The sequence below is a fragment of the Thiomicrorhabdus sp. genome (assembly GCF_963662555.1).
In the GTDB taxonomy this organism is placed as follows: domain Bacteria; phylum Pseudomonadota; class Gammaproteobacteria; order Thiomicrospirales; family Thiomicrospiraceae; genus Thiomicrorhabdus.
The window spans coordinates 2595217-2652887 of the sequence record NZ_OY759719.1 but is presented as its reverse complement, the minus strand read 5'-3'; the positions used below and the strand labels follow the sequence as shown (position 1 = coordinate 2652887).

Sequence of the window (57671 nt, the reverse complement as noted above, 5' to 3'; positions counted from 1 at the left end):
CGCTCGTCACGCAATTAGTGTGACTGAGCGTGCACGTTTTATTGGGCGTGTGCGAACTATGGCAAAGCAAATTGCTGAATCTTATTATGAGGGGCGTGAAGCATTAGGATTCCCGCTAGTAAAAGATCAATCTCAGGAGGCTAAATAATGAGCGTCAATACTGAAACATTTTTAGTCGAAATCGGAACAGAAGAACTTCCTCCTAAAGCCCTTAAAAAATTAGCCAATGCATTTGCGAGTGGTATTGAAGCAGGCCTGCAAGAAGCAGAGCTAAGCTATGGCGATGTCACTATTTATGCGGCTCCTCGTCGTTTAGCGGTGATGATTGATTCGATGCAATTAAAGCAAGACGATAAAGTAGTTGAACGCAAAGGTCCTGCCAAAAAAGCAGGTTTTGATGCTGATGGTAATCCAACAAAAGCGTTACAAGGTTTTGCCCGTGGTTGTGGTGCAACAGTGGCTGATTTGATTGAAATCGAAACCGATAAAGGCACCTGGATGGCTTATAACCTTGAACAAAAAGGTCAACCAGCCACTGAGCTTTTAGGCGACATTGTTAATCAATCTTTAGCTAAACTGCCAATTCCAAAACGTATGCGTTGGGGTAGTTCTGATGTTGAGTTTGTACGACCTGTGCATTGGGCGTTAATGATGTTGGGCAGTGAAGTAGTGCCAGCGACAATTCTTGGTCATCAAACCTCTAACACAACTAAAGGGCATCGCTTTCATGCACCAGGCCTGCTAACTATTTCAAAACCTGAAGAGTACGTGACTAAACTAGAAACCGAAGGTTATGTGTTAGCTGACTTTGAAAAACGTTCAGCTCGTATTGAACAACAAGTCAATGATGTAGCACAGAAAGCAGGTGGTACTGCGGTGATTGATGCTGATTTATTAGAAGAAGTCACGGCACTTAATGAATGGCCAACTGCGGTGGTAGGCGAGTTTGATGTGACCTTCTTAACCGTACCTTCCGAAGCATTAGTATCAGCAATGGCTGGCCACCAAAAATACTTTCACATGTTAGACAGTGACGGCAAATTAATGGCTAATTTTATTACCATCAGTAACATTGAAAGCTCTAATCCTGCTTCTGTTAAATATGGTAATGAGCGTGTTATTCGACCACGTTTGGCAGATGCAAAATTCTTTTGGGATCAAGACCGTAAAAACCCATTAGATGATTTTTTACCGCGTTTGAAAACCGTCGTTTTCCAACAACAGTTAGGCACTTTGTTTGATAAAGTTGAAAGGCTTGAAACCCTTGCTGTAAAAATTGGTAAACCTTTAGGGGTTGATGGTGCTTTGTGTGAAAGAGCGGCACGTTTATCAAAATGTGATTTAATGTCTGAAATGGTGGGTGAATTCCCAGATTTACAAGGTGTAATGGGGCGTTATTACGCTACCGCTCAAAATGAAGACGCTCAAGTTGCTGAAGCAATTGATGCACAATATCAGCCACGTTTTGCGGGTGATGCTTTGCCTGAATCGGGTGTGGCTCAAGCTTTAGCGATTGCCGATAAACTGGATACCATTACGGGTATTTACGGCGTAGGGCAAATTCCTACCGGTGATAAAGACCCATTTGCTTTACGTCGTGCGGCACTTGGTTTACTGCGTATTATGATTGAAAAGAATCTAGATTTAGATTTACGTCTATTGATTCAATTTAGTTTAGAACTCCATGAAAAAGTGGAAGTGACGGATAAGCTGGTTGATGATATTTACGACTTTGTTGTCAGTCGTTTACGAGCCTATTACGCTGATCAAGGTATTTCTGCCGAGCAATTTGAAGCGGTACGAGTGTGTCGTCCTGCTCACCCGATTGATTTTGCAAAACGTATTGCAGCAGTTAAGCAATTTAGTCAGATGGAAGGTGCAGAGAGTTTAAGTGCGGCCAATAAGCGTATTAGTAATATCTTGAAAAAAGTAGAAACACCAATTGCTGAAACGGTAAATACGGATTTATTTACCGAAAAAGCTGAAACAAATTTGTGGAATGCTTTAGACGCTTTACGTGAGACGGTTAGTGATCATATTGCCGGGCGAGACTACATTACTGCGATTTCTGAATTAGCAACGATTCGTGATGCCGTAGATACATTCTTTGATGATGTTATGGTTATGGCCGATGATGAAGCGGTTAAACAAAACCGTTTAGCGTTATTAAATCAGATTTATCAGCTATTCTTGCAAGTAGCAGACATTTCACGTTTGTAATGAGTTTATGATTAGATTTTGATTATCATAGCTCTGAAATGAAACTCCCGCTTTTGCGGGAGTTTTTATATTAAAAAACAGATTAAATAATTATAAAGATTAAATAATTTGGAAGATTAATTAGATAATCAATTTTAGACAAAGAACAAGGTTAGTAATGACTAAAATTATTGTTTTAGATCGTGATGGGGTTATCAACGAGGATTCGGACGATTTTATTAAGTCAGCCGCTGAATGGTTGCCAATTCCTGGTAGTATTGAGGCGATAAAACGTTTAAAAAAAGCGGGCTGGATTGTCGCTGTAGCGACCAATCAATCTGGTATTAAACGGGGATATTATTCTCGTCAGACTTTAAGTGAAATGCATCTAAAATTTGTAACGCTACTTGATGGTGATAAAGTGGATTGGATTAGCTATGCTCCTTACTTGTCGGATGATAATTCACCTGCAAGGAAACCGGCTACAGGCATGCTAAAAGCCATAGAAAAACGCTTTAATTGTAGTTTACAAAATGCACCTATGATTGGTGACACTCTAGCGGATATTAAAGTAGCTAAAGCAATGGGTATGCAGCCTTATTTGGTGAAAACAGGCAAGGGCCAAAGAACTCTAGCTAGTGATGATGATTCATTAAAAAATGTACCCGTTTATGAAAGTTTAAATGAAGTTGTGGAGGCTTTATTAGCATGAAAATCATTTGGTTTTTTCGTTCTGTTTTATTTTCGATTGGACAGATAACAACGCTTATTTTATTCTCAGTTTTGGGACAATTTACGCGTCCATTCTCATTTGCTACCCGTTATCAATTTATGCATTACTGGGCTCGTTTTTGTGTGGTTTGGGTGCGTTGGACTTGCGGTGTGAAATACCGTGTGCACGGCGCCGAAAATATTAATAACAATACGGCTGGCTTAATCCTTGCTAGACATGAATCGGCATGGGAAACCTTTGCATTTCAGGCTATTTTTCCGCGTCAAGCTTATGTTTTAAAAAGAGAACTGTTAAAAGTGCCTTTTTTTGGTTGGGGTATGGCGTTGCTAAACCCGATTGCCATTGATAGAGCCGCTGGTAGAAAGGCTTTAAACCAGTTGGTGAGTGAAGGCGTTGAACGCTTAGAGCAAGGCGATTGGGTGGTAGTTTTCCCAGAGGGCACAAGAATGCCTGCGGGTGAATTGGGCAAAATTAATATTGGGGGGGCAATGTTGGCCTCCAAAGCCAAAGCTCCTGTATATTTGGTGGCACATAATGCCGGTGAGTTTTGGCCAAAAAATAGTTTTATTAAGAGACCAGGTTGCATTGATGTATATATCAGCAAACCATTAGATACGGCAGAAATGTCGGCTTCCGAAATTAATCAACAGGTAGAGAGTTGGTTGAGTCAACACTTATCATCTGCTCAAGCGAGTGCAGATGCCAAAGAGGAGATTCACCACAAATCATAAATGAGTAAAATCGCGACAATTTTAGGCATTTTAATCGGCTCAATTATTTTGATATTGAGCATGATTGATTACCAACAAGGTCACTTCATTTATGCCTTTTTAAATTGGCAGGGGTTGGCTTTGGTATTGGGAGGGACCTTTGCGGCGATACTCATTAACTATCCATTCAGCCAGGTTGGCTGTGTCTTTAAGGGCTTTGCTAAAGTCCTCACTTCTGAACCCGCAACTTATCGTGATGTGGTCGAAGAGATGGTACGTTTAAGTCATCTCTCAAAACAAAAAGGTTTGCTAGCAATTGAAAACCAAATTGATTCTATTGAGGATCGTTTTTTTCAATTTGCATTGACCGAAATGTTGGTTTATCACGATGTTTCTATTCTCAAACAGAGTCTTGAAAACCGTTTATTTAATATGCGATTACGTCATCTTTCTTGCCAAGAAGTGTATGGCAATATGGCCTCTTATGCTCCTGCATTTGGCATGATGGGTACGGTAATGGGATTGATTATTATGATGACGACTCAAGTTGTCGATACGGGTAATCCTTATGGTGGTGAATCTCAAGATATGCTGGGCAATTTGTTAAATGGGATGGGATTGGCATTGGTCACAACCTTTTATGGTGTGCTATTTTCTAATTTGGTTTTTTTGCCTATCGCTGGAAAACTTAAGGTACTTACTGATGCTGAAGTCTTTAGAAATGAGATGATTATTCAAGGTGTTTTAGCCCTAAAAGAATCGTCTTCTACCTTATTGGTTAAAGAGCAGTTATTGGCTTTTGTAAATGAAAAAACCAAACAAAAATTAGAATCTTTAAAGTAAGGAGCCATTATGTCCTTACTCCTTATCTCATTACTTAATAAACCCAAAAATTCCAAAACAAATTTACCAGGCCTGGTAAATTCAGATAATCCAGATGTTCAGCAAATCAAACGTAATCGCATGTGGTTACTTACCTATATTTCTTTGTTTACCTCATTATTAGCGTTCTTTATTTTAATGATTAGCCTAGTGGAACTGGAAGGTTCAACTCCGGTAAGAAATTATCAAAAGTTAGTGAATAACTTAAATAAACAAGTGAATTTTGAAATAGATAAACAGGGGATAAGTTGGTTGCAAGTTAATCACTCTTTAAGTAGGGGGGTTCAGTTAAGCCTACCCGCTGAATTGATTAGTAATGCATCTTTATTTGAATCTGCTCGTGCCAAAATTAACCCACGTTATTTACCCTATTTACAGAATATAGCTAATGTTATTTTGGCTTTAGATTTAGAGCACTTTACAGAACGTAATCGTAAACTCATTAAAGGCATAGAAGTCTCTGGTGCTAAGGTGCAATTTTTAATTCGCATTGAAGGTCATACAGATTCTTACCCTATGGCGGCAAATGCACGTTTTAAAAACAATGTTGAACTGAGTACTTTTAGAGCCTATGCGATGATGGAGTGGTTAAGAATTCATACAGGCCTGCCAAAATCAATGTTTGCTATTTCTGGCTATGGCAGTTTTCACCCATTAACACAAAACCCGCAAGATCCACAGAATAGACGTATTGAGATTTATCTACAACCCATTATAAGAGATGCTTCTAAACAGAATAACGATGAATTGAATGAGGCTCCGATAACCCAAGAGATAACGTCATGAATGTGGTGATGGAGCGAGCAAGATCGGCTTGGTTATTGGCTTTTGGTGATGTAGTTACCTTATTGATTACGTTTTTTATTATGACCATCGCTATAAATAAGGGTGAAATTACCAAAATAGAAAAGTGGGTTGATAAACAAATTACACAGAGTTACCAGGTATTAGAAACAGAAGCTGAGCAACAGAACTTACAAGTTATAAAAATTAAGCGAACGGCTAGAGGTGTGTTGTTAACCATTCAAAGTGACAATGCTTTTGAAAGCGGGCAATTTACACCAACCGCAAAATTACAAAAAGAGCTTGCTGTTATGAGCAAATTACTAAATAAGACCCCGTTATTTAATATTGAACAATCTGCTCAGAACCGTGAAGTAATAAAACGTGCTAAAGCCGACGGAATGCTATGGGTGCCAGAAATTATGGTAGAAGGCTATACCGATGATGATAAGATTGATCCACGTTCTAGATTACGAAATAACTTTTTTTTAAGTACCTTAAGAGCACAATCTGTAATGCAGGCGCTGTATGAGCAAAGTGGTTTACCTGCCAAGCTATTTTCGGTATCGGGTTATGGTGAATGGCAGCCTATAGCAAACAACGATACTATAGAAGGTAAACGTTTAAATAGACGTGTAAATGTATTAATTACCGCAGGCTTTCAAAAAAATAACACACCTTAAAAAATGGTAGCGGTTTGCTAAGTTGTCAGAGATATAAGCTTAACCAAAGAGCAAAATCTTTTTTAAGGTAGCTGCCAATCAATTGCTGAACGATGGTTTTCTAGTAGATATTGATTGGCCTTCGAAAAAGGCTTACTACCAAAAAAACCACGATAAGCCGAAAGTGGAGAAGGGTGTGGGCTTTCGATAACAAGGTGTTTGTTTCTATCAATCATTTTGCCTTTTTTCTGGGCGTAAGCTCCCCAAAGTATAAAAACGGTGTGTTCAGTTTGGTCATTAATCGTTTGAATCACAGCATCGGTAAACTGTTCCCAACCTTTGTTTTGATGAGCATTTGTTTTACCAGCTTCTACGGTCAACACTGCGTTGAGCAATAGAACACCTTGCTCTGCCCAGGGTTGTAAATTACCTGTGTGCTGGTTGTTTACACCTAAATCATCTGCAAGCTCCTTATTAATATTTAATAAGGATTTAGGTAAGGGTTTAACCTCCGGTTGAACAGAAAAACACAAACCATGAGCATGGCCTACAGTTGGGTATGGATCTTGCCCTAAAATAACCACTTTAACAGATTCTAGTGGCGTGCTATTTAAGGCATTAAACCACTGATTACCTTTAGGTAAAATAGTTTTACCTTGATCTTTTTCATTAACCAAAAAAGCTTTGAGAGCTTGCATGTAAGGTTGGTTAAATTCTTTTTCTAGATAAGATAGCCAGCTTGAATCTAGTTTTATATTGCTGTCACTGTTTATCATTTTTTGTTTTCCAATGAATACATTAAGGTGCTAAACGTTCAATTAACCAGGCCTGGTGATTTGTGTCTGGATGATGTTTTTCTAGAGTATAAGTAAAGCGATCATGCAGTCTATTTGGACGTCCTTGCCAAAATTCAAATTGATTAGGCACCAAACGATAACCACCCCAATGATCTGGACAAGGCACCTCAATATGTTCGTACTCTGCTTCTTGAATAGAGTAGTTCATTTCCAAAGTTTTACGTCCAGGAACAATTGTGCTCTGAGTTGAGCTTGCCGCCGCCAGCTGACTGTCTCTTGGGCGTGAGTGAAAATACGCCTCAGATTGTTGCCTAGAAATTTTTTCTAAGGTTCCCTCAATACGAATTTGTTGATCTAATTGCGGCCAAAAAAATAGTAAACATGCATGCGGGTTGTTTTCAATTTGCTGACCTTTAGCACTGTCATAATGCGTGTAGAAAACAAAGCCGCTGTCATCGACTTCTTTTAATAATACAACGCGGCTATGTGGCTTGTGATTGTTATCTACAGTGGCCACGGACATGGCGGTAGGGTCTATAATTTGTTGTGTTACAGCTTCATCCATCCAGTGTGAAAATTGCACAAAAGGGTCAAGCGAAAGCTCTTCTCTAGCAAGTTGTTTAAGGTCGTATTCACGACGTTCTTGATGGTAGTCTCGATTTGGCATAATAATGTGATATCATTTTGAATTAATTGTTATGTGGGCACCTCGATTAACCCCTGGTAAAGTTCAGCGGGATTTAAAGGCCTCTTATTCAAGGCATGAAACGCCGACCTTAGTTATTCTAAGGTCAAGATTCATAACAAAGAAGAAGAGGCCTTTAAACCCCGCCCGTAGGGGCTTAGCCAAGTTAACCATCTCTACGTAGTGAAGATTTGCAAGGTTTAGACATTCCTTCATCTTCACGCCTTGATATGGCTAACTTGGCGTTGCCTGAATTCATTAAGGGTTAGTCGAGGTACCCGTATCATTTTATCACCAGGAATTTTCTCTGTGAGTGAAAACTACAACGCATCTGAAATAGAAGTCTTAACCGGTTTAGATCCAGTACGAAAACGTCCGGGAATGTATACCGACACCACCCGCCCAAACCACCTTGCACAAGAAGTTATCGATAATAGTGTCGATGAAGCGATAGCAGGCTTTGCCAATGAAATTTCTGTTATTCATCATGCTGATGGATCAATGAGTATTCAAGATAACGGTCGCGGTATGCCGGTTGATATTCACCCGGAAGAGGGCGTACCTGGTGTAGAAGTGATTATGACTCGCTTGCACGCAGGGGGTAAATTCTCTAATAAAGCTTATCAATTCTCGGGTGGTTTGCATGGGGTGGGTATTTCAGTTGTTAATGCACTCTCTAAAAAAGTTGAAATTCAAATCAAGCGTGACGGTAAATTGCACACCATTAGTTTTGCCAATGGTGATTTGTTAGAGCCGTTAGAAGTTACTGGCAAAGTAGGCAAAAAGAACACAGGTACTTTTGTAAGATTCTGGCCAGATGCCTCGTTTTTTGATTCACCTAAATATGCTTTGGGTAGATTAACCCACTTATTAAGAGCTAAAGCCGTTTTAAGCCCAGGATTAAAAATCACCTTTACGGATGAAACCACCAATGAAACTCAAGAGTGGTTTTATGAAAATGGTTTAAAAGATTACCTAAACGATGCTTTAGATGGTCAAGACCGTTTACCAATTGAAGGGTTTATTGGTTCAAGTCAAACCGATAATGAAGGCGTTGAATGGGCAATTACTTGGCTAGTTGAACCAAATGAAAACTTAATGGAAAGTTACGTTAACTTAATTCCAACTCCGCAAGGTGGTACGCATGTAAATGGGTTAAGAGCGGGGGCAACTGATGCCATTAGAGAGTTTTGTGAATTCCGTAATTTGATCCCGCGAGGGGTTAAAATTACGCCAGAAGATGCCTGGCTTAATGTGGCATTTGTTCTATCTGCCAAAGTCAGAGAACCACAATTTGCCGGGCAAACTAAAGAGCGTTTATCGTCACGTGAATGTGTGCCGTTTATTTCTGGTGTGGTAAAAGATGCCTTAAGTCTTTGGCTAAATCAGCACACTGAAGTGGCTGAAAAAATTGCTGAGCTGGTTATTAATAACGCCACAAACAGAAGTAAAAAAGCCAAAAAAGTTACCCGTAAAAAGATTACCTCAGGGCCGGCTCTGCCAGGTAAATTAGCAGATTGTACCGAAACCGATTTAACGCGTACCGAGCTGTTTTTAGTTGAGGGTGATTCTGCAGGAGGGTCTGCAAAACAGGCTCGTGATAAAAACTTTCAAGCGATTATGCCGTTGCGAGGTAAGATTTTAAATACATGGGAGGTGGAATCAGGCCAGGTATTAGCCTCGCAAGAGATTCACGACATTAGTGTTGCCATTGGGGTTGACCCTGGTTCAGATGATTTAAGCGGATTGCGTTACGGTAAAATTTGTATTTTGGCTGATGCTGACTCTGATGGACTACATATTGCCACCTTAATCTGCGCGTTATTTGTTAAACATTTCTCTAATTTAGTGGCTGAAGGGCATATTTATGTAGCTATGCCGCCTTTATACCGTGTAGATGTAGGTAAAAAAGTTTTTTACGCCTTAGATGAAGCTGAACGCCAAGGTATTTTAGATCGTATTGCCGCCGAGAAGTTGCCAGGAAAAGTTCAGGTAACCCGTTTTAAAGGGTTGGGTGAAATGAACCCTTCTCAGTTAAGAGAAACCACAATGCTGCCAGAAACCCGCCGTTTAGTTCAGCTTAGCTTAGTGGTTGATGGGGGTGAAGATGTGAATGAAGTGATGGATAAACTTTTAGCTAAAAAACGAGCCGGCGATCGTAAGATTTGGTTAGAAGATAAAGGCGATTTAGCTGAAATTTAATGAGATGTTAGTGCTGAAGTTCTTTTAAGTTCTTTTAAGTTCGTTCTTTCAAGCTCTCTTAAACTGATTGGCATAAAAGACTGAACAATTGACTTAGCAATTATTTACTAAGCCCTATTAAGATAGGGCTTTTTTATGGAAACTAAAATGATGTATTCGATAAAAAACCTTAAATTAACCAAACACCCTATGTATATTTTATTGATTGGTTTAATTAGTTTAGTCAGCTTATTACCAGGCCTGGCAAATTCAGCGGAGAGTAAGGTTTTAAAAGATTATCACATGAGCATATATAAAGATATGCAGGGTTCTGTTGATGGTGTTGAGCTGTTTACTAAGGTAAGTGGTAAAAATGAATTTTTTGGTGTGACATGCTCAAGTCAATCGCCTTTGCCTGTATTTCAAGTTGTGATGTTTGAAAACCAGATTATGAGTGAAACACCTAAACTGCTGTCTGTGAATTTACAGGTAGATAAGGTACCAGTAAAAGTTGAATTACAAGGTATTTTAAAAGTAACGGATACGACAGAAGAATTATCAAATAAGGTGCGAATTGAAGTAGTAACTCAGCGAGGTAGTTCTTTACAGAACCTGCAAAAACAGTATCTAAACTTACTCACCGAGTTAAGAAAAGGCAAAACCCTGAGTATTGAATTAAAACACCGAACTTTAGAACCTAAAAAGATTGAATTTTCATTACAGGGTTTAGATAGCTTGCTTAAACCGTATCAAGATCTCTGTTTTTAAAAAGGTCGTTTTTTATTGATTGTATTTTACCAGGCCTGGTAATTTGTAAAGCAGGTTAGAAATGAATTCTGTTTTTTAAGCGGAACGATGTAGTTTGCCCATTTTGATAAGTCGTTTTTTGTAATCTAAAAAATCTTGAATGACTGATTGCTCAAACGAGTTTAGCTCGATAAAGGCGAGTTTTAAATAGATTTCATCTTCAGAGTTATGCCGAGAAGTAACAACTGTTTTTACACACAAAGTTGTAAAATCACCCAATGCGGGTATTTCAAATTCAAGCTCTAACTCGGTACCTTCTTTAGCTCCACGTGGTGTTCTCACGCCTGCTTCTTCAATAGATAATTCCATAAGCTGTGCTTCAGCTGAACCATTTTTACCAATCAGTTTTGCTTTACGATTGGTTTTAAAGCTCGAAATTTCCATAAATATCACCATGTAAGCTAAAAGAAAGACCCAGCGTTTAATTATGCATCAAATTACGGTAACCAGTAAAAAATTATTGGCTATAAATCGTTATAAGTGGAGCGATATGAAACTTAGCTAAAACCTGAAATTAATTGCTAAGTTAAGTGTGTAAAGGATTCTGGCTGAGTTCGTCAATGATGTTGTCTAAAGATTCTGGACGAGAATAGAGATATCCTTGGTGTATATAACAACCTTCTTTTTTAAGTATTTCACTTTGAATCTCTGATTGAATGCCTTCTGCAATAATGGATAGATGTAACGATTTTGCAAGTTGAATAAAGGTACGGCATATTTGCATATCACTATTGCTGGTTGCAATGTTTTCAATAAAGGATTTATCAATTTTGATAGATTCTATTGGCAATGACTGAATGTAAGATAAGCTTGAATACCCTATCCCAAAATTATCAATACATACTTTAATTCCAAGTTGTCTAAGGTGTTGAAGGGTTCGCATAGATTTGTCTAGGTCATGCAACAGGCTGCCTTCGGTAATTTCTACCTTAATAGAAGATGAAGAAATAAAGTTTCGTTTAATCGTATCTTCAAGCATTTTGGGTAATGAGCTTTCTTCAAGTTTTTGTGAAGACAAGTTGATTGAAATTGGTGGGATATTGATTCCTGTTTGAGTTAATTTGGCAATGTCTTTTCCTACTCTTTTGATAACCCATTCATCAATTTCAACAATATGATTTGTATCATAGGCATTTTTTAAAAATTCATTTGCTGAGAGTATTTTATGTGACTCAGGATGATGCCATCTGAGTAAGGCTTCCATGCCAATAATTTTATTGGTTATGGTGTTGTATTGAAGCTGATAATAAACTTCAAATTCTTGCTCGGCGATGGCTTGCTTAAGCTGTTTGCTGTTTTTAAGCCTTTCAAGCTCTTTAGTTTGATTTGATTGATCGAAGAAATGATAATGATTTTTTCCACTACTTTTGGCTTGCAGAAGAGCGTTGTCAGCATTTTTTAAAATTTCTGAAACGGTATTACCGTCTTTTGGAATAATGGCAATACCAATACTTGCTTCAACTTGAATGCTTTTATCGTCAAAGTGAATCGGGGTATTGATTTTAGCTAATAAATTTATGAGATAGTTGACCATTTTATTGTGGAATTCAGAGGGGATAATGTCTGTAGTTTGTTTTGTTAAAATCACAAATTCGTCACCACTAAATCGTGTAAGTAAATCTGTCTCAGGGATGTAATCTTGTAACCGTTTGGCAATGATTTTTATTAAATGATCTCCGGTTTCATGACCTCGAGTTTCATTTATTTTTTTGAAATTGTCTAGATCAATAAAAATGATTGAAGAAGGTTTTAATGTGCTCGATGCTTGATTACTAATACGCTTGCTCAGTTTATCTATCATAAATCTACGGTTAGCTAAATGCGTTAAAGAATCAAAATAAGCCATATTATTAATTTTGTTTTCACGTTGTTTTAGAGGGGTAATATCTCTGGCAATACCTCTGTAACCAATCATTTTTTTACGTTTATTAAACATTGGGCGACCACTTAGCTGGATGTAAATCAGCTGACCTGCTTTGTGCAAAAACTCAATTTCAATATTATTAAATTCTTCAGCGAGCATTAATTTTTGCTGCCAAATCAAACTACTGGTCTTGGCATCTTTATTGGCAAATAGTGAATTAATCGGATGAGATAAAATTTCGTCAGATTTATACCCTAATAGGGCGTAAGTTTGATGGCTAGAGTAGGTAATATTGCCTTTTTCATCTGTTTCCCAGAGCCAGTCAGGTGAAGTTTCGAGTAATTGCTGATAGCGTTCTTCTGATTGGGTGATTCTTGAACTTAAATTACGCAAAGTAATGCGTAGCACCAGCCAAATGATTAAGCTAATCAGTAAAGCAGAAAATACGGTATAGGCGATGTTTTCTATAAAGAGTGGTGTCATTTTGCTTTGATCATACATGATCACAATACCCCATTCATCATCGATTATGGGAGCATAGGCAGCAAGCACAATATTATCTGAAATATCAGTAATGCTTTGTACACCATATTGACCGTTAATAGCCATATACATTGAGGGTTTAATGAGTCTTTCGTGCCTCGGTCGTGGCGAGTCGCCTTTAGAAGAAAGCAGTAGCTCCAACCTTCCACTTGTTTGGTTTTTATGAACTAAAAAGAACTCTTGATGCGGTTTGTTAGAATTGAGTTTAAACCATAAGCTTTTAATCTCTTCAAGAGCGGTTTTAGTTTCTCTCTCTTTGGCGTAGAGACTATTTGCTTTAATGACGGGGGTAAAAATTTGTTTTAGCAATATGGCTTGTAACTCAGCACTGTCTTCCATCTCTTGAGATTTTTGTTCTAATGCATTTGAGTAGATTGGAAAATAAGTGAAAAGACTCACAAAGGTAATTGCAAACACAATTCCAAGAACGATTAGGTTAATATTAATCTGACGATTTTTTATATTGTTCATGTCATCACTCTCCGTGATAAGAAGCACTATATTGATTCTATCAATATTGACGCATACTAAATGTCATTGATTAATCTAAGCTTAGTCTCAGTTTGTTTGTTTGTTTGCGTATTTGGGGTTGCTGGTTCTTTATATAATTGTGACCCAGAATTTTCTTTAATATCGGGCTTCATAAGTAACTGAATAATTTCTGACATTGGTTGTGGTTTTGAATACAAGAAACCTTGGATAATAAAACAACCTTCATTAGTTAACAGGTCTTTCTGGTTCTCATACTGTACCCCCTCAGCAATGAGGTTTTTATCTAACGATTTTGCCAATTGAATGATTGAACGGCAAATCTTTAAGTCGCTATTGCTGGTGGTGATTTTATCAATAAACGATTTATCAATTTTTAGCGTATCAATAGGTAAGTTTTGTAAATAAGATAAGCTTGAGTAACCCGTACCAAAGTCATCAATGCTTGTTTCTATACCTTTATTACGGAGTATTTGGAGAGATAAAACGGCTTTATCTAAGTTTTTTAATAAGCTTGTTTCTGTTACTTCTAGTCTTATATCAGCGGGAGCTAAAAAGTTTTCTTCAATTGCCTTGCTAACTAATTCCGGCAATTTGGGGTTTTCAAGTGTTTTGGCTGAAAGATTGATAGAAACAGGTATTGAACGATTTGTGCTTTGTTGCATTTGAGCAATGTCTTTGGCTGCTTGAGTAATAACCCATTCATCGATTGATTGAATATTGTTTGATTCAGTAGCAAGCTGAATGAATTCTAGAGGAGAAATCATTGTGCCTCGTCTAGAGCTTGGCCATCTTATGAGAGCCTCCATGCCATAGATTTTTTGGTTTTGAGAGTCAATTTGTAGTTGATAATAGAGTTGAAACTCTTTATGTTTTATAGCGTGTTTGATATCTATTATCATTTGTTTACGTTGGTTTTCTAGCTCTTGCATGCTGGCGTCAAAATACCGAAAGCAATTTTTTCCATCATGTTTAGCACGATACATTGCACTATCAGCATGGCTAAGAATTTCAGAACTGGTTCTACCGTCTTCTGGAATCATGGCAATTCCAACACTCGCAGTTACCATGATGTTGTGGTGATCAACTATCATGGGAGTATTAATAGCCGCTAACAACCGTTTTAAATACTCTTCTAATAAAAGCTTAAAATCTGGCATTAACATTTGATTTTTGCAGCGAATTAATACAACAAATTCATCCCCCCCCAATCTAAATACTTGGTTTGGTTCCCCGGAGAGCTCCTTCATTCTGTCTGCAATTGTTTTTAAAAGCAGATCGCCAACTTCGTGACCTTGAGAATCATTAACGTCTTTAAAACCGTCCAAATCAATAAATAGCAGAGCAGAAAGAGACATATCTCTGCGTTTTATAATGGTGTCTAAGTGATCGTTAAGTTTATTAATCAAATTAGGTCGATTAGGCAATTCGGTAAGAGGATCATAAAAAGCCATATTCATTATGGTTTCGTGTTTTTCTTTTTGTTTGGTTATATCTCGGTTAATACCTCTATAGCCAATGATTTTACCGTGCTCATTTCTATACATTTGGCCATGCATTAAAACAGAAACTGTAGAGCCAATTTTAGATTCAAAACTGATTTCAAGATTATAGATGTCATCTTTTTGTTGCATGAACTGCATAATCTTTTGTTCATTTTCTTTAGCTTGGCTAGGCAGTAGAAAGTTAAAAATGGGTTTACCAACCATTTCTAATGGTGTATAGCCCAATATGTTGAAGCATTGATCACTGCAAAAAGTCAGATTTCCATATTGATCTGTCTCCCAGATCCAGTCCATTGAGCTTTCAACAAGTTGTTTATAGCGGGTTTGTGACTGGCCAATTTTTTTAAGTGCTCTTCTTTTCGAGAGTTTAAGAATTAGCCAGGATAAAACAATTGAAACCAATAAGGCTAATCCTGTATAGGGTGCGATTTTTTCAATTATTTGAGTGATATTGGGCTGTTTATGTAGAATCATTAACCCAAAACGATCGGAGTAAATCGGTGAAAGAGACAAGTAGTAATCTTCAGAGATATTTAAGATAGTGTTTTCGGTAAATGAGCGGTTAAAAATAGGCTTAAATAAACTTTGACTCAGTGGGATATTAGTTGCGCCAATATCAAGAAGCACTTTAGGTTCTGCAGAGGCATTTTTTCTGGAAACCAAAAAATAACGAAAGTCAGTTAATTCTTTGGTGTTTTTCTGCCATAGCATCTTTATTTTTTTCAGTGCTTCAGTTTGAGCTTTATTTCGTGACCATTCTGTTTTACCGTTTTCAACGGGCTCTAGTAGTGATGTGATTAAATTTAATTGAGCGGTAGATTCATTGTTTAACTTTTGAATAGAGCTTGATTTGTACTGTTGAAGCATTGGCCATAACGTCGCAGCACTCACGAATAGTATAGAGAATACTACGGCAAGCAGTATTGGTGTGAATTTTAAGGTAGGTGTTAAGTTATTTGACACAATGAACCTTTGATATTGCTAAGTTAAAATAATTCTTTCAGTATAAGAATCTGTTTGATTTTAGTTGAAATGTAATACATTGTAAATTAACCAATACTTAATTTTGCTTATTTTTTAGAGGGCGATCTATGCTAAATTTTTACCCGCTTAAAAACACATTTAATCCAGCATGACTCCTGAGTATGATTTGTCTAACTTGATGTTGCCATAATATAGCAACTAACAATTTTTCAAGCTAAGAAGAGCAGCTTAACGCTAACCCTTTTTGGCACATGGTCGGTGGCTTGAGATAATCTTTATTTAGTCTGAGTAAATGTTCGCTTGGCTCGTTTGGATTTCTTAACCAGTTCATCCAGTTTTCTAGTGAGCTTTTATCTCCACTTTCTAGGTCTTGGATAATATCTTGAGCAATATAGTTTCTTAATATTACAACGGGGATTTCATGCGTTTTTTTGGTTTCTTGTTTTTCCTGCTCAGCAATGCGTTTGTGATAGTTCTCTAACCAAATATGCCACTCTTTTGAATCTAGTATAAAGCGTTTAAACTCTTCTTGTTTAGACCCGTTTTCAGTGTTTAAAAAGGATAGTAAATGAAAAAAGTAATGAAAGTCGAGTTGTGATTTATCCAATAATAATAGGGTGTCAGCAATAAAATGTTTATCTTCGGTTTGCGGGTTGGTCAGGCCAAATTTATAACCCATTTTTAATAGGTATTGTTGATTAAAGGTGTTGATATAAGCATCTATTGACTCTTCTATTGCCTGAGCTGGTACTAGCTGGCTAAAGGCTTGGGCCAAAACTTGACAGTTCCATAACCCAATATTGGGTTGTTGGCTATAGGCATAACGGCCTTCAGTATCAGAATGGTTGCAGATGTAATGTATCTGGCAATCGTCCAAAAAGGCATAAGGGCCAAAATCAAAAGTTTCTCCCGCAACCGACATATTGTCAGTGTTCATTACGCCATGACAAAATCCCACAGTTTGCCAGCCGGCAATAAGTTGACCTGTTTTGGTAGTAATAGTTTTTAAAAGTTCGGCGTAACGAGTCTCTTCATCTACATGTGTTTTTAACTCGGGATATACGGTATCAATCACATAATCAGCAAGTTGTTTTTGATCATCAATATTTCCTTTTTGTGCCAACCATTCAAAGTGACCAAAACGAATATGGGTTTTAGCAACTCTAATATAGGTTGCTCTTGATTCCACTTGTTCACGCATAACGGGTTCAGAGCTTGCACATAAACTTAAGCAGCGTGTACTGGGTACACCTAAAGCATCTAGAGCTTCGCCAATTAAATATTCACGCACTGCAGATCTTAAAACGGCTCGCCCATCACCTCTTCTTGAATAGGGGGTTCTTCCACAGCCTTTTAGGTGTAAATCCCAAGATTGCCCGATTTTGTCTTTAACCTGGCCAAGTAAAACACCACGGCCATCACCTAAATCGGGGTTGTAGTAACCAAATTGGTGGCCTGTATATTTTTGTGCTAATGGTGTTAAGCCTTCTGGAAAATGACTACCAGAAGTCATTGCAAGAATCGTTTCTTGAGAGAGATCAATACCGAGTTCGTCTAGTAAGTTTTGATTTTCATGCAGTAGCTCTGCCCCATGCATTTTTTCTGGCTTAACTAAGCTATAGAAATCGTTGGGTAGGTTTGTGTAGCTTTGAGTAAATTCTGTTTGCTGAGTTTCTGACATAGGTTTTAGCGTTAATTTTATAAGTAATAGTTAAAATTTTAGCATTCAAGCAAGCAGTTGTGAGATTAATAACCAAGTAATTTACTGAGTTATTTTATTTGATATAAATTATTTGCAATTCACTGCACCGCGCAATGGGGTATAAAGGCCTGGTATTTGTCTATTAGCCGCTTTAAGAAGAATCTTTATTTCAGCTAGGCAAATCATTAACGTGATTAAATTGTGTTAAATTAATCGTTTAGTAACCAAATTAATGGCAGATTCAAAATTCTGCTAAGTGGGGGGAGCATATATGGAAACTATTTTTGTTGAGAATATAAAGTGTGGTGGCTGTGCTAATGGTATTAAACAAAAATTGGCCACAATTGATGGTGTTGAGAAAGTGGATGTTGACGTTGAGGCAGGCCTGGTAAATTGCAGTTTTGTTAATCAAGACAATAATGATGAATTGTTGGATAAAGTAAAGCAACAATTACAATCAATGGGCTATCCTGAAGTAGGAAGTGTTGCCGGTTTAAAGGCAGCAGGAGCCAAAGCAAAATCGTTTGTGTCATGTGCGGTAGGAAAAATGACGGATTCTTCAACTAATGAAGATAAATAAAGTAGAATCTAACAACAATAAAATTCAATAAAAATATTCATATACTAATTGAATCAACTGTTTAAAATTTTGATTGGTAAAATATGAAAGTTCATAGCAAAGAGTGTAATTCAGGAGAGGATGAGTGAGCCAGCAAACGATTAACTACGAAGGTATCGAACAAAAAAGCGTTGCTGAATTTACAGAAAAGGCATACTTAGATTATGCCATGTATGTCATCTTAGACCGAGCTCTGCCTCATATTGGAGATGGTTTAAAGCCAGTTCAAAGGCGTATTATTTATGCTATGTCTGAGCTCGGTTTAAAAGCTTCTGCAAAGTACAAGAAATCTGCTCGTACTGTGGGGGATGTGTTAGGTAAGTTCCATCCTCACGGTGATAGTGCCTGTTATGAAGCTATGGTGCTTATGGCACAAGACTTTTCTTTTCGTTATCCTCTGGTTGACGGGCAAGGTAACTGGGGTTCAATGGATGACCCTAAGTCGTTTGCGGCAATGCGTTATACCGAAGCAAAACTCTCTAAGTTTAGTCAATTATTATTAGAAGAAGTCGGGCAAGGTACGGTTGATTGGACTCCAAACTTTGATGGCTCTTTGGATGAACCATTGGTGTTACCTTCTCGTGTACCTCACGTTTTGCTTAATGGTACATCTGGTATTGCAGTAGGGATGGCAACGGATATTCCTCCACATAATTTACGAGAAGTGATTGAAGGTTGTATCGCTTTATTAGCCAATCCAACTATGAGTCTAGAAGAACTGGTAGAGATTATTCCTGCTCCAGATTATCCAAATTCTGCCCAAATAATCACCCCTAAACATGAACTACAAAAACTCTATGAAACCGGGCATGGCTCCATTAGACAAAGAGCCAGTTACCGAGTTGAAGATGGCGTCAATGTGGTTATTGATGCTTTGCCATATCAGGTTTCTGGTTCCAAGCTTTTAGAACAAGTTGCCGCACAAATGCGTGCTAAAAAATTACCAATGGTGGTCGATTTACGAGATGAATCTGATCACGAAAACCCGGTTCGTTTTGTGATAGAACTGCGTTCAAAACGAGTGGATGTTGAAACTGCAATGCTGCATCTCTTTGCGACCACTGACCTTGAAAAAAGTTACCGAGCTAACTTTAATGTGATTGGTTTAAATGGCCGTCCGCAAGTGAAAAATTTAAAAATGATGTTGGCCGAATGGTTGATCTATCGTATTGAAACTGTTCGCCGCCGTTTGCAATACCGACTAGATAAAGTGTTGGCTAGATTGCATATTTTAGATGGGATGATGATTGCCTTTCTGAATATAGATGAAGTCATTGCAATTATTCGTGAGCAAGAAAAACCTAAACCCGCATTAATGGAACGTTTTGATTTAACTGATATACAAGCCGAGGCAGTTTTAGAGCTTAAATTAAGACATTTAGCTCGTCTCGAAGAGATGAAAATCCGCACTGAACAAGCCGAATTAGAAGCGGAAAGAGATAAGCTAGAAAAAATCTTAGGTAGCGATGCTCGTCTTAAAACCTTAGTTAAAAAAGAACTTATGGCTGATGCAGAAGCCTATGGCGATGATCGTAAATCTCCTTTAATTGAAGCACGTACTGCTCAAGCCATGAGTGAGCAAGATTTATTGCCATCTGAGGCAATTACGGTTGTATTATCTGATAATGGTTGGGTTAGAGCAGCGAAAGGGCATGATATAGACGGCAAGGCCCTAGGTTACAAATCAGGCGATGGTTTCTGTTCACAAGCCATTGGGCAAAGTAGGCAGATGGCCGTGTTTTTAGATAATACTGGCCGAGCCTATGCCTTACCGGGGCACAGCTTACCTTCTGCTCGTTCACATGGTGAGCCGCTAACAGGGCGTCTAAATCCGCCGGCGGGTAGTAAATTTATGCACGTATTACTTGGTCAGCCTGATGACAAAATCCTTTTAGCTTCAAGTGCGGGTTATGGTTTTATTACTCAGCTTGAAAACCTTTATTCAAAAAACAAAGCTGGTAAAACGTCAATTTCTTTGCCTACTGGCAGTAATGTATTAACGCCAACTTCTGTACAAAAAGAACAGTGGGTGGTTGTGGTAACCAGTGAACCACGAATGTTAGTTTTTAAGGCAGAAGAGTTACCCGAGCTTGCTAAAGGTAAAGGCAATAAGTTAATTCAGCTCCCGAAAGGTGAGCACGTAAAAGCAGTTTTTGCTTTTAGTGAAGGTTCAAAAATAGTAATTCAGGCAGGAAAATACGAGAAAGTATTTGGCCCAACAGCAATAGAGGAAGCATTTGCTACTCGAGCTAAAAAAGGAATTGTACTCCCAAGAACGCTTAAAAACGTTACACAAATCTATCAATCTGAATAGCTTTTTCAGTATTCATCTCACTTATTGGTATAGCTGTTGCTTTATCAACCCTAATTCAAGTTTCTGTCAATAAACTATCGGCTTTTTTAAAGAGTTGATAGTGAATTGATTTAATGTGTTAAACACAAAAACGTTTATAAATTCTTTACTCTTTGCCTTAAAGTACTCCTTGTAGAGCATGGTTTAGAGATTAACTAAGTGAAATCTATGTTTGCAAAACCAATTGGTATTCTTGTAATTACCGTAAGCTTTTTTGGTGGGTTCCTTCTTATGGGAGGAAACCTTCTCTCTCTATGGCATCCATCAGAATTGGTTGTAATTTTAGGGATCGCTTTAGGTACTTTTTTAGCGGCGACTCCAACCCATGTTTGGTGGCGAACCATAGGGTTCTTAGGCCGTTATTTTGCTGGCGAAAAAGTCTCTAAAAAACTCTATCAAGAAACATTAGGGTTGCTTGAGGAGTTGGCTAGGTTATCGCGTTCTTCCGGTGTATTGGCTTTAGAAAAGCATGTCACAAACCCAGAAGATAGTGAGATATTTTTAAATTATCCTTTGGTTTTAAAGCATAAAGATTTAAAGAAATTTATTGTTGATAACTTTAACTATTTATTACTTAACCCGCCGCAATCTCAAGTGTTTGATCACCACCTAGAAAATCAGATTTATGATATTTATGACTCTATGAGTGAAGTCCCTAAATCGGTAGGTAAAGTGGCAGATTGGTTGCCAGGTTTTGGTATTGTTGCTGCGGTATTGGGTGTTATTTTGACCATGGAATTGCTTGGCGGTGATATGGATGTCGCTAAAATCGGTACGGCAATTGGTGCCGCTTTAGTTGGAACATTGACGGGGGTGTTTTTTGCCTTTGCCGTTTTGGCACCATTTGTACATGCAGTAGAAGTAATGATACGTCAAGACAAATCACTTTTTGAAATGACGGCTTCATTTTTATCTGCCTATGCCAATGGCGTGTCGCCAAACTTAGCGGTTGAAATTGGTCGTCAACGAATACCTCCAGAATTTGAAGTTCCACGTGAAGAAAATTAAGCGAGAAGGTGTGATGATTATCTTTAGGCACAAAGTAGGGACTTATGTCGCGTAGAAGAGGACATGATGAAGGTGGTGCCCATGGTGGTTCATGGAAAATAGCACTTGCCGACTTGATGACCGTGCTAATGGTTTTCTTTTTGGTCATGTGGCTTATTTCTGTGGTGGATCCTGTTGAACGTCAAGCCTTTATAAATAGTATAGTTGGGATACCTCCAGTTGGTGCTGAAATCCAAGATGAGAAATTATTGCCTCCACAAGAGGAAATTATACAACTGGATTTAAAACCACCGGCAAGCCAAGCCGAAATCGAAAAGGCTATGAAAGATGTAGACCCCAAAGATATCAAGATAGAAGAGACTCCAGAGTTTACTAAGATTACCTTAAAATCGGATAGTTTTTTTGAGAGTGGACGTGCCACGATTAGTGATAAAACGAGAGAAAATATAGAGAAATTAGGCGAAACTTTAGCTGGCCGAAATCAGCCTATAACCATCACTGGTTATACTGATAATGTGCCAATCAATAACTTTCAGTTTCCTTCAAACTGGGAGCTTTCAGCCGCTAGAGCGGCAACCGTAGCAAGAACGTTTATTTATATGGGTGTTGATAAGCGTTTGCTGTCTATTGAAGGTAAGGGCGACAATGATCAGGTGGCATCAAACGCTACGGCTTATGGTCGATCTTTAAATCGTCGAGTGATTGTTTTGGTAGATAAGCGACCAAAGTCAGCGGTAGATTTAAACTAAATCCATTCGAATGGTTTTAGTTAAATTTTATTTAAATAAGCTTCTCTAACTACAGTGGTTACAGTTTTCATCTTTCTTTAAGTTTAGTGTTCTAATCATCATTGTATAGGCATCAATAATCATTAGCTTACCAGTCAAAGTCGGTAAGTTAAGCAAGGCTTTGATTGCTTCAATCGCTTGCATTGACCCCACCATCCCCACAACGGGAGAAAGCACTCCATTTTGACTGCAGGTCAATTCTTGACCAGAATCTTCAGCATAAAGACATTGATAACATGGACTATTTTCATTGCGAAAATCGTAAGTAGAAAGTTGGCCTTCCCAGCGGATTGCCGCTCCAGAAATTAGTGGTACTTTTGCTTGGTAACAGGCACGGTTTAAAGCAAAACGAGAGGCAAAGTTATCGGTGCAATCTAAGACAGCATCGGCTTTTTTTACCAATTCCATAATATCGTTTTCATTGAGTTTGTCTGAAATCGTGTTGATGTTTATATGATGATTTAAATCGGTTAAATTCTGTTTGGCTGACTCTACTTTTGCTTGCCCAATATTGTTTTCACGATGCACAATTTGACGTTGTAAGTTGGAATCATCAACCTCATCAAAATCTACCAGTGTGAGTGTGCCAACACCTGCCGCCGCCAAATAAAGAGAGGCTGGAGAACCGAGACCTCCAAGTCCAAAAATGATAACGTGCGACTGAGTAAGTGTAAGTTGGCCTGCGTAATCAATCTCAGGCATTAAAATCTGGCGACTGTAACGTGATAACTCTTGATCATTTAATTCAGTTTTTAATGTCATTAAAATATCTCTATCTTGATGGGCTAATTTGATGAACTTTATCTAGTTAGAATTATCCCACGGTTTGTATCGGCTTATAATTGTTTAGGGTTTTTGAGCGAGGCTGATTCTTGGGTTGCCACCTAAGTCTTGTTTGGTGGTGATGTTTTGGTAACCTGCCTCTTTAAGCAATGTTTGTATTGGCTGTGCTTGATTATAACCGTGTTCAATCAGTAACCAACCCTGAGTCTCTAAATATGACCAGGCCTGGTAAATTATAAATTTAATATCAGTCAATCCATCCTTGCCAGAGGTTAAAGCACTTAATGGTTCAAAACGAACATCGCCTTGTTGGAGATGTGGATCATTATCTTCAATATAAGGAGGGTTTGAGACTATAAAATCAAACGTTCCTTCTATAGCAGAGAACCAGTCGCTGGTTAAAAAGTTAACCTGTAAATTGAGTTGTTGAGCATTTTGCTGTGCCACATCTAGAGCAGCGGTGCTTTGATCGACTGCAGTAACATCATAACCAGGCAGCTCGCTTTTAAGTGCTAAGGCAATGGCTCCGCTACCTGTTCCCAAGTCTAAAATTTTTCCGCACGGCTTTGAATTGTGAGTTGAATGAATTTCTAATACGGCTTCAATAAGCGTTTCTGTATCTGGACGGGGAATCAGTGTATCTGGCGTTACCTGTAGATTTAATCCCCAAAATTCACGATGACCAATAATATGGGCGATAGGTTTACCCAAAAGGCGTTGTTGTAATCCGTTTGCAAAATCTTTAGTTTGCTGGTTGGTTAATATTTTTTCAGGCCAGGTAAAGAGATAGGTACGATTAACGCCCAAAGCATCACAAAGCAGTAGTTCGGCATCTAGGCCTGGAGAATCTACCAGGCCTGCCATTTTTAATTGCTCTTGGGCTTGTTGCAATGTATTTTGAATGCTTAACATATGATTGCGTATTAACTTAATCGTGGCGTTAAGTGATTAGGAGTCACTATTTATTGCTACTTGTCGTTGCTTAATGCCGCTAAAAGTTCCGCTTGGTGTTCTTGAACTAGTGGGCCAACAACTTGGTCTAAACCACCATTCATAACTTCATCTAACTTATAAAGTGTTAGGTTTATGCGGTGATCTGTTACTCGTCCTTGCGGATAGTTGTAGGTACGAATGCGGTCTGAACGGTCACCAGTTCCAACCAAGCTTTTTCGTTCTTGAGCAATTTCGGCGTCATGTACTTGTTGCTTAGCATCCATAATTCTTGCCGCCAATAAAGACATCGCTCGGGCACGGTTTTTATGTTGAGAGCGTTCATCCTGACATTCTACAACCGTACCCGTTGGAATATGAGTAATACGGATAGCAGAATCGGTTTTGTTAACGTGCTGTCCACCAGCACCAGAGGCACGGAATGTATCCACTTTTAAATCGGCAGGATTTAATTCAATTTGTTCAACATCGGGTGCTTCAGCCATAATAACGACGGTTGCAGCCGATGTATGAACACGGCCTTGTGTTTCAGTCGCTGGAACACGTTGTACTCGGTGAGCTCCAGATTCAAACTTTAATTGCGAATAAGCACCATCACCAATGATGCGGGCAATAATCTCTTTATAGCCACCATGTTCACCTTCATTGGTGTTAATGACTTCAACTTGCCAGCGCATTTTTTCTGCAAAACGGCTGTACATTCTAAATAAGTCACCTGCAAAAATAGCGGCTTCATCACCACCTGTTCCCGCACGTATTTCTAAGAAAATATTTGCATCATCATTCGGGTCTTTAGGCAGCATCATGGTTTGAAGCTCTACCTCGTATTGGGCAATCTTTGCTTCAAGTTCTGGTAATTCTTCTTGAGCCATCTCTTTTAAATCAGCATCACCAGATTGCATCATCTCTTTGGCTTCAGCAATATCGTTTTCGGTACTGCAAAAAGCTTTGAAGTTTTCTACAACCGGCGTGATTTGAGCATATTCTTTATTAAGAGCGGTGAATTTTTTCTGGTCGCTAATAACGCTAGGATCGGACATAAGGGCATTAACCTCATCCAAGCGTTCTACTAAAAGCTCTAGTTTTGTGCGAATTGAATCTTTCACAGGCATTTCTCAGTATCTTTGTGTATTGGTTTGTAACCAAAAAGTTAATCGTTTATTTGTTTAAAGCTTTGGAGTCTTCTTCACAAATTAATAGGGTCTCAGCCGCTTGTATCAAGTCTTTATTACCTTGCATTCCCGCTTGGTTGAGTTGTTTGGTTGGGGTATGAATCAGTCTGTTTGTTAACTGATTAGCTAGACGTTTAATTATCTCTTCAGGGGCAACGCCTTGCTCTAGTTGGTGTAGAGCGTGATCTAAAGAAGCTTCTTTAATATGCATGGATTGCTGACGATAAGCTTGTATAACCGGTTTAATTTGCTGACTGGCTTGAAGCTGAGTCACAAAATTCTGGGCTTGTAATTCAATAATTTCTTCAGCTTCTAAAGCGGCGCTTTGACGTGATTGTTTACTGCTTTCAATAATTTCTTGCAGATCGTCTACCGTATAAAGATACACGTTATTTAAGTCGCCAATGCTGGCTTCAATGTCCCTAGGAACAGCAATATCGACCATAAACATTGGGCGGTTTTTACGTTTTTTTAATGCCGTTTTCACTGACTCATGTTTAAGGATTGAGTCAGGGCTACCTGTAGAGCCAATAACAATATCTGCCTCATGAAGATGCGCATCAATTTCTTCTAAACGAATCGCATAACCGTCCACACTGGTAGCAAGCTTATGGGCTCGATCAAACGTACGGTTGGCAATAATTAAATTACCGATATTGCTCTCTTTTAAATGGCGAGCGACTAATTCAATGGTTTCACCAGCACCCAACAATAAAGCTGTTTGTTCCGATAAGTCGCCAAAAAACTGTTTAGAAAGTGATACAGCTGAAAAAGCAACTGAAATAGGACTGTTACCAATTGCGGTATCGGTTCTCACCTGTTTAACGGTTTTAAATATATGTTGAAATAAATTTTCTAAAACCTGGTGAATGCTATTGGCTTTATGAGCATAATTGTATGCATCTTTTATTTGGCCAAAAATTTGTGGTTCACCAAGCACTAATGAATTAAGGCCGCTGGCAACACGCATAATGTGTTTTACAGCTTCTAAGTCATGGTGAACATATAGGTAAGGTGTTAGTGATTGATTTTCTAGTTGAAAAAAATCATGTAGCCAACTGTGAACAGCATCTTCTAAGCGGCTTTCTTTGAGAATACAGTAAAGTTCGGTACGGTTACAGGTAGATAAAATGATGCATTCAGAAACTAAGTCTTGCGACTTTAATTCTTGAATAGCTTGAATAGCGGCATCGTTTGAAAATGAAACTGTTTCACGGATATCGACTGGTGCCGTTTCGTGATTTACGCCAAGGGTACATAGTTTCATAGAATCAGGGCTTTACCGTTACTTATATTTGGCAGAATTTATCTACAACTGAAGAGGCGTAATTTTGCTAAAAAAACCGCAAAATTGCAAGTTTTTGACGCAAATTTGAATAAGCATTATGAACTTATTTTAAAACTTGAATTGATAGAATGGTATTTAAGGATATTTGAGAAGCTTAATTTTACAAAGGTTTTGATCACGTTGTTAGTCTTGTTTTAGATAAATAAACTACTCGTTTGTGTTTAAAAATCAAGAGATTTTCGCAAATTTGCTTTTAAATCACCTAGAATGAAGTCCTACTATTTATTTCTATCTATTTTGTAATTGTTAAGGATATTCAAGACAGTGCATCCACTAGGATTAAAAGACCAAAAGCTGTTGTTTTTGAGAGCCAAAAATACACAGAAGTTTAATATTAATGCGGCACAGTGTAAGTTACGTACTAGAAATATGGTGTTATCCGCTGTTTTTGGTGGTTTCATTTTTTTGTCTGGATGTGCGTTAACACCTAATCAAGAATCATCTGAACAATCTTCAGCCCAAGACAAGGCATCAATTGTCAATTCTGAAAAAACAGACTCAGAGAATAAAGCTCCAAAAGAACCTGTTGCTCAGCATGCACCAAATTTAGATGCTAAAACTATGTTTGAGATTTTAGCGGCTGAAATGATGGTGCAAAAAAATCAAATGGGTCAGGCGTTCGAGGTTTTATATCCTCTAGCAGTAAAAACTAAAGATCCCGCCTTAGCTGAAAGAACTTTTCAAATTGCCATGGGCACTTTTAATGTGCCTAATATTGAAAAAGCAACCTTGCTTTGGCGAGAAGTCGCTCCAGATTCCGCTATTGCTTGGAGAGCTTCTTTTTTATTAACGCTTAGACATAATAAGGTTGCCCAAGCCTTAAAAGAGTGGGATACCTATCGTAAACTCTCAAAACAAACTCTTTCAGAAGAGCTCGTTAGTACCGCAACCAAAGTTGCTGGTTCAGTCTCTAAAGAATCAGGTACTGAATTTTTTCAGGCTCTAACTCAAAAATACCCAGATGAGTGGGCGTCTTATTATGGTTTGGCAATGATTTCTGCTGCGTATCGAAATCCAGACGTTGGTATTGTTGCGTTACAGAAAGCTAAACCGTTATTGCCCAAAGAAGATTTAGAAAAGTCATTACCTGTTTTTTATCATCTTTTATCGCAACTTTATTTAATGGATTCACAGCCTGAAGAGGGGATTAAGGCCTTAACGCCATATGTAGAAAAACACCCAGATGACCTATTAGTTCAAGAGAGAGTAGCTAGATTAGAAGTACAAGCAGTTAGATACGATGATGCTGAAAAGCGTTATTTACAAATACTAAAAGTGGAGCCAAATGCTTTAACCTCTCGTCTATCTGTAGCATTAATTCAAATTGAACAAAATAAATACGAGCAAGCAGAAAAAAATCTGCTGTTAATTACGCAAAATAAAGCTTATGAATCGGTTGGTTATTACTATTTAGGCATTATGTACCAAGAAAGTGGGCAAATTGAAAAAGCCATTAAAGCGTTTGAAACTGTCAAAACTGACAATTACCTTATAGACTCTCAGTTGCATTTAGCTGAAATTTATTTTGCACAAAAAAACACTAAAAAAGCGTTTGATGTTTTAAATAGCATTCAAGTAAAAAATGACAAAGATAAAGTCAAGGTTTTACGAGCTAAAGCTATTTTTAATACCGCTGAAAATAAAACTGCAGATGCTATTAAGTTATATGAACAGGCCTTGAAAATTGAACCTGATAATCTAGAAATTTTAAAAGCTGAATCTTTAATATTCTACAATTTAGAAAAATTTGAAGAGTATGAGGCTAATTTGCTAAAAGTTCTTAAAGTTGATAATAACGATGTAGATGCCCTAAACGCTCTTGGTTATTTTTATGTTGAGAGACATACCAAGCTTGATCAAGCTTATATTTTGTTGAACAAAGCATTAAAGCTAGAGCCTAATAGTTATTACATTTTAGACAGTTTAGGTTGGTACTATTATCAGGTTAAAGAGTTTGATAAAGCGATAAGTTACTTACAAAAAGCTTTTGATATCGAAAAAGATGACGAAGTACTTATCCATTTAGTTAGTGCCTACTGGCAGAATCAAGAAATAAATCGAGCAAAATCATTATGGAAAAAATATCACAATAATTTTTTACAAAATGACAGAGTTCAGAAATTAATCAATGAGTTGGAATTAGGAAAAGTAAAGTAAGGTGTCGAATTAATGATTTTTTTTATAAAGTTTAAGAAATTAGACTTGAACTTATAAGAAATAAATGGATAATACGCACCTGTCTTTAACGACAACGATATTAAAGGGCTGTAGCCAAGCGGTAAGGCATCTGGTTTTGATCCAGTGTACCGCAGGTTCGAATCCTGCCAGCCCTGCCAATATCCTACCGAATTCCCAAGTCATTTTTTCCTCGAACAGGAGCGCCTTAAATGGCTAACAAAAATGTCATGATTTTTGCAGGTAATGCAAATGTCAGTCTCGCAGAAAACATCTCACAATATTTAGATATTCCATTAGGTAAAGCTGATGTAGGCCGTTTTAGTGATGGCGAAATCATGGTCGAGATTAAAGAATCCGTTCGTGGTCAAGATGTCTATGTATTACAACCAACTTGTACACCAGAACCAGCAGTTAATCTTATGGAAATGTTGGTGATGATTGACGCTCTTAAACGTGCCTCTGCGGCTCGTATTACAGCGGTAATTCCTTACTATGGTTTTGCTCGCCAAGATAGACGTCCTTACTCTGCTCGTGTTCCTATTACTGCTCGTCTTGCTGCTGATATGATCACCGCAGCAGGTGCAGATCGTGTTGTTACAGTTGATTTACACTCAGATCAGATTCAAGGTTTCTTCAACGTTCCTGTTGATAATATCTATGGTTCACCGTTATTGGTTGAAGATATGCAAAATAACTATAACCTTGATAATGTCACCGTTGTTTCACCGGATATGGGTGGGGTTGTAAGAGCTAGAGCTGTAGCTAAAGCAATAAATGCCGATATGGCAATTATTGATAAGCGTCGTCCTAAAGCCAATGTAGCTCAGGTTATGAATATTATTGGTGATATTGAAGGGCATGACTGTATTATTGTTGATGATATGGTTGATACAGCTGGTACTTTGTGTAAAGCTGCAGCCGCATTAATGGAGCGTGGTGCTAAAAGTGTTTCTGCCTATGTTGTTCACGCCGTATTATCTGGGCCAGCCGTTGAAAATATTCAAAATTCAGTGTTAAAAGAATTAGTAGTCACAGACTCAATTCCTGAGAGTGCTGAAGCTAAGGCGTGTGCAAAAATTCGTCGTGTTTCTATTGCAGGTATGTTGGGTGAGACCATTCGACGTGTCAACCTAGAAGAATCTGTTACGGCTTTGATGAAACACTAAGCACATCAAGCAGGCAATATTTAAAAAGCACTCTTAATGAGTGCTTTTTTGTTTTATAGGTTTCGTAGCCTAATTTCTACAATAAGTACTTTAATCTATTGTCTATTTTTAGGTGACTAAGTCAGAATAAAAAAGTAGAAAAAGAGTGGTAAATTATTGAGTTTTAAGTATAATGCCCGCTCCCCTCATGTTTGGTCGCGGACATGAGATGTTTTAATTTAGTAGTTTTTAGGCTTTAAGAGCCGGCCATTATAAAAGTGTTTAAAAAACTACGATATTTGGAGAAATCAAATGAGCCAAAATTGGACAGCAGAAATCCGTACAGAAGAAGGGAAAGGTGCGAGCCGCCGCCTTCGTAACACGGGTAAAGTACCAGCAATCATTTATGGTGCTGGAAAAGATGCAGTATCTGTGTCTTTTGCACAAAACTTCGTTAAGAAAGCACTTGAAAACAATGATAACTTCAATGCTGTATTAACTATTGATGTTAAGGGTGGTGAAACAGAGTCTTGTGTTGTTAAAGATCTTCAGCGTCATCCATCTACAGGTGATGTATCTCACATCGATTTACAGCGTGCAGGTACTGACAACAAACTAACTAAGAAAGTCCCTCTTAACTTTGTTGGTCAAGCTAAAGCTCCTGGTGTGAAACTTGGTGGTCTAATGTCATTCTTACAAGCTACTGTAGAAGTTAGCTGTTTAGCAAAAGATTTACCTACTAAGATCGACGTTGATGTTTCAGCAATGGATGCTGGTACAAGCCTACGTCTTTCTCAGTTAGTTATGCCTGAAGGCGTTATCTTAACTGCACTATCTCACGGTAATGCAGATTACGACCAAGCGGTTGTAAACATTGGTAAGCCTAAGCGTAAAGGTTAATTCGTTTTGGGTTTGGCTTAACTAAACCCATTACGACTTTAATTATTACTGTAAAAGAGAGCCGGCGTTATGTCATCTGTTCAATTAATTGTTGGTCTGGGTAATCCAGGCGAAAAATATGAGCAGACTCGACATAACGCCGGTTTTTGGTTTGTGGACGAAATTGCTAGACAATACGGTGTAGAGTTTCGTCCAGAAACCAAATTTCTTGGATTAGCCGCAAGAGTTCAATCTAATGGATTAGATTTTTGGCTATTAAAGCCAACGACCTTTATGAACCGTAGTGGCCAATCCATTCAAGCCTTAGCTAAATTCTATAAAATTCCTGTTGAATCTATTCTGGTTGCTCATGATGAGCTTGATTTGCCTACTGGAACTGCAAAATTGAAAGTTGGTGGTGGTCATGGAGGTCATAATGGTCTTCGCGACACCATTGCGGCAATGGGAAAAGAATTCATGCGTTTGCGATTAGGGGTGGGGCACCCAGGACACAAAGATTTAGTTGTGGATTATGTCTTAAAAAATCCATCAAAAGCAGATCGCCAACTAATCGATGACGCAAGTTATGAAGCCACCCGAGTTGTGCCAGACTTGGTAAAAGGTGATTTGGCCAAGGCAATGCAAGAGTTGCATACAAAATCTTAAGTTTAAAATACACAAATAAATCGTTTTAAACGGTTTCGTCAACCATATTCATTATTCCGTTTTTAGGAGACACAGCATGGCAATTAAATGCGGTATCGTAGGCTTACCAAATGTTGGTAAATCAACACTTTTCAATGCACTAACCAACGCAGGAATCGAATCAGCAAACTACCCGTTTTGTACTATCGAACCAAACGTAGGTGTTGTGCCTGTACCAGACGCACGTGAAGATGCGTTAGCAGCCATTGTTAAGCCTGAAAGAGTATTGTCTGCAACAGTAGACTTTATGGATATTGCAGGCCTTGTAGAAGGTGCTTCTAAGGGTGAAGGGTTAGGTAATAAATTCTTAGCCAATATCCGCGAAACTGATGCCATTGTACAGGTTGTTCGTTGTTTTGAAAATGATGATATTGTTCACGTTGCAGGTAAAGTAGATCCTATTTCTGATATTGAAATCATCAATATGGAATTGATTTTTGCTGATATGGAATCTATTGAAAAAGCCATTCAAAAAGTACAGCGTATTGCCAAAAGTGGCGACAAAGAAGCAGCAGCTCGTATGACTCTGCTTCAAAAAGTTTTAGCTGAGTTAGAAGAAGGTAAGTTAGTTCGCTTAATGGGCTTATCTGATGATGAGTTAAAAGAATTAAGGGATTTGCATCTATTAACGGTTAAACCAATGATGTATATCGCAAACGTTAATGAAGATGGTTTTGAAAATAACCCACTTCTTGATTCTGTAAAAGCTCTAGCAGAAGAGCAGAACGCTAAAGTGGTTGCCATTTGTGCCTCACTAGAAGAAGAAATCGCTCAATTAGATGATGAAGACAAAGCCGATTTCTTAGAAGAGATGGGTCAAGAAGAGCCAGGTCTAAATCGTGTTATTCGTGCAGGTTATGAAATTTTAGGCTTACAAACCTACTTTACAGCAGGTGTAAAAGAAGTTCGTGCTTGGACAGTCAAAAAAGGCGCAACAGCTCCACAAGCCGCTGGTGTGATTCACACTGACTTTGAAAAAGGATTTATCCGTGCAGAAGTCACAGCCTATCAAGATTTTATTGATAATAAAGGTGATGCAGGGGCAAAAGCTGCAGGTAAACAGCGTTTAGAAGGTAAAGAATACATTGTTCAAGATGGCGATGTAATGCATTTCCGCTTTAACGTCTAAAATTTAGTTTTATTGCTTCCTAAGCAGACACTATTCTGTGTTAAGGAAATGCTCACTTACAATTCGTAAGCTCGCATTTCCTACCTTGCCTTGAGCAACCTCAATCTTCCAATAACAGCAAAATTGGATTTGATAAATTAAGCCAATTACTAAATGTTTTCTTAGATAATTTACCAGGCCTGGTAAGTTGTATTTAAATACTTAGATAAGCATTGCGGGATTGTAAAAAAAGTGTCAAATTGTCACTCTATTAGGTTGACATATTTCACCCAGGTCTTATAATACGCCCACATTTTGGCTACATAGCTCAGCTGGTTAGAGCACATCACTCATAATGATGGGGTCCCAGGTTCAAATCCCGGTGTAGCCACCATATATTTTAAAGCCCGTACTTAATGATTTAAGTACGGGCTTTTTTGTTTCTAAAATATCGAATTTAAAAGCTTTTTTGTCTTTTTAGTGTATGCTTAATCTAGTAACTTAATCATAAAACTAACGGTATTCTTGACGGCACTAAAATTTGATTTTTGTTCAATACCGTCAAAAATCGCTATAACTCTTTTCAATAAATGAGTCTAATTTTCTCCTTAATGATGTTCAACTCAACAACCTAATTGTTAAGGATAAGCACTACAAAGTCACTGATAAAGGCGGCCTTTATATTCACATATCTACACAGACCATAAGTCATGGAGGCGTGATTACCGTTTTAATGGGAAACGTCAAACCATCACTATCGGTGGTTTATCCGTATATTTCTCTCAAAGAAGCCAGATTACCATAAAGATGTAATTAATAGAGCGGGTTTTAAACACCAATATGAAGGGCTATATATTTATACTGAAACCTTTAAAAACGAAGTGTGTAGAGATATTAATCATTAAACTGCTTTATCTGAATTAAATGCTCAAGGTTTTTTAAAGCATGATAGCGGTCGTTTTGATTGTAAGCTTCCTTCAAATAGCACCAAAAGCGTCCACGAATGATTGCAATTTGGGGCTCATTATTGGGAGAAGAAAGCGAATGATTGATTATTTTCATGGGGCAGGCTTGCCCCAACTGCCCCTAAATTGTAATATGCTTAGTTAAAAATTAAGGAATAGACGTGAATTTATCAGTAGAGCGAGATTTAATATTTTCAATATTGGCAGGAGGTTGCCCTGTTGACGATGATGAAACAGAAAGGTTTAATTCTTTAAAGCATGATAAGGACTTGTTACCAGTATTTAATCAAAAATTTAATTTCATTATTCAAAGCTGTGGGAAATACGGAAATATTTCTCATGAAATACAAGGTATGAATGATAAAGGTGTAGATATTCTTATCACTTACTATAACGATTATGACAGGTCAAAGATTGGTATTCAGGTCAAATCGTTTGATGATATGAATCAAACTGAGTGGTTGAAAACGTTAAAAGCTCAGATTATAGATGCTTCGCAAAGTGGATGTGATGATTACTATATTTTGTATTGTACAGACCTTAAACAACATAAAAAAAAGTTAAATTATGCACTTGCTGATTTGTCCAACAGTAAATTTCCGATGAAAGTTCATCATGTTGTTCCAAATCAAGTATTAAGCTTTATGAACAAAAGTCAGGTAGACCTTCTAACAGAAATTTCTTTAGGGTTGCGTTGGGATGACTACGTAAAAGATGAAGCTTCAGAATCTCTTCGAAAATTAAATCTCCATGGAGCCTCAATTCTTATATATGTAGTATTTGAATTTCTATCATATGGAAAATCCCAGTTTACTATAGAAGATCTTCTTTATGATGGTTTGGATTTGGCATCTGAATATCAACATGTATCAGTAGAATTTTTTGATATAGATGATGAATCGACTGTAAACGTTGAAGAGTTCATTATTGATGAAGCGGCTACAATTGATTTAATTACAGGGATGTTCTTGAATACATCGTTTGATTCGGAGTGCTACGAATTCATACCCTCAACTGAAATTGCGTTATTGGCATTTATATCAGACATAATGGTTAAATCCCCCTCAATGAGTATGCAGAATGCACAGTCATTTGTCTTCAACTTCCTTCTGCATGAAAGGCTAAAAATTGCAAATAAGCATTTGTGTATTTAGTTGCTTCTTCACGTGTGTCAAATAAATTTTATAGGTTGTAAAAGTTCGCTAATAGCGAATTTTGTTGACTTGCTATGCTTTTTGTTTAATAATTTGTTCGTGATTAATCAAACGAGAGATATTCGCCACCTAAAGAGAGTGTGTAAAAACACTCGCAGAGAATTCGTTCTCTAAATTTTGTCGAGCCCATGTCCGTAACTGTGACGATAAGGCGAGATGCGCGAATGCTGGCGACCAGCATTCGCGGAAGTGAGAGGTTAGTTTCTGGTCACTCTCGTTCCATCTGTTAATGGCGACGTATTCAACAATTCCGTTGAATGCTTAACAGAAGGATCCTTTATGGAAGAAAAAAATATTAATCATGACCGAAAGATACTACCTAAAACCGATGATAGCTCTAAGAAAAGAAAGCTTTCTTGGTCTGCTGTTTTGTGGGTTATCCGCATAGCAGATTTGATTAGAGAAGCGATTAAGTTCATTGAAGAAGGAGGTGGTTAGGCAGTGTTCCTCTCAATTTCTTTTAGGAGTTTCATTTTATGATTCATAGAGCTATTAAGGCATTCCGTCAATATAATAAGATGACTCAAGCAGAAGTTGCTCAGAAGTTATCAATATCTAAATCTTATTTATCTGAAATCGAGTCAGGGAAAAAAACAATCAGCATTGATCTGCTAGAAAAAATTGCAGAAATGTATGATATGCCTGTATCTTCCCTTATATTTTTCTCGGAAACAATGAACTCAAAAGATGCAAAAGTTTCAGAGAAATTTCGTGGATTTGTATCTAGTAAAGTCCTTAGTGCTTTAGAGTGGGTAATCGAGCGTGACTCAAAAGAAAAAGCCGTTATCTAAAATACAATCTAAAGGCAAAAGTTATTCTATAACCCAATCCCCATTTTATAAAGTTTCTTCAAAAAAAAGACTTGCCAATATTCTTGGTTGTTCTCCTAAAGCCCTTAAAAAACTATCGAGCGATTCCTTTTACAATGTTTTTAATGTGAACAATGATAAAGGTAATGTGAGAGAAATACAGCAACCTATAAGTGAGCTGGAAGCAATTCACACAAGAATAGCTAGTCTGATGAGTAGGATTGCTATTCCTATAGACATTCATTCAGGCCTTAAGAAACGTTCTCATGTTACAAATGCTAAGCAGCATATAGGTAACAAGAAGTTGTTAACTACTGATATACGTAAGTTTTTCCCTTCAACTAGTAAAGAGATGGTTTTTCGTTTATTTTTTTACGATTTTAAAATGCCGGGAGATATCGCACGTCTTATGTCAGACGTTTGTTGTTTTAAAAATGGTTTGCCTACTGGAAGCCGCTTAAGTATGCATATGGCGTATTGGGCAAATCATGGAATGTTTGAAGAGATTGATAATTTGTGTAAAAGCTTGAATTTGGTATTTACTGTATATGTCGACGATTTAACTATTTCAGGAGATAGTGTAAATGAGTTACTACTTAATACACTAAAAAAGATTGTAGGCAGATATAACCACAGGCTTCATGAAGAAAAGACGCGTATCTACGGAAAGAACGAAAAAAAACTTGTGACAGGCGTGATTATTGATGGGAATCAAACCAAGGTTAAAAATCAACAGCTCAAGAATATTTTTGAAGATATGGAACAGTGGAAATTGGTAAAAGGAACACCTTTGGAATTGCCTTCGATCAAGCAGCGATTAGTTGGGAGGCTAAGTGCTGCTTCACAGGTTCAGTCTTCTTTTAAAGATAAGGCGAGGTCTGTTTTAAAAGACTAAGTATTAGGGTTTCAACGGTATTGTTAACGGTATTTTGGTCGCTCGTTTTTGAAAAATATTTTAAAAACATGGTGTTATTATGATTTATTTGTGTCCGGTGTAGCCGCCACTATTTTAAAGCCCGTACTTAATGATTTAAGTACGGGCTTTTTTGTTTCTATTAAATAAATTATTAAACTATATTCTGTTCACATTTCATTGCCGCAGGTTTTACCAGGCCTGGTAATTTGTTTATCCCCAAAGGCTTAGTGGTGGATCTTTTTTAGCACGACTTTTAACCTGCTATTTAGGCCAACTATTTAAAACTTCTGTTATGATTATTTTTATTTTAGGGTTTTGATTGTGAATAAATTACGTTTTGTTTTGTTGTTGGCTTTGTTTCTGCAAAGTTACCAGGCCTGGTCTTTTTCTGAGCCTTGCCAGTTAGTGGCTAAGATGGCGGGTAATAATGAGTATCAGCAGGAGCCTAACCGTATTGCGAGTTTAAATCCGCCAGCAGATATACCTAAGGAGTGGAAACTTGAATTATTAGAAAACCATGGTGCTTGGTATGTGTATCAAACAGATAAACCTTGGTTTACAAAAGAAAACTGTGCTCCATTAACCAAAAAATCTTTAAAAGATAATTCAAAAGTGTTGTTTATGCCTGTGCTGTTAAATAAAAAAACAGGGCATAATGCGGTAGTGACCGGAACATTTATTATTAAGGTTTATCATAAACGTGATTTGCCTAAGGTTGTTAAGCGTTATGGTTTTTTACCTGTTAGCCCATTGCCTAATCCAGAGTCTATGATTGTTGAGGTCCGTACAACCGATTCTTATGATTTGTTGATTCAAACCTTAGACAGAGATAAGGATGTAGATTTGGCATTGCCTTTATTGAGTGAGCCAAGATAAGCCAATATGAATCAAGATGATTCAATAAAGTAAATGCAATTTGTTCTCAAAAATAGCGATAAAAAAGGCCTCTAATGAGGCCTGTTTTTTTGGTGGCAGAGTGAAAATCAGTATTTGATTTTGCTCTCTTTAACCATTTTGTATATATCTAAACGTTTTTCATTGCCTAGGGCTTTTAACCCTTGGTTAATCGCTTTTTCTAAGTTACCAGGGTAAAACTCTTCAAGCGTTAAACCTAAAATAGGTTCGGCAATTTGTTCACCCTTTGAGTTGTAAATATAAGTTGTTGGAGCAACGATTACACCTTGAGAAGGGCCAAACGTTTTCATCTCAATTTGTTTGCCTGAGAAGTCTTTCATTTCCCAATGTGGTCTATCTAAGATAACTTGTCTAAATTCAGCATAACTTTCAATATTGGTGGTTTCAATTAGAGGATGAATAATGTTTTCTTCTAATTTTTTACAATAATTACACCAGGTTGCAGTATAAAAAACGACAACTGGAATATTGAACTTTGCAGCCGTGTTTCCTGTTTTTTGAAGATCAACCGCAAGCGGTAAAATTTCACCCGCTTTACTGTTTGAAAACCCTAATAGCAGTATAAGCGTTAGGCTTATGCCAATAATTTTTGTACGCATTTTAAATGCCTCATTTCAATAATTGATTTAGTTATATTAATAGTGACGTCTTTGTAAATTGCAACGGCTACCCACTTCTTTTACAAAAAAAGATATTTTATGTAGGCTTTCATACGAGGTATTTAGGCTTTTCTTATAGCGGGTTCCACATAACCAATTTCCATCACGCAAAAGGGCGATACGTTTACTAGAGTTGTATTTTGGGTTGTCTAAATACAAGTAAATTCCATTGCCATTCATACTGTACTGCAAATAAGCCGTTTCTGTTGAGTTGTAACGGCTTTTAGGATTTTCTAAAGTGAGCTGAATTTTTTTGGTTTCGCCACGGGCAATTTCATAACTTTCTTCAAGTATGCGTTTTTCGCGTTTACCATATTTGTACTTGCCACCAAGGATATTTATCATCATCACATTGCCGTTTTTTGGAGCATTATATAAACGCTCTAAACGTTCTCTTTCGGCCATTTCTTGTTTTAACTGAATCTTGCGTTCTTCAGCCTCCGCTTTCATGCGAATAGTTCTTTGCTCTTCTTCATATTGTTGCTGTTTTAACAACAGTGCCTGGCGTTCTTCAGGGGTGATCGATTTCCATTGTTCGTCACTCATACCAAGAGGGTTTGAGCTTGCACAACCGGTTAACAGAGCAAAGATAACAAAAACAAATAAAAATCTTTTCATGAATATCCTTTTTAAAAGCACATTATTTTTTGATCAAGAACAGAATACCAGCAACCAATAAACCAAGCTGGATCCAGTCTTGATAGGTTGTATCTATTGGCAATAAAAGCCCAAATAAAATTAGCACAAAACCAATTGCCCGTTGGCGTTGTTGGCGATTTTGTTGTTCTAATTGAGCTTCAATTTTTGCAATCTGTTGCGACTGAATACTAAGACCTTGATGCGATAATTTATTTAAGGTGTTATAGACCAGGCCTGGTATTTCTGGTGCTTGTTCCATCCAGAAAGGTAAATTACTTTTCACTTTTTTGGCTAAGCCTTTTGGTCCCACACGTTCTTGCATCCAATCTTCTAAGAAAGGTTTTGCGGTATCCCAAAGGTCTAATTCATCGTCTAACTGGCGGCCCAAACCTTCAATATTTAGTAAGGTTTTTTGTAGTAATACCAGTTGAGGTTGCACCTCCATTCCAAAGCGGCGAGCCGTTTGGAACAGACGCATTAATACTAAACCAAAAGAAATCTCCTTAAGCGGACGATCCCAAATAGGTTCACACACTGAACGAATGGCGGACTCTAGTTCATTCACGCGAGTATCTCTTGGTACCCACTCCGATTCAATATGCAGTTCAGAAACACGTAAATAATCACGATTAAAGAAGGCTAAAAAATTCTCGGCTAAATAGCGTTGATCTTCTGGCGTTAGAGTTCCCATAATCCCAAAGTCAATGGCAGCGTAGCGTCCGTCTGGTAATACAAAGATATTTCCTGGGTGCATATCCGCATGAAAGAAGTTGTGTTTGAACACCTGGGTAAAGAAGATAATGACACCTTTGGCACTTAAGTCGGTTAAATCAATTCCAGCTTCAATCAGTTTTTCGGTTTCGCTAATTCTAATCCCTCGAATGCGTTCCATGGTCATGACACTTTCAGATGTGTGTGACCAATAGACTTCTGGTACATATAGCAAATCAGAACCTTCAAAATTACGCTTTAACTGGCCTGCATTAGCGGCTTCTCGCACCATGTCTAGTTCATCAAGTATGGTTTTTTCAAATTCAGCAACTACTTCAACAGGGTGCAGGCGACGGGCAATCTTAACGGCGGCTTCTAAAAGTTTAGCCAGACTGAACATGATTGAAACATCTTGCTCTATTACTGGCTTAATGTCTGGGCGAACCACCTTAACAACGACTTCTGTACCTGAGTGTAAAGTGGCTTCATGCACTTGGGCAATTGAGGCTGATGCCATTGGCACGGGATTGAATGTGGCAAAAGCTTCACCAACCGTTTTATTAAGCCCTTTTTCTATCAGTTGTAATGAGTGCGTTTCATCAAAAGGAGGGCAGTCATCTTGTAGTTTGGCTAATTCAAGAGAGATATCGTGTGGTAATAAATCTTTGCGGGTTGATAAGGCTTGTCCGAATTTAATAAAAATGGGGCCAAGCTCTTCTAAAGCGAGACGAATACGTTCTCCACGTGAAGCATTTGAGCCTGTTCGCCAGTTCCATGGAAAGATTTTATTGAGGATAATCAACCATGCGTATTTGGTATCGGTCAAAATCATTTTATCGATTTGATAGTGCGTTAGCACTCGGTTGATTTTGATTATGCGGGCGAGTTTTTTAAATAGCTTCATGAATATATGTCTTATAAGTGCTGATTATTATGTGTTTTTGATTAGAGCATCAATGCGTTTAGCCATTGTTTCAATCTCACTGGCAGTCTGATTGACGTCTTTTACAAAATGCTCTACTTGGTTGCGAGTAGGAAGGGTGTTGATTTCAAATTGGAGATACTCACGAACGGTATTGCCAACTTGTTGTTTAGCATTTTGTTTACCTTCTAAAAAAGAGCGAATGCCGTGGCCGACTTTAAACGCAACCAAATCACCCGTGTAATGCGATAGGTGCTCTTCCCAATCAATTTCAAGATGGTTAAGTGCTTGAATAAATGCATTACCAATGGTTTCGTCGCCTGCGGTAATTTCTGCTTTAAGATTATGGCTTAATGGCAAGGCCATCCATTCAGAAATATCACTTTTTAAGGTAGCGTCGGCAGCACCATTTAGTTCACGCTGCATAGCAATTTGTTTTTGGTTGATTAGGCAGAATAGGGGTTGAGTAAATGGGGTGATCACCAACTCAATGACTTTACCATCAAGAGCTTCAAAAACGCGTCCTTGCTCTTCATCCAAATGAATAGCCGTATTGATTGCTAATTCTAAAGATTTAGATAACCCCAAATCTACCAGGCCTGGTTGTTTGTTCATGACATAAATCCAATCTTAAGTTTGATAAATAAAGTATCTCAACTTTGTAAAAAAACAATATATCGATTTTAGGCAATTTAGAAGATCTTAAAGTACGTGAGGTCAAGGAAGTGAGAGGGAGTTTACAAGTGTAAACGACCGAACACTGACGAAGAGATAGCGTGCTTTAAGGCATTCTAAATAATCAATATTTCCAGGCACGGTGTAGGGCGACTATCCCCTCATTCATGTTAATGTATTCGGCTTTATCAAACCCTGCATCTAACATCATTTTCTTTAGTGTCTCTTGGTCAGGATGCATACGAATCGATTCGGCTAAATATTGATAGCTGGCTTCATCATCAGCAATGACTTTGCCCATTTTTGGCAAAATATTGAATGAGTAAAAATCATAAAACTTGGCTAAAAGCGGTTGAGTGACTTTAGAGAATTCAAGGACCATCAGTTGACCACCTGGTTTAAGCACTCGGTATAGTTCTTCTAATGCTTTGTCTTTATTGGTCACGTTACGCAAACCAAAAGCGATGGTTGCTACATCAAAGGTGTTGTCTGGAAACCCTAAGGCTTCAGCATTGGTAATGGTGTAGTCCACATTGCCTGCAATGCCTTCATTAATTAGGCGATCACGACCCACACGTACCATGCTTTCGTTAATGTCAGCTAATACTACCTGGCCTGTAGAACCTACACGTTTAGCAAAGGCTTTGGTTAAATCACCTGTACCACCTGCTAAATCTAAAACGGTATTGCCTGGGCGAACACCGCTTAATTCAATGGTTTTGCGTTTCCATAAACGGTGGATTCCCATCGACATAACATCGTTCATAATGTCGTAGTTGCCGGCTACCGAGTCAAATACGCCTTTGACCTTTTTGACTTTTTCTTCTAACGGAACTTCCGTAAATCCAAAATCGATGGTGTTTTTATTTTGACTCATAACAGAACCTTTTGATTCATTTAAACGTTGGGTTTAGTATTTTGATTTATTGTTTTGATTTTATGCTTTGTTGTAACTTTTCTAATTCAGGGTGTTTATGCCCGGCGCGCATCACTCGGCGTAAATAATCGACCCAATAATCTTCTTGGTTTTTGCCTAAATCATAGAGGCGTTCCCAAGTATAAAGACCGGTATCGTGCCCATCGTTAAAGTGAAGCTTGATTGCATAATTACCAACTGGAGTAATGTCGTCAATATTTACATCTTGTTTATCTAATTGCAATACTTCTTGCCCAGGTGCGTGACCAGTAACTTCTGCTGACTGTGAATAGACCCGCAAGAATTCACAGCTAAAGGTAAAGGTTTCACCTGTATCAAAAGCCACTTCTAAGGCTTTTGATTTTTGATGTAGTTTTATGTCAGTTGGATGCGGCATGGTGTCAGCTCTAGTTACAGAATATATTGCGATAAATCTTGGTCAACAGCCAGCTCACCTAAACGTTCATCTACCAAAGCCGCATTGACTTCAATTTTTGCACCTGACATGGTAGGAGCTTCAAAAGAGATATCTTCTAATAAACGCTCTAATACCGTGTGTAAGCGACGTGCCCCAATATTTTCTGTGTTTTCGTTTACTTGAAAGGCAATTTCAGCCAAACGTTGAATTCCATCTTCAGTAAAACTTAAATCAACCCCTTCGGTTTTTAATAAAGCAACCGCTTGCGTCGTTAAGGCGGCTTTTGGTTCCGTAAGGATTCTTACAAAATCTTCAACACGCAAAGACTTTAACTCAACGCGAATTGGCAAACGGCCTTGTAGCTCTGGAATTAAGTCAGATGGTTTTGCTAAGTGAAATGCACCAGAGGCAATAAATAGAATATGGTCGGTTTTAATCATGCCGTATTTGGTTGAGATGGTGCTACCTTCAATTAAAGGGAGTAAATCACGTTGCACACCTTCACGAGAAACATCACCGCCACTGGCATCTTGGCGTTTAGCAACCTTATCAATTTCATCAATAAAGACAATGCCGTTTTGCTCTACGTTTTCAATGGCATTGGTTTTAATCTCTTCTTCATTAACTAAACGTTGTGCTTCTTCTTCGGTTAGGGCTTTTAGAGCTTTTTTAATCGGAAGCTTACGTTTTTCTTTTTTGCCTTTGCCCATGCCCTCAAACATACCTTGCAGTTGTTGAGTCATTTCTTCCATGCCAGGTGCACCTAAGATTTCAACATGAGCAGGAGCCGCAGAAAGGTCAAGTTCAATCTCTTTATCGTCTAAATCACCTTCACGTAAACGTTTACGAAATTTTTGGCGAGTCTCTGACATATTGTCATAACTCTCTTCTTCATGACCACGAGCAGGAGGAAGCAAAATGTCTAAAATACGCTCTTCCGCTTTGTCTTCAGCTTGGCGTTGCACGTTTTGAATAGCACTTTCACGGGTCATTTTTACCGCACTTTCTGCTAAATCACGGATAATAGAATCCACATCGCGGCCTACATAACCCACTTCGGTAAACTTAGTCGCTTCTATCTTTAAGAATGGTGCATTAGCGAGTTTTGCTAAACGGCGTGCAATCTCAGTTTTACCTACGCCCGTTGGACCAATCATCAAAATGTTTTTTGGAGTGACTTCTGAACGCAAATCATCACTAAGTTGACTGCGTCTCCAGCGGTTTCTAAGAGCAATAGCTACAGCTCTTTTAGCATCTGCTTGGCCAACAATGTGAGAATCTAAACTGTGAACGATTTCTTTTGGGGTCATCATTAAAAAGCGGTCCTTAAACGAATGAGCAAAAATTAGGTAAATAAACGGTCGCAAGACCTTTGTGGCACATGCAAACGTATAAAAAACACATTATAAAGGAAAATTGCCCGCATTGTGTGTTGATGGTTTGCCAATCCTTGGTTGGCGTGATAAATTCAGCTGTATTAAAAGAGATGGCGGTTTAAGGAAAGAAATGTCAGCACAAATACAACATACTTTGGCGAAATCAACGCCGTTAAAATTTACCAAAATGCAGGGCTTAGGCAATGATTTTATGGTGATTGATGCCATTCACCAAAAGGTTGAGCTTGAAGCATCAGCGATTCGTGAATGGGCTAACCGATATTTTGGTATTGGCTTTGACCAATTATTGGTTGTTGAAAATGCAACTCAAGAAAATGTGGATTTTCGTTATCGTATTTTTAATGCGGATGGTTCTGAGGTTCAGCAATGTGGTAATGGAGCACGCTGTTTTGCTCGTTTTGTGTATGAAAAAGGCTTAACCGATAAAACTGAGATTGTTGTAGAAACGGCCTCTGGCATTATTGTGCTTTATATCGAAGACTCTGGCTGGGTAAAAGTAAATATGGGATTGCCTAATTTTGAACCAGCGAGTTTGCCTTTTTTAGCAAATGAAAAAGCAGATGAATATGCACTGAATGTATTGGGAGAAACCGTACTGATTGGTGCGGTTTCAATGGGTAATCCACATGCCGTATTACCGGTGGATGACATTAAAACTGCACCGGTTGAAAAGTTTGGTGCGGCGGTTGAATCTCATCCGAGTTTTCCTGAACGCGTCAACGTAGGTTTTGCTCAAGCGGTAGATAAAACGCACATAAAATTACGTGTTTATGAACGTGGTGCAGCTGAGACATTAGCCTGTGGAACAGGTGCTTGTGCGGCAATGGTGGTGTTAAGACATTGGCAGCAAGTTGGCGATAAAGTTACTGTGAGTTTGCCGGGAGGCGATTTATTGATTGAGTGGGATGGCAATGAAGATTCGCCAGTATGGATGAGTGGGCCAGCCGTTACCGTATTTGAAGGAGAAATTTTGGTATGAATATGAAAGCCGTGAGCGGACCTTTAAGCAAAACCAATCTTTCTGCTGAAGAAGTGGTGGATTATCTAAATAACAATCCCACTTTTTTTCATGTATTTCCGCGATTGTTAGACCGTTTAAGTATTCCACACCCAAAGTCGGGTAAAGCCGTTTCTTTGCTAGAACGACAAGTGTATCAACTCAGAGAGCAACGTGACTCATTGCAAATTGAAGTGGATAATTTAATGGATATCGCTTCAGAAAATGGTCAGCTTTTTTATAAAGTTCAGCAGTTTACCAAAGCCTTAATGGCGGCTCAAACAGAGCAAGCCACGGTGGATACTATCTATGAACAAATGAAAACGGTATTTAAGGTCGATCAAGTTGCTATGGTCTCTTGGGACGTGCCTCAAATTAGCTTGCATGGTATGCACCAGTTAGGCGTCAGTCAGTCTTGGAATGATGCATTAAAACAATCTTTGGTGCTTCATAAACCAGTTTGCGGGTTGCTTGAAAACGATTGGCAAAAAGGCTTGTTTCATACCGACGAACTCATGCAATCGGTCTGTTTATTGCCATTAGGTAGTGAACGCGTTTGGGGAGTCTTGGCTTTGGGTAGTAAAACAGACCGTTTTCATCCAGATTTAGGTACATATTTTTTAAATATGATGGCCGAATTGGTTACTGCCCGTTTAAACCACCTTTTTGTAAAGTAGTAGTTTGTTATGAACCTTAACGCTCTAGAATCTTTTATACGCCACATGCAGTCACAAAATAAATCTGTGCATACGGTGTCTAGTTATCAGCGAGATATTGAAGATTTTTTAAAATTCTATTTAGCGGATGACATGGAAGATTCGAGCGAAGATTCTCACCAAGCCTTAATGAATAGTATTCATCAATTTAGTGATTGGCAGATTATCGACTCCCAAGCAATACGGGCCTTTTTATCCTACCGAGTGCAACATGGAATCAGTGCCAGAACCCTAGCCAGGCAGTTATCGGCTATTCGTTCTTTTTACGATTATCTTTTGCAAAAGAACCTAGTGTTAAAAAATCCAGCAAAAGGCGTTAAGGCACCAAAACAGCCACAACCATTGCCAAAAAGTGTTGATGTGGATTGGATGTCTCGTTTACTAGACCAACCTTTAGATACCTGGCAAGACATTCGTGATCAAGCCATTTTTGAGTTGTTATATTCAGCAGGTTTACGTGTTTCTGAATGTGCAGAGTTAGATATTTCTCCAGGTCTGGATGAAATGGGTTCTGGTTGGGTGCGTGTTTTAGGTAAAGGGCAAAAAGAACGCCTAGCCCCAGTTGGCTCAAAAGCCCAAACCGCCATTCAAAATTGGTTGCAGATTCGCCATGAGCATGCTCAAGATAATGAAAATGCGGTATTTGTTAACCAACGTGGAAGCCGTTTAAATGTACGCTCTATTCAAACCCAATTAGATAAACGTACCACCCTTGCAGGTCTACCAACTAAAATGTCACCCCACAGATTACGTCACGCCTGTGCTACTCACGTTCTAGAGTCCAGTGGTGATTTGAGAGCGGTTCAAGAGATTTTAGGCCACGCCAATCTTTCTACCACGCAAATCTATACCAAGTTAGATATGCAGCATTTGGCGCAGGTGTATGATAAAGCACATCCCAGAGCAAAAAAATCCTAAAAGCTACTGCGAACCTCAAACTCTTTGTTGAAAAGCCAATTTAAAATGCTCATTTACTAAAGTAAACTCCGCTTTTAAATCAACTTTCCGCCGCGATTTTGAGGTTCTCGCCACGCTTTTAGTTAAGTCGGTGTTTTTGGGAGTATCAATCTCTGCGTTAAAAAGTCATTTTTGTACTCACGTACTTATGTACGCTCCGTGCAAAAATAGATTTTTGCCTTGATTTTAGGCTTCTCATTACGCTCCTATGTCATTTTTACAAAATTCAATAAGCTACTGCGAACCTCAAAGGTTTTTAAATTTACCCTATGCCTACAAAATTTAGATGGCCACAGGGCATGCCAGGCCTGGTAATTTAAACAACCACCACTACACGCTGTCATTCACGGGAATCTGTTTTTGCTTTATCTTTAAACCTTCGTGGCTCCGTATCTTCGTGGTGAAACGTTAAACATCGCATTAAAAACAATTTTTGTCTTATCTAAATCAAATTACTTTAAAATAGCCTAATTAAAAATCAAGTTACAAACTAAAAGGAAAGATATGTCTTTTCACGGAACTACAATTTTATGTGCTAAACGTAATGGCCAAATGGTTATTGGTGGAGACGGTCAAGTGACTTTGGGTCATGTGGTCATGAAGGGCAATGCTCGTAAGGTGCGTCGTTTATATAGTGGTCAAGTGATTGCTGGATTTGCCGGAGCTACTGCGGATGCATTTACTTTATTTGAACGTTTTGAAGGGCGTTTGCAAACGCATAATGGTCAGTTAATGCGTGCCGCTGTTGAGATGGCGAAAGATTGGCGAACTGACCGTGCTTTACGTAAATTAGAGGCGATGATGTTGGTGGCAGATAAAGACAATATGTTACTGATTTCGGGAACGGGTGATGTTATTGAACCGCAAGACGATTTTATTGCGATTGGTTCAGGTGGAAGTTACGCCCATTCTGCAGCACAAGCGTTGATGGAGAATACCCAGTTATCGGCACGTGATGTGGTTGAGAAGTCTTTGCATATTGCGGGTGATTTATGTATTTACACGAATCACAACTTAACGATTGAAGAGTTGAGTTAAATCGAATTAAAGTTAAACAAAATTAAAGCACATTTTTAAATTTACCACACCCCGCAAGGGGGATAAATGCATGGTAAAAATGAATTTACAGGAGAGTTTGATGGCCAACCATGAAAGTGAAAATAAATATAATGAGCCTGAAGTCGTGTGTACGGTTAAAGACCAAGGTGTTACTGAGAGAATAGTTGAATCGGCTTTATGGAACAGCCGTTTTGTGGTGTTGGTTGCGGTAGTTGCCAGTTTGTTTACTGCGTTTGCTATTTTTTATACCACCACGGTAGATGTGTTTTACACCATCAGTCATTTGACTCATTATCACCAACTGGATGATGCTGGTCGTGCCTTGTTAAAGTCACAAACTGTTGCCCATATTGTTGGTTCGGTTGATGGTTATCTTTTGGGTGCAATTTTGCTCATTTTTTCTTTAGGTTTGTATGAACTGTTTATCTCTAAGATAGATATTGCAGGCAGTAAACACGGTGCTAGCAACATTTTATTTATCAATTCATTAGATGATTTAAAAGACCGTTTAGCAAAAGTGATTGTGTTGATCTTGATCGTTATGTTTTTTGAACAGGCGATTTTCTTAAAACCAACAGAACCGCTTGAGCTACTTTATTACTCGCTAGCGATTATGATGGTTTCTTTAGCGTTATATTTATCGCATAAAGCTTATGAGAAGCACTAGTAATAAAGGTTAGAGTACATAAAACTTACACTGAGGTGTAATCAATGAGCCTGGTTAAAAAGATTAACCGGGCTTTTTTTATGTTTTATTTTATGAATAAGTAGCGGTTTGCAACACAATTTACCAGGCCTTTATACCCCCTTGAGGACTGTGGTAAATTGAAATAATAAGATGTTTAAAACTTTAGATTGAATATCTTTCAACGTTTATTTGATCGTCTAAACGTTAAATTAATGTTGGCTTAATAACTCGTTAATTAAAGTCATTGTGCGTTGTAATGCACCAGTTTGAGTGGCAAAACAGTCATGAGCTTTATCAGCTAATTGTTTAGCTTTGTCTGGGTTTTGTAAGATTTGAATAAGGCTATCGGCCAGTTCATCACTGTTTTTTACAATCTTAATAGCCTCGTCCTCAATAAATGGCTCAAATAATGCCTTAAGATTGGCAAAATATTCACCTGAAATTACGGGGGTGTTAAGTGCCGCCGGTTCTAAAATATTATGCCCTCCAAACGGCACTAAGCTGCCACCAATAAATGCCACATCACCTGCGGCAAACCACTGCATTAATTCGCCAACCGTATCGGCAAGATAGACTTGAGTATTAGGGGTAGGTTCTTGTGATTGACTGCGTTGTTGCCAGTCGAGCCCACTGTTATTCAATAATTGGGCGACTTGTTCAAAGCGGTCTGCGTGTCTAGGGACTATGATTAATAGTGCATTGGGTATTTTGGTTAACAGCTGTTTGTGGGCATCTAAAATGAGTTGCTCTTCACTTTGTTCTAGATCATTGCTATTAGGGTGAGCATGGGTGCTGGCAGCTACCCAAATAGGCGTTGCAGTTAAGTTATTATCTGCTCGCCAGCGGTTGGCATTATCGATTAAGTTGTCTTGAATCGTTAAATCAAATTTAAGGTTGCCCAAAACTTTGATTTTAGATTCCTTTGCTCCCAAGGCTTTAAAGTGATCGGCATCGGTTGGAAATTGAGCACTAATAAACTGAGTTTGGTTTAATGCGTTAGCAATCAACCTACCGCCCCATTTTTGGTAGGCTTTAAATGAGGATTCTTTTAAACGGGCATTAATCAATATAACGGGGATATTTTGATTTTTACAGGCCTGGTAAAGGTTAGGCCAAATCTCGGTTTCAACCATAATCACTAATTTTGGTTTGATTTGGTTTAAAAAACGTTTAACCGCAAAAGGATAGTCGTACGGTAGCATTTGATGCTGAATGGCAACGGGAGAGAACTGTAATGCTTGTAACGCACCCTGAGTTGAGCCATTAGTGACAGTTAGCGGTAGATTTGGATACTGACTTTTTAGGGCGTTAAGCAATGGAAATATTGAGCGGGTTTCACCTACTGAAACTGCATGAATCCAAATACCGCCCGTTTGGTAGGCTTGGCGATTAAAACCAAAACGACTTCTGAAACAGTCTGGTATCTCTGGCAAGTCTGGGTTTTGCAGCTGTTGGGCTTGGTGTTTTCGGCATCGCTTCCAACCCGAATAGGCAATCAAAGGCATTGCAAGAGTTGTTAGAAGACGATAGCTGAATAGGTTCATTTAACCAGGCCTGGTAAATTTGAATTTAGGTTTAATTTCTTAACAGAGAATGACGCTTTTTGATTAGCCATTAAGCTTGTTAACCATTCAAATCGTAAATTTGAATAACACCAGCAACTTTACCATTTTCAGTCACCAATAAAGAGGTGATTTTATTTTCATTCATCATCTCTTCGGCTTCATTTAAGCGTGCTTCAGCATCAATCGTTTTTGGGTTTAATCCCATTAAATCTTGTGCGGTCAACTGCATAAAGTTAGCTGAGTTGGTTTCCATATGACGGCGTAAATCGCCATCGGTAATAATGCCTTTACCGTTATCGACAATGCATAGTCCTAAACGGCCTTCATTCATAGTGTGAATCACTTCTTGAACAGAAGAGTTAGCCGTAACCATTGGTAGGTTTTTGCTAGTCATTTCATGTTTAACACGAGTAAGTAGTTTGCGGCCTAAGCTACCACCAGGGTGAAAGCGGGCAAATTCGTGTGGCTGAAAATTTCTGGCTTCCATTAATGCTACTGCCAAAGCATCACCCATCACTAGGGTAGCGGTAGTGGATGAAGTTGGGGCTAACTGATGCGGGCAGGCTTCTTTTGGTACAGCGATATTTAAATGAAAATCGGCGTTTAGTGCTAAGGTCGAATCTGGACGACCCGTCATCGAGATAACCACATTGCCATTGTCTTTCAAAAATGGCAGTAGGCGAATAACCTCTTCCGTTTCTCCAGAGTTTGATAACGCCAAAAACACATCTTTTGGCGATACCATGCCTAAATCACCATGAAACGCTTCACCTGGATGCATAAAAAAGCATGGAGTTCCTGTACTAGCAAAGGTTGCCATGATTTTTTTACCGATTAATCCTGATTTACCCATGCCGCAAATTACCACTCGGCCTTGAGTATTCAAAATAGCTTCTACACTGCCTGAGAAGTTGTCATCAATCAGTGTTTTAAGGTGTAAAACCGCCTCGGCTTCAATGTCTAAAACTTGTTTTGCAATGGCTTGATAGTCAATTGACATAATCTATAGCTAACCTTAGTTGTGTTTAATAATTTTGTTGGTTAAGTTGGTTAAGTGTTTAACTTTTTGGTTTTTAAATTTTTGGTTTTAAATTTTTATTAGCGTGGGCTTTAAAAATGGTAACCAACGTGAATATTGTGAATATCTGTACCTGGGTTAGGCATCTCAATACCAGCATTAGAAATATGTAGGTAACGGTAACTTACTTCAAAATTACCACGTTTAACACCTAAGCCAAAAATACTACCAAACTGAAACTGGGTAGATTTATAGTCGTTTTCTAAATGAATATCACTCAATAAATGTGGACCGCCGCCCATTTCTACAAAAGGAGTGTAAGACAGATTTTTTAGCTGGTACTGAAACACTGGCGTTAAGCCAATAATATAACCTGAATCATTAACGATATTCTTTTTGTCAGAGTGCCAGTGGTGCAGGCTTAAATCCCAGCGACCAACGACTTCCCAGTTTTTTGCTTCATACACTTTTTGATTCCAATCAGCACCAATCGCGATTCGCTCATGTTTTAATGAGCTGTCTTCACCAATATCTGTGCTGAATGTCAGTTTGTCGGTATTGAGTTGTGATCCTAAAATACAAGGCGGTTTACCCTCATAACAAGCAAATCCTAAAGAACCAATAGCCCCCAATATTGCTAGAGACATAGGGCCATTGTTAGAGTTTTGAGCATAAGAAGCGGTTGGCAGAAGTACGCTAATTGAAATTAATGTACTTAAAACAACAGAAAATGTGGTTTTTGAATTTTGCATGTAAAGGATTCCTGATAAACTGTTGGCACATTTTAATCTATCTATGAGACCTTTGCACGATAGAGGGTTGAGAAATAAATGAGATCAAATTTTAGCTGTTTGTAGTGAGTATGCTTATACGCTGTTTGATTCAGATATTTTTTAGCAAACTTTATATTAATTGTTACTTTTTTAACTGTCTCATTTCTGTTTTTTGGTAAGGAATCTTATGCACGACTTTTCACAATCTAAAATCCTTGTTGTTGGGGATGTGATGTTGGATCAATATTGGAATGGACGAGCAGGCAGGATTTCACCAGAAGCTCCTGTTCCAGTGGTAAAAGTCGCTAATGAAGAGATGCGAGCCGGCGGAGCGGCTAACGTAGCCTTAAACGTTGCGGCTCTTGGCGCAAAAGCTTGTCTGCTAGGGGTGATTGGTCAAACGGAAGAGGGTGGGCAAGATCAACACGGTCAGCAGTTAACCCATTTAATGCATCAAGCAGGGGTTAAAACAGATTGGTCATTATCTCCAAGTGGCACTATTTGTAAGTTAAGAGTGTTAAGTCATCACCAGCAGCTTATCCGAATGGATTTTGAAGAGCCCGTGCCTGAAGTACCAGCTCAGGTTTTGGTTGATTTAGTTAAAAAGCATATTGCAGATTACGATGTTTTAGTTTTATCGGATTACGCCAAAGGTGCGTTGCAGTTTGTAGAACAAATGATTGCTGTTGCGATTGAAGCTAATGTACCAGTGTTGGTTGATCCAAAAGGATTAGACTTTAGCCGTTACCAAAGTGCGACTTTGATTAAACCAAACCAAAGTGAGTTTGAAGCGATTGTTGGGCAAGCAGTCGATGATGATGCGGTAGTAGAAAAAGCCAGTAAATTAATTGACGATTTATCACTTCAGGCTCTATTGGTGACTCGCAGTGAACACGGTATGGCATTAATTACGCAAAAAGATACACCTTACTTGTTAAAATCAAGAGCTCAAGAGGTGTATGATGTTACAGGGGCTGGCGATACGGTTATGGCGGCTTTAGCCACTGGATTTGCGAGTGGTTTATCTTTACAGAATTCTGTACATTTGGCTAACCAAGCCGCCAGTGTAGTGGTTAGAAAAGTAGGAACATCAACGGTTTCAAAAGCCGAACTAGATGAAGCGATTAAAGCGGATATGCGTCACAAAGGTTATGTGGCCATGAATGAAGATGAACTGTTAGAGTTAGTGAAATTATCCCAAAAAAATGGCGAAAAAGTGGTCTTTACTAACGGTTGCTTTGATCTGTTGCATAGTGGTCATGTTCGTTACTTAAATGAAGCCGCTAAGTTAGGCGAACGTTTAATTATTGCCGTAAATTCTGATGAGTCAGTAAAAAAACTTAAAGGTGACTCTAGACCAATTGTAGGTGTAGATGGCAGAATGGAGTTGTTGTCAGCCTTAAGTTGCGTAGATTGGGTGGTTTCATTTAATGAAGAAACCCCAGAGCGATTGATTTGTAAATTGCTGCCAGATGTTTTGGTAAAAGGCGGCGACTATAAACCAGAAGAAATTGCTGGTGCCCAATGTGTTTGGGATGCAGGTGGACAAGTTGAGATACTCTCTTTTTGGGACGGTTATTCAACCAGTAAGTTGGTCGATAAAATCCAAACAGATTAGAAATTAAAACCCAGCACAATAGAAAAAATAGATAAACAAAATATAAGAATTTAAAAAATAGATGTCAAAACCTCCTGTTATTCATTTTAAAAAAGCCTTAGCCGAAAGCAAAACGGCTTTAGAGTCTGTTATAAAACAAGCAGGCCTGGTAGAAGATGTTGTTAAGGCTATACAAACCTCTGTAGAGGCAGGAGGAAAAGTACTATGGTTGGGGAATGGAGGTAGTGCCGCAGATGCTCAGCACATGGCGGCTGAATTAATGGTGCGTTATGTAAGAAATAGGCAACCAATTGCCTCTATTGCCTTAACCACTGATACCTCAATCTTAACAGCACACTCTAATGACTATGATTTTGAAACGGTTTTTGCCCGACAAATTCAAGGAATTAGCAGGCCTGGTGATGTGGTTATTGCAATGTCCACATCAGGCAATAGTGCCAATGTAATTAAAGCTATAGAGATGGCAAAACAGTGCCGTTGTGTTGTTGTGGCTTTAATTGGTAAAGAGCCTAGTCGAATGAGTAAAGAGGCAGACTACTGCTTACAGGTTGATTCTCAAGCAACCGCACGAATTCAAGAAGCCCATAGCTTTTTTAATCATCTAGTTTGTGAGGGATTGGATTCACTCTATGCTGACTTTGAGTAAAAATCATAATCATTTTTGTGCAAAAGCATATGGCGGTAGTCATCTCACTCGCCATGATCTCATTACCTGTTTAGAGGATATGTAAATGATTTATTTGGCGGGAGACATTGGAGGAACAAAAGCGTTACTTCAATTGATACAAATTTCGCCAAATAGAGTTGTGCAAAACAGCGAATTTTTTAAACCTGATCAAGTTATTGGTGAACAGCGGTTTCTTTGCTGTGAGTTCGATTCACTAGAGTCAATCATCTCTACATTTCTCTCTTCTCTTAAAAATATCGATTTACAAAATAATCAAATTGAATCTGCTTGTTTTGGTTTACCAGGCCCAGTAAGTGGAAGAGTGGTTGAATTGACCAACTTACCTTGGGTTGTGAATGCGGATTTAATTGAACAGGCTTGTAATATTAAGCAGGTTCTTTTTGTAAATGATTTTTACGCCGCTGCTTTAGGGGTAGAAGCTTTAACCAGTGAAGAAAAGTTCCCACTTTATCAACCTGAAAATACTTCAATTGAAAAGATTCAAAAACCGAGCAATAACCCAAGCTTTATAGGTAATCGCTTAGTTATCGGAGCAGGGACTGGTTTGGGAGTTGCTCCGATATTTTATGACGGTAACAATTACCTGCCGCAAAGCTCTGAAGGTGGGCATTTTGATTTTGCCCCTATTTCTGAAACTCAACAAATATTGCTTAACTGGCTTTGGCAAAAATGGCAACATGTTTCTTATGAGCGTGTTCTGTCTGGACCTGGCCTGGAAACTTTATATGAGTTTTTTCTTTTGCATGATTTACCTAATACTTATTCTCAAACAAGTTCACAAAAACTTCATAAAAATAAGGTTTTTAACCAACTAAATAAAGAGTTAGGCTTACCTTTTGCATATGAAAGTTTTAGAGATGGTGCGAAATCACCAATAAAAACACTCTCAGCCCCCGATATTCATAAACTTTCAGAGTCTGGTGATATTGTTGCAATTAAAGCAATTACTGAATTAGTGACCATCTATGGTGCTTTTGTTGGTGCGGCTGCACTGCTTTGGAACGCTCCAGGTGGAATTTATCTTGCAGGTGGTATAGCTTTGAAGATTAAAAACTGGATGCAATCTGATTTTTTTGTTAATGCCTTTTTAGAAAAAGGGCGAATGTCCAAAGTGACAAAAAAAATGCCTATATTTTTGGTTACCAACGAGAGCCTAGGCCTTAGAGGAGCCATGCAAGCGGCAAGAAAGATGACTGAATAACAAGTCAGAATGAAATTAACTTAATTTTTAAAGAAAAAAGCGTTTTAACAAGAAAATAATAATTCGATTTTATTGTTGTTTATTGCCTTCATAACGCTTTTTAAAATGGTTTTAATCCCCTATTGGTATGAGGAATGCTGAATGAAATATTATTGTGAAACTAAATCGGCAACAGATTTAACAAGAAAAACTTTAGCTATAGTGTTGGCAGGTGGTGAAGGAAGTCGTCTAAAAGATTTAACTCGTTGGCGAGCAAAACCTGCTGTACCTTTTGGCGGTAAATACCGAATTGTTGATTTTGTATTGTCTAATTGTGTTAACTCTGGGATTCGTAAAATTGGTGTACTTACCCAATATAAATCGCACTCTCTTATCCGCCATATTCAACGTGCATGGAGTTTTATGCGTTATGAAGTGGGTGAGTTTGTAGAGTTACTTCCGGCTCAGCAACGTGTTGATAAAGATTGGTATAAAGGAACTGCAGATGCCTTATATCAAAACCTTGATATTATGCGTCGCCATACACCAGAGTATGTCATGGTTTTAGGGGGAGATCATATCTACTCTATGGATTACAGCAAGATGTTGGTAGAGCATGCTAATTCTGGAGCAGATGTTACCGTTGGTTGTATTGAAGTGCCTAAGGAAGAAGCAACTGGTTTTGGAGTAATGTCAGTAGATGAAAACTTTAAAATCACTAAGTTTACTGAAAAGCCAGCTAACCCTGAATCTATGCCAGGCAAGCCCGGTAAGGCTTTGGCATCGATGGGAATTTATATATTTTCAACCGAATTTTTATTTCAGAAGTTAATTGAAGACAGCGATAATCCACATTCATCTCGTGACTTTGGTAAAGACATTATTCCTTCTATTATTGAAGATTGGAATGTGCAGGCTTATCCATTTGTGGATGAAGTTGGTGACCCCGTTTATTGGCGAGATGTTGGGACGATTGAATCATTTTGGAAAGCAAATTTAGACCTTTGTTCAATTGAACCTGAACTGAATTTGTATGATCGTGATTGGCCGATTTGGACCTATCAAGCACAGATGCCACCCGCAAAATTTACATTTGATGATGAAGGTCGACGTGGTGAGGCAATTGATTCAATGGTGGCAGGTGGATGTATTATCTCAGGAGCACGAATTAAACGTTCGGTTGTGGGCAGTGGGTCTCGTGTGCATAGTTATTCACATATTAAAGATTCTGTACTACTACCACGAGTTGAAGTTGGTCGTAATTCACGTATTCAAAATGCGGTGATTGATAAGGGGGCAATTATTCCTGAAGGCACCATTATTGGCGAAGACCCAATAGAAGATGCTAAACGTTTTTATGTTGAAGAATCTTCAGGCATCGTATTGGTCACGCCTGAAATGTTGGGGCAAAAATTACATACTTTAAGGTAAGCAGATAGCCTTTTAACGCAAATTCTGCTATCCAGTACCAATAATAAAAAATAAAAATTTAAAGACTAAGTTAAGAAGCAGGTTATGGAAAAGAAAAAGTTAAAAGTGGTTTTGTGTTGGCATATGCACCAACCTCATTACCGAGACGGTTTAGATGGTCTTTATAGATTGCCGTGGGTGTATTTACACGCGATTAAAGATTATGCCGATATGGTGTGGCATCTAGAAAAATGTCCAGCTGCCAAAGTCGTTGTTAACTTTGCTCCAGTTTTACTAGAACAGCTTGATGATTATGCAACCCAAATGCGTGAGTGGCTTAAAAACGACACACCAATGCAAGATCCTCTACTTAATTTAGTTGCAGGACAGACTGAAATTCCAGCAACGATTGAAGGGCGTGAGCAAGTAGTAAGTGATTGTTTACGTGCTCATGGGCCAACCATGATTGATGTGTTACCTGAGTTTAAGAAACTGGTAGATTTCGCTTGCTATAACCCCAAATTAGAGGCAGGCCAAAATCAGCAATTAGGCTATTTAAATAAACAGTTTTTTACTGATATTTTAGTGTGGTACCACTTGGCTTGGATGGGGGAAAGTTTACGCGAAAATGATTCCCGCCTGGAGTCCATGATGTCTAAGAAAAGCCAGTTTTCAAAAGCAGATCAACGCATCTTAATTGAAATTATGGCTGATGCTTTAGAAAGTATTATTCCTCGTTATCGAGCATTGATGGAAAAGGGTCAAATTGAAATATCTATGACACCTTATGGTCATCCTATTGTTCCACTTCTCATTGATTTTACTTCTATGAGAGACGCTATGCCAGATGCCCCTTCACCTATTTATGAAGAGTATCCTGATGGTTATCAGCGTTCAAAATGGCATATGGAGCATGGTTTTGAGGTCTATGAACAGCATTTTGGTACTAAGCCAAAAGGTATTTGGTTGTCAGAAGGCGCAATCAGTAGTGCTGCGGTAGGTATGCTCGATGAATATGATATTAAGTGGACTGCATCCGGAGAAGGCGTTTGGCGACATTCATGTGAAGCATCTTGCGTGAATCAGCATGACTTGCATAGCAAAAGAGCTTTATATCAGCCGTTACAACATGCATCACAAAACTGTGCTATGTTCTTTAGAGACGACGGTTTATCAGATATGGTCGGTTTTCAATATAAAGATTGGAACCCAATAGATGCTGCCAATGATTTTGCTCAGCACATGGATAACATTGCTAATTTTTTAAGTAGTGAAGTTGAAGA

At 38.4% G+C, this 57671-nt stretch carries 53 protein-coding genes and 2 tRNA genes (2 of these 55 only partly in view); 35 read left to right on the top strand and 20 right to left on the bottom strand.

Translation table 11 applies throughout. The features are described from left to right. From glyQ to ACORJQ_RS11985, 7 genes are all read left to right on the top strand, one after another. A protein-coding gene (glyQ, locus tag ACORJQ_RS12015; protein ID WP_321324839.1) for a glycine--tRNA ligase subunit alpha crosses the window boundary here: on the top strand, positions 1–148 show its 3' end. It extends 779 nt beyond the left edge of the window; the window shows 148 of its 927 coding nt (coding positions 780–927); its start codon lies off the left edge, out of view; it ends in the stop codon at positions 146–148. Beyond that, entirely contained in the window at positions 148–2220 is a 2073-nt protein-coding gene (gene glyS / locus ACORJQ_RS12010) for a glycine--tRNA ligase subunit beta (RefSeq protein ID WP_321324838.1), read from the top strand. The genes glyQ and glyS overlap by 1 nt, the downstream gene beginning before the upstream one ends. Positions 2221–2377: 157 nt before the next feature. Beyond that, positions 2378–2911 (top strand): D-glycero-beta-D-manno-heptose 1,7-bisphosphate 7-phosphatase, encoded by a 534-nt coding sequence (gene gmhB / locus ACORJQ_RS12005; protein WP_321324837.1) that lies wholly within the window; start codon positions 2378–2380, stop codon positions 2909–2911. Then, complete coding sequence (locus ACORJQ_RS12000) at positions 2908–3663, top strand: lysophospholipid acyltransferase family protein (RefSeq protein ID WP_321324836.1); 756 nt, start codon at positions 2908–2910, stop codon at positions 3661–3663. Before gmhB ends, ACORJQ_RS12000 begins: the two co-directional genes overlap by 4 nt. Further along, on the top strand, positions 3664–4485 hold the full coding sequence (locus ACORJQ_RS11995) for a motility protein A (protein ID WP_321324835.1): 822 nt from the start codon (positions 3664–3666) through the stop codon (positions 4483–4485). A 9-nt stretch (positions 4486–4494) separates the two neighbouring features. Continuing rightward, positions 4495–5310, top strand: coding sequence for an OmpA/MotB family protein (locus ACORJQ_RS11990; protein ID WP_321324834.1), 816 nt, complete (start codon positions 4495–4497; stop codon positions 5308–5310). Further along, positions 5307–5990: an OmpA/MotB family protein gene (locus tag ACORJQ_RS11985; protein ID WP_321324833.1), complete on the top strand. Its 684-nt coding sequence runs from the start codon at positions 5307–5309 to the stop codon at positions 5988–5990. The genes ACORJQ_RS11990 and ACORJQ_RS11985 overlap by 4 nt, the downstream gene beginning before the upstream one ends. Positions 5991–6052: 62 nt before the next feature. On the opposite strand, the gene ung is transcribed toward ACORJQ_RS11985, so the two are convergent. Next, entirely contained in the window at positions 6053–6745 is a 693-nt protein-coding gene (gene ung / locus ACORJQ_RS11980; RefSeq protein ID WP_321324832.1) for a uracil-DNA glycosylase, read from the bottom strand. A 22-nt stretch (positions 6746–6767) separates the two neighbouring features. After that, complete coding sequence (gene pdxH / locus ACORJQ_RS11975) at positions 6768–7433, bottom strand: pyridoxamine 5'-phosphate oxidase (protein ID WP_321324831.1); 666 nt, start codon at positions 7431–7433, stop codon at positions 6768–6770. A gap of 327 nt (positions 7434–7760) precedes the next feature. On the opposite strand from pdxH, the gene parE reads away from it, so the two are divergent. After that, positions 7761–9653: a DNA topoisomerase IV subunit B gene (gene parE / locus ACORJQ_RS11970; RefSeq protein ID WP_321324829.1), complete on the top strand. Its 1893-nt coding sequence runs from the start codon at positions 7761–7763 to the stop codon at positions 9651–9653. Between the two features lie 147 nt (positions 9654–9800). After that, the gene (locus tag ACORJQ_RS11965; RefSeq protein WP_321324827.1) at positions 9801–10400 is read left to right on the top strand and encodes a hypothetical protein; all 600 of its coding nucleotides are present in this window, start codon (positions 9801–9803) and stop codon (positions 10398–10400) included. 75 nt (positions 10401–10475) lie between these two features. Here the strand turns inward: ACORJQ_RS11965 and ACORJQ_RS11960 are convergent, their stop codons facing one another. The 4 genes from ACORJQ_RS11960 to ACORJQ_RS11945 form a co-directional block, all read right to left on the bottom strand. After that, positions 10476–10823 carry a hypothetical protein gene (locus tag ACORJQ_RS11960; RefSeq protein ID WP_321324825.1) on the bottom strand — a complete coding sequence of 116 codons (348 nt, stop codon included), beginning with the start codon at positions 10821–10823 and terminating at the stop codon, positions 10476–10478. A 142-nt stretch (positions 10824–10965) separates the two neighbouring features. Next, positions 10966–13317: a sensor domain-containing protein gene (locus ACORJQ_RS11955; RefSeq protein WP_321324824.1), complete on the bottom strand. Its 2352-nt coding sequence runs from the start codon at positions 13315–13317 to the stop codon at positions 10966–10968. Between the two features lie 56 nt (positions 13318–13373). Beyond that, on the bottom strand, positions 13374–15803 hold the full coding sequence (locus tag ACORJQ_RS11950; RefSeq protein ID WP_321324822.1) for a sensor domain-containing protein: 2430 nt from the start codon (positions 15801–15803) through the stop codon (positions 13374–13376). Between the two features lie 235 nt (positions 15804–16038). After that, positions 16039–17505, bottom strand: a complete 1467-nt coding sequence (locus ACORJQ_RS11945) for a protein adenylyltransferase SelO (RefSeq protein ID WP_321324820.1) — start codon at positions 17503–17505, stop codon at positions 16039–16041. Between the two features lie 292 nt (positions 17506–17797). Here ACORJQ_RS11945 and ACORJQ_RS11940 point away from each other — a divergent pair, with 292 nt between their 5' ends. The 4 genes from ACORJQ_RS11940 to ACORJQ_RS11925 all read left to right on the top strand — a co-directional run bounded on the left by ACORJQ_RS11940 (position 17798) and on the right by ACORJQ_RS11925 (position 22255). Beyond that, positions 17798–18106, top strand: a complete 309-nt coding sequence (locus tag ACORJQ_RS11940; protein WP_321324819.1) for a heavy-metal-associated domain-containing protein — start codon at positions 17798–17800, stop codon at positions 18104–18106. A 124-nt stretch (positions 18107–18230) separates the two neighbouring features. Further along, positions 18231–20459, top strand: a complete 2229-nt coding sequence (gene parC / locus ACORJQ_RS11935; RefSeq protein ID WP_321324817.1) for a DNA topoisomerase IV subunit A — start codon at positions 18231–18233, stop codon at positions 20457–20459. A 207-nt stretch (positions 20460–20666) separates the two neighbouring features. Beyond that, complete coding sequence (locus tag ACORJQ_RS11930) at positions 20667–21506, top strand: motility-associated protein (protein WP_321324814.1); 840 nt, start codon at positions 20667–20669, stop codon at positions 21504–21506. A 44-nt stretch (positions 21507–21550) separates the two neighbouring features. Further along, positions 21551–22255 carry an OmpA/MotB family protein gene (locus tag ACORJQ_RS11925; RefSeq protein ID WP_321324812.1) on the top strand — a complete coding sequence of 235 codons (705 nt, stop codon included), beginning with the start codon at positions 21551–21553 and terminating at the stop codon, positions 22253–22255. Positions 22256–22300: 45 nt separating this feature from the next. Here ACORJQ_RS11925 and ACORJQ_RS11920 read toward each other — a convergent pair whose 3' ends face one another. The 4 genes from ACORJQ_RS11920 to hemA form a co-directional block, all read right to left on the bottom strand. Beyond that, the gene (locus ACORJQ_RS11920; RefSeq protein WP_321324811.1) at positions 22301–23056 is read right to left on the bottom strand and encodes a HesA/MoeB/ThiF family protein; all 756 of its coding nucleotides are present in this window, start codon (positions 23054–23056) and stop codon (positions 22301–22303) included. Positions 23057–23140: 84 nt separating this feature from the next. After that, positions 23141–23989: a peptide chain release factor N(5)-glutamine methyltransferase gene (gene prmC / locus ACORJQ_RS11915; protein WP_321324809.1), complete on the bottom strand. Its 849-nt coding sequence runs from the start codon at positions 23987–23989 to the stop codon at positions 23141–23143. Between the two features lie 56 nt (positions 23990–24045). Then, on the bottom strand, positions 24046–25134 hold the full coding sequence (gene prfA, locus ACORJQ_RS11910; RefSeq protein WP_321326887.1) for a peptide chain release factor 1: 1089 nt from the start codon (positions 25132–25134) through the stop codon (positions 24046–24048). A gap of 52 nt (positions 25135–25186) precedes the next feature. After that, the gene (hemA, locus tag ACORJQ_RS11905; RefSeq protein WP_321324808.1) at positions 25187–26467 is read right to left on the bottom strand and encodes a glutamyl-tRNA reductase; all 1281 of its coding nucleotides are present in this window, start codon (positions 26465–26467) and stop codon (positions 25187–25189) included. 345 nt (positions 26468–26812) lie between these two features. Between hemA and ACORJQ_RS11900 the strand changes: the two genes are divergently transcribed. The 12 genes from ACORJQ_RS11900 (at position 26813) to ACORJQ_RS11845 (ending at position 37343) form a co-directional block, all read left to right on the top strand. Further along, on the top strand, positions 26813–28705 hold the full coding sequence (locus ACORJQ_RS11900) for a tetratricopeptide repeat protein (RefSeq protein ID WP_321324805.1): 1893 nt from the start codon (positions 26813–26815) through the stop codon (positions 28703–28705). 104 nt (positions 28706–28809) lie between these two features. After that, positions 28810–28884 (top strand) — tRNA-Gln (locus ACORJQ_RS11895). Between the two features lie 51 nt (positions 28885–28935). Beyond that, on the top strand, positions 28936–29892 hold the full coding sequence (locus ACORJQ_RS11890) for a ribose-phosphate pyrophosphokinase (RefSeq protein ID WP_321324803.1): 957 nt from the start codon (positions 28936–28938) through the stop codon (positions 29890–29892). A 291-nt stretch (positions 29893–30183) separates the two neighbouring features. Then, a complete protein-coding gene (locus tag ACORJQ_RS11885; protein ID WP_321324801.1) occupies positions 30184–30771 on the top strand; it encodes a 50S ribosomal protein L25/general stress protein Ctc in 588 nt (195 codons plus the stop codon). A gap of 69 nt (positions 30772–30840) precedes the next feature. After that, on the top strand, positions 30841–31416 hold the full coding sequence (gene pth / locus ACORJQ_RS11880) for an aminoacyl-tRNA hydrolase (RefSeq protein ID WP_321324799.1): 576 nt from the start codon (positions 30841–30843) through the stop codon (positions 31414–31416). 76 nt (positions 31417–31492) lie between these two features. After that, positions 31493–32584, top strand: a complete 1092-nt coding sequence (gene ychF, locus ACORJQ_RS11875) for a redox-regulated ATPase YchF (RefSeq protein WP_321324797.1) — start codon at positions 31493–31495, stop codon at positions 32582–32584. Positions 32585–32880: 296 nt separating this feature from the next. After that, a tRNA-Met gene (locus ACORJQ_RS11870) sits at positions 32881–32957 on the top strand. A 732-nt stretch (positions 32958–33689) separates the two neighbouring features. After that, the gene (locus tag ACORJQ_RS11865) at positions 33690–34682 is read left to right on the top strand and encodes a hypothetical protein (RefSeq protein WP_321324796.1); all 993 of its coding nucleotides are present in this window, start codon (positions 33690–33692) and stop codon (positions 34680–34682) included. Between the two features lie 339 nt (positions 34683–35021). Then, a complete protein-coding gene (locus ACORJQ_RS11860; protein ID WP_321324794.1) occupies positions 35022–35180 on the top strand; it encodes a hypothetical protein in 159 nt (52 codons plus the stop codon). A gap of 38 nt (positions 35181–35218) precedes the next feature. Next, positions 35219–35533, top strand: a complete 315-nt coding sequence (locus tag ACORJQ_RS11855; RefSeq protein WP_321324792.1) for a helix-turn-helix domain-containing protein — start codon at positions 35219–35221, stop codon at positions 35531–35533. Further along, positions 35505–36446: a reverse transcriptase family protein gene (locus tag ACORJQ_RS11850; RefSeq protein ID WP_321324791.1), complete on the top strand. Its 942-nt coding sequence runs from the start codon at positions 35505–35507 to the stop codon at positions 36444–36446. Before ACORJQ_RS11855 ends, ACORJQ_RS11850 begins: the two co-directional genes overlap by 29 nt. A 342-nt stretch (positions 36447–36788) precedes the next feature. Continuing rightward, the gene (locus ACORJQ_RS11845) at positions 36789–37343 is read left to right on the top strand and encodes a hypothetical protein (protein WP_321324789.1); all 555 of its coding nucleotides are present in this window, start codon (positions 36789–36791) and stop codon (positions 37341–37343) included. A 107-nt stretch (positions 37344–37450) separates the two neighbouring features. On the opposite strand, the gene ACORJQ_RS11840 is transcribed toward ACORJQ_RS11845, so the two are convergent. The 7 genes from ACORJQ_RS11840 to hslU all read right to left on the bottom strand — a co-directional run bounded on the left by ACORJQ_RS11840 (position 37451) and on the right by hslU (position 43635). Beyond that, positions 37451–37981, bottom strand: a complete 531-nt coding sequence (locus tag ACORJQ_RS11840) for a hypothetical protein (RefSeq protein ID WP_321324787.1) — start codon at positions 37979–37981, stop codon at positions 37451–37453. Between the two features lie 36 nt (positions 37982–38017). Beyond that, on the bottom strand, positions 38018–38659 hold the full coding sequence (locus ACORJQ_RS11835) for a lipoprotein (RefSeq protein ID WP_321324785.1): 642 nt from the start codon (positions 38657–38659) through the stop codon (positions 38018–38020). Between the two features lie 22 nt (positions 38660–38681). Next, positions 38682–40295, bottom strand: coding sequence for a ubiquinone biosynthesis regulatory protein kinase UbiB (ubiB, locus tag ACORJQ_RS11830; protein ID WP_321324783.1), 1614 nt, complete (start codon positions 40293–40295; stop codon positions 38682–38684). 27 nt (positions 40296–40322) lie between these two features. Next, positions 40323–40928: a ubiquinone biosynthesis accessory factor UbiJ gene (locus ACORJQ_RS11825; RefSeq protein WP_321324781.1), complete on the bottom strand. Its 606-nt coding sequence runs from the start codon at positions 40926–40928 to the stop codon at positions 40323–40325. 184 nt (positions 40929–41112) lie between these two features. After that, the gene (gene ubiE, locus ACORJQ_RS11820; RefSeq protein ID WP_321324780.1) at positions 41113–41865 is read right to left on the bottom strand and encodes a bifunctional demethylmenaquinone methyltransferase/2-methoxy-6-polyprenyl-1,4-benzoquinol methylase UbiE; all 753 of its coding nucleotides are present in this window, start codon (positions 41863–41865) and stop codon (positions 41113–41115) included. 46 nt (positions 41866–41911) lie between these two features. After that, positions 41912–42301 (bottom strand): gamma-butyrobetaine hydroxylase family protein, encoded by a 390-nt coding sequence (locus ACORJQ_RS11815; RefSeq protein WP_321324778.1) that lies wholly within the window; start codon positions 42299–42301, stop codon positions 41912–41914. Positions 42302–42315: 14 nt separating this feature from the next. Then, positions 42316–43635, bottom strand: coding sequence for an ATP-dependent protease ATPase subunit HslU (gene hslU, locus ACORJQ_RS11810; RefSeq protein ID WP_321324776.1), 1320 nt, complete (start codon positions 43633–43635; stop codon positions 42316–42318). A 193-nt stretch (positions 43636–43828) separates the two neighbouring features. Here hslU and dapF point away from each other — a divergent pair, with 193 nt between their 5' ends. From dapF to ACORJQ_RS11785, 5 genes are all read left to right on the top strand, one after another. Next, positions 43829–44698: a diaminopimelate epimerase gene (dapF, locus tag ACORJQ_RS11805; protein WP_321324775.1), complete on the top strand. Its 870-nt coding sequence runs from the start codon at positions 43829–43831 to the stop codon at positions 44696–44698. After that, complete coding sequence (locus ACORJQ_RS11800) at positions 44695–45393, top strand: DUF484 family protein (protein WP_321324773.1); 699 nt, start codon at positions 44695–44697, stop codon at positions 45391–45393. Before dapF ends, ACORJQ_RS11800 begins: the two co-directional genes overlap by 4 nt. 9 nt (positions 45394–45402) lie before the next feature. Beyond that, positions 45403–46350 (top strand): tyrosine recombinase XerC, encoded by a 948-nt coding sequence (xerC, locus tag ACORJQ_RS11795; RefSeq protein WP_321324772.1) that lies wholly within the window; start codon positions 45403–45405, stop codon positions 46348–46350. 543 nt (positions 46351–46893) lie between these two features. Next, on the top strand, positions 46894–47427 hold the full coding sequence (gene hslV, locus ACORJQ_RS11790) for an ATP-dependent protease subunit HslV (RefSeq protein WP_321324770.1): 534 nt from the start codon (positions 46894–46896) through the stop codon (positions 47425–47427). A 100-nt stretch (positions 47428–47527) separates the two neighbouring features. Continuing rightward, entirely contained in the window at positions 47528–48115 is a 588-nt protein-coding gene (locus tag ACORJQ_RS11785) for a YqhA family protein (RefSeq protein WP_321324768.1), read from the top strand. Positions 48116–48345: 230 nt separating this feature from the next. On the opposite strand, the gene waaA is transcribed toward ACORJQ_RS11785, so the two are convergent. The 3 genes from waaA to ACORJQ_RS11770 form a co-directional block, all read right to left on the bottom strand. Continuing rightward, on the bottom strand, positions 48346–49680 hold the full coding sequence (waaA, locus tag ACORJQ_RS11780) for a lipid IV(A) 3-deoxy-D-manno-octulosonic acid transferase (RefSeq protein WP_321324766.1): 1335 nt from the start codon (positions 49678–49680) through the stop codon (positions 48346–48348). A 79-nt stretch (positions 49681–49759) separates the two neighbouring features. Then, entirely contained in the window at positions 49760–50701 is a 942-nt protein-coding gene (locus ACORJQ_RS11775; protein ID WP_321324765.1) for a KpsF/GutQ family sugar-phosphate isomerase, read from the bottom strand. 110 nt (positions 50702–50811) lie between these two features. After that, complete coding sequence (locus ACORJQ_RS11770; RefSeq protein WP_321324763.1) at positions 50812–51471, bottom strand: acyloxyacyl hydrolase; 660 nt, start codon at positions 51469–51471, stop codon at positions 50812–50814. Between the two features lie 208 nt (positions 51472–51679). Here ACORJQ_RS11770 and hldE point away from each other — a divergent pair, with 208 nt between their 5' ends. The 5 genes from hldE to ACORJQ_RS11745 all read left to right on the top strand — a co-directional run. Further along, positions 51680–53110 (top strand): bifunctional D-glycero-beta-D-manno-heptose-7-phosphate kinase/D-glycero-beta-D-manno-heptose 1-phosphate adenylyltransferase HldE, encoded by a 1431-nt coding sequence (gene hldE, locus ACORJQ_RS11765; RefSeq protein WP_321324762.1) that lies wholly within the window; start codon positions 51680–51682, stop codon positions 53108–53110. Positions 53111–53171: 61 nt separating this feature from the next. Further along, positions 53172–53756, top strand: coding sequence for a D-sedoheptulose-7-phosphate isomerase (locus tag ACORJQ_RS11760; RefSeq protein ID WP_321324760.1), 585 nt, complete (start codon positions 53172–53174; stop codon positions 53754–53756). Between the two features lie 85 nt (positions 53757–53841). Next, on the top strand, positions 53842–54999 hold the full coding sequence (locus ACORJQ_RS11755; RefSeq protein WP_321324758.1) for a glucokinase: 1158 nt from the start codon (positions 53842–53844) through the stop codon (positions 54997–54999). 141 nt (positions 55000–55140) lie between these two features. Further along, complete coding sequence (gene glgC / locus ACORJQ_RS11750; RefSeq protein WP_321324756.1) at positions 55141–56409, top strand: glucose-1-phosphate adenylyltransferase; 1269 nt, start codon at positions 55141–55143, stop codon at positions 56407–56409. 84 nt (positions 56410–56493) lie between these two features. Beyond that, positions 56494–57671: the 5' portion of a glycoside hydrolase family 57 protein gene (locus ACORJQ_RS11745; protein ID WP_321324754.1), read on the top strand. It continues 541 nt past the right edge of the window; 1178 of the gene's 1719 nt are visible here — the first part of the coding sequence; its start codon is at positions 56494–56496; the stop codon falls past the right edge of the window.

Coding starts and splice junctions, on each gene's coding strand:
- hslU (WP_321324776.1), bottom strand. CDS start 43,635: ATGATGACCCCAAAAGAAATCGTTCACAGTTTAGATTCTCACATTGTT.
- waaA (WP_321324766.1), bottom strand. CDS start 49,680: ATGAACCTATTCAGCTATCGTCTTCTAACAACTCTTGCAATGCCTTTG.
- ACORJQ_RS11785 (WP_321324768.1), top strand. CDS start 47,528: ATGGCCAACCATGAAAGTGAAAATAAATATAATGAGCCTGAAGTCGTG.
- ACORJQ_RS11770 (WP_321324763.1), bottom strand. CDS start 51,471: ATGCAAAATTCAAAAACCACATTTTCTGTTGTTTTAAGTACATTAATT.
- ACORJQ_RS11960 (WP_321324825.1), bottom strand. CDS start 10,823: ATGGAAATTTCGAGCTTTAAAACCAATCGTAAAGCAAAACTGATTGGT.
- ACORJQ_RS11965 (WP_321324827.1), top strand. CDS start 9,801: ATGATGTATTCGATAAAAAACCTTAAATTAACCAAACACCCTATGTAT.
- ACORJQ_RS11925 (WP_321324812.1), top strand. CDS start 21,551: ATGTCGCGTAGAAGAGGACATGATGAAGGTGGTGCCCATGGTGGTTCA.
- ACORJQ_RS11890 (WP_321324803.1), top strand. CDS start 28,936: ATGGCTAACAAAAATGTCATGATTTTTGCAGGTAATGCAAATGTCAGT.
- ACORJQ_RS11760 (WP_321324760.1), top strand. CDS start 53,172: ATGTCAAAACCTCCTGTTATTCATTTTAAAAAAGCCTTAGCCGAAAGC.
- pth (WP_321324799.1), top strand. CDS start 30,841: ATGTCATCTGTTCAATTAATTGTTGGTCTGGGTAATCCAGGCGAAAAA.
- ACORJQ_RS11755 (WP_321324758.1), top strand. CDS start 53,842: ATGATTTATTTGGCGGGAGACATTGGAGGAACAAAAGCGTTACTTCAA.
- ACORJQ_RS11955 (WP_321324824.1), bottom strand. CDS start 13,317: ATGAACAATATAAAAAATCGTCAGATTAATATTAACCTAATCGTTCTT.
- ACORJQ_RS11815 (WP_321324778.1), bottom strand. CDS start 42,301: ATGCCGCATCCAACTGACATAAAACTACATCAAAAATCAAAAGCCTTA.
- pdxH (WP_321324831.1), bottom strand. CDS start 7,433: ATGCCAAATCGAGACTACCATCAAGAACGTCGTGAATACGACCTTAAA.
- ACORJQ_RS11840 (WP_321324787.1), bottom strand. CDS start 37,981: ATGCGTACAAAAATTATTGGCATAAGCCTAACGCTTATACTGCTATTA.
- ACORJQ_RS11800 (WP_321324773.1), top strand. CDS start 44,695: ATGAATATGAAAGCCGTGAGCGGACCTTTAAGCAAAACCAATCTTTCT.
- glgC (WP_321324756.1), top strand. CDS start 55,141: ATGAAATATTATTGTGAAACTAAATCGGCAACAGATTTAACAAGAAAA.
- hemA (WP_321324808.1), bottom strand. CDS start 26,467: ATGAAACTATGTACCCTTGGCGTAAATCACGAAACGGCACCAGTCGAT.
- ACORJQ_RS11920 (WP_321324811.1), bottom strand. CDS start 23,056: ATGACATTAAAAACTGAATTAAATGATCAAGAGTTATCACGTTACAGT.
- hslV (WP_321324770.1), top strand. CDS start 46,894: ATGTCTTTTCACGGAACTACAATTTTATGTGCTAAACGTAATGGCCAA.
- ACORJQ_RS11860 (WP_321324794.1), top strand. CDS start 35,022: ATGGAAGAAAAAAATATTAATCATGACCGAAAGATACTACCTAAAACC.
- ACORJQ_RS11995 (WP_321324835.1), top strand. CDS start 3,664: ATGAGTAAAATCGCGACAATTTTAGGCATTTTAATCGGCTCAATTATT.
- ubiE (WP_321324780.1), bottom strand. CDS start 41,865: ATGAGTCAAAATAAAAACACCATCGATTTTGGATTTACGGAAGTTCCG.
- ACORJQ_RS11940 (WP_321324819.1), top strand. CDS start 17,798: ATGGAAACTATTTTTGTTGAGAATATAAAGTGTGGTGGCTGTGCTAAT.
- ACORJQ_RS11990 (WP_321324834.1), top strand. CDS start 4,495: ATGTCCTTACTCCTTATCTCATTACTTAATAAACCCAAAAATTCCAAA.
- dapF (WP_321324775.1), top strand. CDS start 43,829: ATGTCAGCACAAATACAACATACTTTGGCGAAATCAACGCCGTTAAAA.
- ACORJQ_RS11825 (WP_321324781.1), bottom strand. CDS start 40,928: ATGAACAAACAACCAGGCCTGGTAGATTTGGGGTTATCTAAATCTTTA.
- hldE (WP_321324762.1), top strand. CDS start 51,680: ATGCACGACTTTTCACAATCTAAAATCCTTGTTGTTGGGGATGTGATG.
- ubiB (WP_321324783.1), bottom strand. CDS start 40,295: ATGAAGCTATTTAAAAAACTCGCCCGCATAATCAAAATCAACCGAGTG.
- ychF (WP_321324797.1), top strand. CDS start 31,493: ATGGCAATTAAATGCGGTATCGTAGGCTTACCAAATGTTGGTAAATCA.
- ung (WP_321324832.1), bottom strand. CDS start 6,745: ATGATAAACAGTGACAGCAATATAAAACTAGATTCAAGCTGGCTATCT.
- xerC (WP_321324772.1), top strand. CDS start 45,403: ATGAACCTTAACGCTCTAGAATCTTTTATACGCCACATGCAGTCACAA.
- ACORJQ_RS11775 (WP_321324765.1), bottom strand. CDS start 50,701: ATGTCAATTGACTATCAAGCCATTGCAAAACAAGTTTTAGACATTGAA.
- glyS (WP_321324838.1), top strand. CDS start 148: ATGAGCGTCAATACTGAAACATTTTTAGTCGAAATCGGAACAGAAGAA.
- ACORJQ_RS12000 (WP_321324836.1), top strand. CDS start 2,908: ATGAAAATCATTTGGTTTTTTCGTTCTGTTTTATTTTCGATTGGACAG.
- ACORJQ_RS11945 (WP_321324820.1), bottom strand. CDS start 17,505: ATGTCAGAAACTCAGCAAACAGAATTTACTCAAAGCTACACAAACCTA.
- gmhB (WP_321324837.1), top strand. CDS start 2,378: ATGACTAAAATTATTGTTTTAGATCGTGATGGGGTTATCAACGAGGAT.
- ACORJQ_RS11985 (WP_321324833.1), top strand. CDS start 5,307: ATGAATGTGGTGATGGAGCGAGCAAGATCGGCTTGGTTATTGGCTTTT.
- ACORJQ_RS11885 (WP_321324801.1), top strand. CDS start 30,184: ATGAGCCAAAATTGGACAGCAGAAATCCGTACAGAAGAAGGGAAAGGT.
- ACORJQ_RS11835 (WP_321324785.1), bottom strand. CDS start 38,659: ATGAAAAGATTTTTATTTGTTTTTGTTATCTTTGCTCTGTTAACCGGT.
- ACORJQ_RS11855 (WP_321324792.1), top strand. CDS start 35,219: ATGATTCATAGAGCTATTAAGGCATTCCGTCAATATAATAAGATGACT.
- ACORJQ_RS11930 (WP_321324814.1), top strand. CDS start 20,667: ATGTTTGCAAAACCAATTGGTATTCTTGTAATTACCGTAAGCTTTTTT.
- prmC (WP_321324809.1), bottom strand. CDS start 23,989: ATGTTAAGCATTCAAAATACATTGCAACAAGCCCAAGAGCAATTAAAA.